This is a genomic window from Novosphingobium clariflavum (assembly GCF_026420865.1).
In the GTDB taxonomy this organism is placed as follows: Bacteria; Pseudomonadota; Alphaproteobacteria; order Sphingomonadales; family Sphingomonadaceae; genus Novosphingobium; species Novosphingobium clariflavum.
Window position 1 is genome coordinate 1 of record NZ_JAPCWC010000003.1, and the last position, 56527, is coordinate 56527.

Genomic DNA, 56527 nt, shown 5'->3' on the forward strand with positions numbered 1-56527 from the left:
TTTCGGCCAGGCTATCGACAGTAATCGTCACACGACCTCCCATGCAGATCGCCAGTCCTTTCCCGGGAGCGGGAAGGATCAGGCGGTGCGACCGGGAGGTCGTTTCGCGTTCTTCAGCGACGCGGGGAATGAACCTCCAGCGTCATACTTTGGACCTAGGCCGTTTGCGGCTCACGAAGGAGTACTTCCGTCTATTCCCGTAATGCGAGGGACTCGCAACGATTGCAGAGCGGATTTTACAGGGTGAGCGCTCAGATCGCGACGAACTTGCCTGCGTCGCGGTCCTTGCGCACTTTGAGCCCGTCGAACACCGACCCGCTCATGGTGATCCACACGCCGGGCTGTGCAGACTGACAGCAGGCGAAGGCCATGCCAAGGTTGAAGGTTGCGTCGCTTTCGGCAAAGCGCGCGGGGGCGAGGGCGCCGGTCAGCACCACCGTCTTGCCTTCCAGACCTTCCAGCGCCTTGGCGGTGTCGGTCATGGTGTCAGTGCCGTGCGTGATGACCACGTGGCTTTCGGGCGCCGCGGCGATGGTGGCGCGGATGAGGGCGCGATCCTCGTCGGTGAGTTCGAGGCTGTCCTTGCGGAGCAGTTCGACCACGCGAAACGGATGGGCCACGCGCGAGGTCTTGAGCAGCTTTTCGATGACGCTTTCGGCGATCTGGTATTCGCTCAGCGCGTCGAAGTACTGCTTGTCGAACGTGCCGCCGGTGGTGACGACGAGGATGGGGGCGAGAGTCATGTCCGCGCCTTTAAACCGGCGGGAAGGGCGCGGCAACCGTTGGCGATGGTACCCGACGTTCCCACACAAACCCCGTCATCCCCGCCTTCGCGGGGGCGACGAGGTTGGGTCAGGGGCCTGGTTCCCGCCGGATCAGGCTTTCGCCATCTCGTTCAGCGTCACGTAGTCCAGCTTCCCCGTACCCAGCACGGGCAGGGCGTCCAGCACGCGGATCTCGCGCGGAATCATCAGTTCGCCAACGCCGTTGGCGCGGCCCCATTCCTGCAGCGCCTTGTGATCGGCGCCCCTGGCCGTGGTATAGAGCACCAGTTGCTCGCCCTTCCTGGCGTCGGGGCGAGTGACCACGGCGCTTTCCGCATCGGGCCAGACCTTCGCGGCATAACCTTCCACGGCCGGTAGCGAGACCATTTCACCCGCGATCTTGGCAAAGCGCTTGGCGCGGCCGCGGATGGTGACGAAGCCGGTCTCGTCGATGGTGACGATATCGCCGGTGTCGTGCCAACCCTCGACGGGCGGCTGGAGCACGCCGGGTTCGCTGGCGAGCAGGTAGCCGGCCATGACGTTCGGTCCGCGCACGTAGAGACGACCGCCCTCGGTGATGCCGGGCACCTGTTCGAGCCGCGTTTCCATCGCCGGCAGCATCCGGCCGACGGTGCCCGCCTTGAAGTGCATCGGCGTATTCACGGCGATCACCGGCGCACACTCGGTGGCGCCATAGCCTTCGAGGATACGCAGGCCGAACTTGTCGGCATACGTGCGGCGGGTTTCCTCGCGCACCTTCTCCGCGCCCGCGAAGATGTAGCGCAGCGAGTAGAAGTCGTAGCTGTGCGCCATGCGGGCATAGCCGGAGAGGAAAGTGTCGGTGCCGAACAGGATCGTGGCATTGGCGTCGTAGGCGAGCGCGGGCACGATGCGGTAGTGCAGCGGACTGGGGTAGAACACGGTGCGAATGCCGTTCAGCAGCGGCAGCAGGGTGCCGCCGGTCAGGCCGAAGGAGTGGAACACCGGCAGCGCGTTCAGCACCACATCGGCAGGGTTGAAGTCGATCCGCGCCGCAAGCTGCGCACAGTTGGACAGCAGGTTGCGATGGCTGAGCACCACGCCCTTGGGCGCGCCTTCCGAGCCTGAGGTGAACAGGATCACCGCCGGTGCATCGGGTGAAACCTTGCGGCGGGCATGACGGCTGGCGGCAAGGCGGCCGGTCAGCATATGCCAGAGCTTGGCGGCGGTGCCGATCTCTGCGGCCAGGTCTTCGAGGTAGAGTACCTTGCGACCGTTTGCCTCCAGCGCGGCGATCACGGGTTCGAGCTTGCCCTGTTCGACGAAGGCGCGTGCGGTGACGACGGTTTCGATCTTCGCGGTGGCACAGGCGGACACGAGGCTGGCCTGACCCACTGTGAAGTTCAGCATGGCGGGTACACGCCCCTCGGCCTGAAGCGCGAAGAAGGCAAGGGCGACGCCGCTGACGTTTGGCAGCAGCAGACCCACGGCTTCGCCCGGACGCGTGCGATAGGCAAGCCGTTCGCCCAGCAGCTCGGCGCCCAGAATCAGGCGGTTATAGGCCAGCGGCGTGCGCTTGATGTCTTCCACCACCTTGGTCTTGCCGCCGTGGATTGCGCGGGCTTCGCAGAGCGCGGCGAACAGCGTGCTGTCCGTGTGGCTGGTGTCGAAGATCATCCGGCTCATCTCGTCATAGAGACGGCGACCGGCGATGGCGCGGCGCTGGCGTGCGGTCATCTCGCCCTCAATCGAGAACCGGCGCGCGGGCAGCACTTCGATCGAGACTTTGGGGAACCAGCGCTGGCGGACCTTGCCCTTGAGGTGGGAGAAGGGCGTGTACTGCGGCCCGTCGAGGCGGACGGGGACGATCGGTGCGTCGGCCTTGTCGGCGACCATGCCGGGGCCGTCGAACACCTTCATCAGCGCGCCGGTCACGGTGATGCGGCCTTCGGGGAAGATCACCAGCGTTCGGCCTTCCTTCACCGCGCGGACCATCGCCTTGGCCGCCATCGGGTTGGTGGGATCGACCGGAAATGCGCGGAACAGCTTGAGGAAGGGCTGGATCCACCAGCTCTTGGCAATCGCGGTGTGAACCGCGAACGTCGGCTTGCCGGGCAGGAACGCGCCCAGCAGCACACCGTCGAGGTAGGAGAGGTGGTTGACGACGACGACGGCGGGTTCGCCAGGCTTCGGCATGTTCTCGATGCCGGTCACTTCCACGCGGTAGAGCATCCGAAGGACCGTGCGGATCACCGCCTTGAACAGCGTTTCGGGCAGCAGCCAGATCGAGATCACCGCAACCACCAGCGTCGCGAAGCCCAGCACGCCGATCACGCCGGGCACGCTGACGCCGCTGCCCAGCAGCACCGCCACAATGCCCACCGCAGCCACGGTCATGCCCGCGTTAAGGATATTGTTGGCGGCGATCACCTGCGAGCGTTCCTCGGGCGCCGAGTGGATCTGGAGGATCGCGTAGAGCGGCACGATGAACATCCCGCCGGAGAAGGCGATGATCACGAGGTCGACGAAGATCTTCCAGGACTGGGGGTTTGAAACGAACTGGCGCACGTCGGCGTCGATCACCGTGGGGGTGAAGGCGCGGGTGGAAAGCCAGAGGTCGATCAGGCCGATCGCGAGCATCAGGGCGCTGACCGGCACGTAGCGAGCGGAAACTTCGCCCTTCAGCATGCGGTTCACCGTCATCGAACCCAGCGCGATGACCACCGAGAAGACGACGAGGAACAGCGTCGCCACTTCCTTTTGCGCCTGCAGCGTGTCGGAGACGAGCGGGACGAACTCGGTCAGCAGGATCGCACCCGCCGTAAAGAACCAACTGATGCCCAGCACGGCGAGCCAGACCCCGCGCCCGCGATGGGCGGCGACCAACACGGCCCAAGTACCGCGCGCGATGTTCCAGTCGATCGGGTGCCCATCGCGGCTGGGCGGGGCGGCGGGGACTGCCTGCGCGGCCAGCCAGCCCAGCACGGCAAGGCCCATGGCGACCAGGCCGGCTTCCCATGGCAGGACCTGTCCGGCCAGCAACTGGCCGCCCAGAATGGCAAGGAAGGTACCCGCCTCGATCAGGCCGGTGCCGCCCATGACTTCGCGCTCGCCAAGATGCTGCGGCAGGATCGAATATTTCACCGGGCCGAACACGGTGGAATGCAGGCCCATCAGGAACAGGCTGGCGAGCAGGACCGTGATCGATTCCCACGCGAAGCCGATCAGCGCGAGACCCATGATCCCCACTTCCGCCAGCTTGATCCAGCGGACGAGCTTGGCCTTGTCGATCCGGTCGGCAATCTGGCCGGCAAGGGCCGAGAACAGGAAATAGGGCAGCGTGAACAGCCCCGTCGCCACCACCGACAGCATCCCCGCCTTGTCCGGCGCATCGCGCAGCAGGCCATAGTTGGCCAGCAGCAGCATCGCGTACTTCAGCAGGTTGTCGTTGAAGGCGCCCAGGAACTGGACGCAGAACATCGGCGCGAAACGCCGCTTGGTAAGCAATGAAAAGTCTGGTGCCGCCACGCCCGTATTCCCCCTTTTGATGGGACTGCTTGGACTTCAAAGACTTTGCGGGCGGTTAACGGTGTGAGCCACCCGCCGGTCCTCAGCAACGAATCATGTCACATCATCGTCGTGAGGGTAGAGGTGGCATTTAATTGATCGCCGTTCAATTTAAAAATTAGACATCGTTCAATTTTATCGACTATCTGGTCCTGCAATCGAATGAGGGCATGAATGGGACGGCGATCGGATCACAGCCGCGAGGAATTGCGCGAACTCTTCGTGGCGCAGGGGCATGCCCTGCTGTCTGAGGTGGGTTTTGTGCGGTTTTCCGCGCGCGAGGTGGCCAAGCAGGTCGGCTATTCGGTGGGCACGATCTACAACGTGTTCGGCTCGCTGGACGCGCTGATGGTAGAGGTCAACGGCCGCACGCTCGATATGTGGATCGCCTTTCTGGAGGCGCGGCTGTCGGCTTGCGAGGACGGTGCTGCGCGTCTTGACGCAGCGATCGGTGCCTATTTCGATTTCGCACTGGGCCATCGCCACGCCTGGACCGCGCTTTACGACTTCCGCCTGCCCGACGGCAGCGAATCGCCCGCGTTCTACCGCGAGAAAGTGGCCACCATCACCGGCGTGATCGTGCGCGAGATCGCCGCGGTCCTGCCCGTGAGCGTTCGTGAAAGGGCCGTGCCGCTGGCGCGCTCGCTGCTGGCAAGCGTCCACGGGCACTGCTTCTTCGCACTCAATGGCACTTTCGCAATGCTGGGCGAAGACGATCCGCTCGCTGCCGCCAAGGCGCGCGTGGCGGACAGCGTCGCCTGCGCGATCTCAGGCCGGTAGCGCTTCGCTCGGCAGGGCGCGGGGCCAGTCGATCAGGCCGATCATCATGTCGACGAAAGCCTCACGGTCGCGCAGGGTGGGGCGTTCCGGGCGCATGAGCACGTCCGAGCGATAGCCGATCATGGCCGACACGGTCATCAGCGTCAGCCGCTCCGCCTCTTCGTGCGAGAAGCGGGTTTCGAAGAAGCTGGTCACGCAGGCGCGGAACTTGAAGGGGCCGCGTTCGTAGAACATCTCGTTGATTTCGGGGAAACGTTCGCCTTCGCTGACGACGAGACGGAACAGTTGCACCGAATTCTCGCGCAGCAGGCAATCGAGGAAGCGCAGGCATGCGCGCCGCAGCGCCGGAAAGGAGAATACCTGCCCGGTCAGCACTTCGTCCACGTCCTGGGAAAAAGTCTCGACCTTGTTGTCGACCACCGCCGCGAACAGGTCCTCCTTCGAGGAGAAGTGCGCCCACAGCGTCGCCTTCGATCCGCCCAGTTCGTCGGCAATGGCCGACATGCTGGTAGCGCCATAACCCCGGCCGAAAAACGAGCGCGTCGCAACCTCGACGATCTCGGCACGCTTCTTCGCCTTGTTGAGCTCTCTCTTACCCGTACATGCTGTCATAGTACTGCATAGTACACTTTTGGATTGACAGGGGCAAGGCCGAGGTCGATAAAAACTGTACTGATGAGTACGATCACACTTCCCCGAGTCGCGGCAGCATCGATGCTGGCCGTCGGCCTTTCGCTGTCCGCCTGCGCGGTGCCCGACCTTGGGCCGAAGCCGCAGATGCGGGCTCCTTCAACGCTGGAAAGCAGCCAGTCACTTTCGGCGGCTGAGGCCGCCCAGTGGCCGCAGCAGCAGTGGTGGACCGCTTATGGCGATCCGCAGCTCGATGCGCTGGTGGCCGAAGCCCTTGCAGGCTCGCCGGATGTCGCCTCTGCGCAGGCCCGCATCCTGCAGGCGCGCGGCGCAGCCCAGGTGGCGGGCGCCGCGACCCTGCCGAGCCTGAATGGACAGGGCTCCGGCGGCATGACCAAGCAGAGCTACAACAATGGCTTCCCCAAGGCCTACGTTCCCAAGGGCTGGAACAGCACCGGCGATCTGGCGCTCTCGGGCGATTTCGATCTCGACCTCTGGGGCAAGAACCGCAAGCAGCTGGCCGCCGCCACGTCGGAGCGCATGGCTGCCGAGGCCGATGCCCGTCAGGCCGAGCTGATGATCTCGTCCAACGTGGTGTCCTCGTACTTCGACCTTGCCCGCCTGATCGCGCGGGGCGAGGCGCTGAAGGATGCGCTCAAGGCGCGCGAGACATTGGTGGATCTGACCGGCCAGCGCGTGCGTCAGGGCCTCGATCAGGAAGCGCCGCTGCGCCAGTCCGAGGCCCTCGCGGCCTCGGCCCGGGTCGCGCTGTCGCAAAACGATGAGCAGATCCTGCTGCGCCGCCATGCCTTGGCCGCGCTGCTGGGCGCCGGCCCCGATCGCGGCCTGTCGATCAATCCCACCGCCATCACCGCGATCCCGGTTGCGGCGCTGCCCGCCGATGCCGGGATCGGCCTTGTCGGCCGTCGCCCCGATATCGTCGCGGCTCGTCTGCGTGCGGAAGCGGCGGACAAGCGTATCGGCGTTGCCAAGGCGGCGTTCATGCCGGACATCTCGCTCTCGGGCCTGATCGGGCTCCAGTCGCTTGGCCTGTCGAACCTGATCAAGACCGGCTCGACTTATGGCAATGCCACGGGGGCGATCAGCCTGCCGATCTTCGAAGGCGGCCGCCTCAAGGGTGATTATACCCAGGCGCGCGGCAGCTACGATGAGGCGGTGGCAAGCTACAACTCCACCGTGATCGGCGCGCTTCAGGACGTCGCCGACGCGCTGGCAAGCCGCAATGCCGCGCAGGATCAGGAAAGCGCCGCTGCCGATGCGGCGGCCAAGTCTGCCCGCGCGCAGGACCTTGCGTTCCAGCGCTATCATGGCGGCATCGGCAATTACCTCGATGCGCTGACGGCACAGACCACCGCGCTCGACGCGCGCCAGCAGGCGGTCGACGCCCATTTCCGGACGCTTTCCGAAGACGTCGCGCTCAAGCGCGCGCTCGGCGGCGGTTACGAAGACAATTCCAGCAAGAAGGCCCCTGAAAATGACTGACGAAGCGCAGGGTTCGCCCGCAGGAAACGCTGGAGATGCCAGCGTGCTGGGAAAGAACCGCCGCAAGCCGTTGCTGCTGGGCCTTGGCGCCGCCGTGATCGGCGTTGCGGTGCTTTACGGCGCCTACGATGTCTTCATCGGCAGCCGTTCGGTCTCTACCGACAATGCCTATGTCGGCGGTGACAATGCGCAGGTGACGCCGCTCACTTCGGGCCGCGTGGTCGAAGTGCTGGTCACCGACACGCAGCCGGTGAAGAAGGGCCAACTGCTGTTCCGCATCGAGGATGCCGACCAGCGCATCGCGCTTGAACAGGCCGAGGCCGAACTGGCTTCGGCGCAGCGCACTTATGGCCAGTCGCTCGCCAACAACCGGGCGCTGGGGGCTTCGGCCGACGCCAGCGACGCGCAGATCGCCTCGGCAAAGGCCAAGCTGGCTTCCGCGCAGGCAACGCTGACCAAGGCGCAGGCCGATTACGGCCGCCGTGCCGCTCTGGTCGGTTCGGGTGCGGTTTCCGCTGAAGACCTGACCACCGCGCGCGAAGCTCTGGCTTCGGCCAAGGCTGCGGAAGGCGAAGCCCGCGCGATGCTTGCCCAGATGGAAGCTGCTGCCGTCAGCGCCCGCCGTCAGGAAGACGCCTCGGTCGCCATTACCCAGGGCACCACGCTCAGCACCGCGCCGCAGATCCGCCAGGCCCAGGCCAAGGTCGATCAGGCCAAGCTCGATCTTGAACGCACCATCGTGCGCGCGCCGATCGACGGCGTGATCGCCAAGCGCGCCATTCAGGTGGGCCAGAAGGTCCAGGCCGGCAATGTGGCGATGACCGTGGTTCCGGTCGGCCAGCTCTATGTCGATGCGAATTTCAAGGAAACGCAGCTCGGCAACGTGCGCCCCGGCCAGAAGGCCACGCTGACCTCGGACTTCTACGGTTCCAAGGTCAAGTATCACGGCAAGGTCATCGGCTTTGCCGGTGGCACCGGCGCCGCTTTCGCGCTGATCCCGGCCCAGAACGCGACCGGCAACTGGATCAAGGTGGTGCAGCGCCTGCCGGTGCGCATCGAACTCGATCCCAAGGAACTGCAGGAGCATCCGCTGCGCATCGGCCTGTCGATGGACGCGGAAGTCGAACTGACGGACGCTGACTGATGGCAGGCGCTCCCCCTGCTGCTGCCGGGGCGTCCGAGGGGCCGACTTTCGCCGGGGCGAAGCTGCTGATCGCGGGCTTCCTGCTGGCGATGGCCAACTTTGTCGTCGTGCTCGACATGACGATCGCCAACGTCTCGATCCCGCACATCTCGGGCGGGCTCGGGGTATCGGTGTCGAACGGCACCTGGGCGATCACGTCCTACGCCGTGGCGGAGGCGATCTGCGTGCCGCTTACGGGCTGGCTCGCAGGGCGCTTCGGTTCCTTGCGCGTGTTCCTGCTCTCGCTGATCGGCTTCGGCGTGTTCTCCGCGCTCTGCGGTATCGCGCATACGTTCCCGCTGCTGGTGCTGTTCCGTCTGGGGCAGGGCTTCTGCGGCGGCCCGCTGATGCCGCTGACGCAGACGCTGCTGTTGCGGATCTTCCCCAAGCACATGCACCCTCGCGCCATGGCGATGTGGGCGATGACGGTCGTGACGGCGCCTATCGCGGGCCCGATCGTCGGCGGCTACATCTCCGACAACTGGTCGTGGGAGTGGATCTTCTTCATCAACGTGCCGATCGTGGCGCTGGTCTTCTTCGGCCTGTTCACGATCCTGCGCGGGATCGAGACGCCCACCCGCAAGCTGCCGATCGATGTCGTCGGCCTCGGCCTGCTGATCGCATGGGTGGCGGCGTTCCAGATGATGCTCGACCTCGGGCGCGAGCATGACTGGTTCGGTTCGCCCTTCATCGTCGCGTTGGCGGTGATCGCGGTGATCTTCTTCATCGCCTTCGTGATCTGGGAACTGACCGAGGATCACCCGGTGGTGGACCTGAAGGTATTCCGTCATCGCGGTTTCTCGGCGGCGACGTTCTCGCTCACCATCGCCTTCGGCACCTACTTCGCCTCGGTCGTGGTGATCCCGCAGTGGTTGCAGGCCTCGATGGGCTACACCGCGACGCAGGCGGGTGAGGCCATGGCCTTCTCCGGCGTGCTGGCGGTCTTCGCATCGCCCTTCGTGCCCAAGCTGATGCAGCGCTTCGATCCGCGCCTGCTGGTGTTTCTGGGTATTTCGTGGATCGGCATGGTCGCCATCTTCCGCACCAGCTGGTCCACCGACGTGGCGTTCTGGACGATTGCCTGGCCGCAGCTTGTGCAGGGTGTCGGCGTGTCGCTGTTCATGGTGCCGCTCACCACGATCAGCCTCGCTTCGGTCGATCCGGACGAGACGGCGGGCGCGGCGGGTATCGCCAACTTCGGCCGCACCCTTGCCAGCGCCATCGCCACGGCTCTGGTGACGACCACCTGGGAAGACATGTCGCGCACCAACAGTGCCGACATGGCAGCCTCGATGAACGGCGCGCAGCAGACGATGGAGCAGCTTCAGGCGGCCGGGTTCTCGCTGGCGCAGGCGCGGCAGACTCTGGCCAACCTTGTCGAAGGGCAGGGCACGGCGCTGGGCACGGTCCACGTCTTCGCCCTGTGCGCGATGCTGCTGTTCATCGCAGCCTGCACGATCTGGATTGCACCGCGTCCGCCTCGCGGTGCGAAGCCGGCCTCGGGCGGACATTAACCCGTCCGCCCACCGACCGGCGAGCCGCCGACGCCTCCCCTATCCCTCGGCGTCGGCGGCTTTTTTGTAGGGTGCGCTTGTCGCATTTGCGACGAGCCTGCGGCGACCTCCCAGATTCCATCCCGTATGGGAGGCCGGGAGGGGGAGCGGGCCGGCGCGTAGGAAAGGTGGATGCCTTAACCCTCCGCCGTACCGCACTGGGTCAGCATATCGGCCGCAAGTTCTTCCAGCTTCAATTCGGCATCGACCGCGCCCGCCTCGACCGCAGCCGCGGGCGCCTGTGGTACCGTTGCCGTTCCGCGGTCCTGGGCGAGGGTACGGCAGCCCGCCGCCTGCAGGAGTTTTAGACCTTTTGCGCCATCCTCGCCCATTCCGGTCAACACCGCGCCGATGGCGGAAAGTCCGCCGCGCGCGATAGTGCCGAACAGCAGCGTTGCGGAAGGGCGGAAGCCTTCGACCGGTTCGCGCTCGACCGTCCGCAGCTTCGGCGGGCTACCCGGCTCCACGATGACGTGTTTCCCGGGATCGAACGCAATATGGACCGTTCCCGCCACCAGTTCCGCTCCATCGGCGACAGCCTTGATAGCGCATGCGCAATCCTTGTTGGCACGGGCGATGAACATTTCGGCGAGGGCTGGTTCGGTCTGAAGAATGATGACTGTGGGTGGGCAATTCTTTGGATAGTGGCCGAGCACTTCGGTCAAGGCGTCGACGCCGCCCATGGATGTACTGAAAGCGGCGATCTTGCCATTGGGCGTATAGCCCTCGGTGCTTTCGGCCTTGGGGCCGCGATGGCGGGGGCGGTCGCGCACGTTCGAATTGGCTGCGGCGACGACCACCTTGCCCAGTTTGCCGACCGTCTTGGCGAATTGTTCGGGTGTGGCTTTGAGCGGCTTTGGAAAGCACTCTACCGCCCCCAGTTCGAAGGCCTTGAGTGAGGTTTCCGTGCCGCTTTGAGTAAGGGCGGAGAGCATGACCACCGGCATCGGGTTGGTGCTCATGATCTCTTCGAGGAATTCGATTCCGCTCATCCCCGGCATCTCGACGTCAAGCGTCACGACATTGGGCTGTAGTTGGGCGATCTGGCTGCGGGCCTCGGCGGCGCTTGCGGCGGTTCCGACGACGACGACGTTCTTGGACTGCTCCAGGACGTCGCAGAACAACGCGCGCATCGCTGCTGAATCGTCGACCACGAGTACGCGGGCGTCATGCATCGGGTTTCGCCTTCTTCCTAAGATTTCTCACCATGCCGATACCGCCGATTAGCCGACCAATTTCCTTAACGGAGATAAGGACTTCGACTGAGAATGCGCACAACGCACCGTTGGTATGGCTGGGCATAGAACGGCGTCGAGCCCGTTATCTTCCTGCTTGGAAGAAGACGATGTGGGGCAATGCGACGAGGAAATGTCGATGACAGCGATCTGCGAGGCAAGTGGGGCTGGGATAGTTCTTCCCGCCCGTTGCGACCGGGCCGCAGCCGAAGTGCTGTTGCCGGAGTTCGTGGCAGCCGTGGGTCTTCAGCCCATCAGCATCGATGGCAGCGGGGTCGAGCATGTCGGTCAGGCCGTGCTGCAACTGCTCGTCTCGGCGCGGCGAAGCGGCGGCGGGGCGGTGATCACTGCGTCCCCGGCTCTGCTCGATGCCGTGCAACTGACGGGCCTGGAGTCCGAACTCTTTGAGGAGGCCGCGCTGTGAGTCCCGAAGAAATCCAGCAGATATTCTTCGCTGAATGCGAGGAGTCGCTGGCTGCCGCCGAAGCGGGGCTCGCGGCGTGCAAGGCGGGTACACACGATTCGGATACCGTGAACGCGGTGTTTCGCGGGGTTCATTCGATCAAGGGCGGTGCCGGCGCTTTCGGTTTTGGCGCACTTCAGGCCTATACCCATACATTTGAGACGCTGCTGTCCGACGTGCGTGAGGGCCTGGTGCCGATCGACCCGAAGCTGGTCGATCTCCTGCTGCGTGCGCTCGACACGCTGGCGGATCACGTCGAGGCTGCGCGGGAGGGCGGGGATGCACCCGCCGATGCGGCGCTGATCGTCGAGATGGAAGGTGCGATGGCGGCGAACGGTGCGGGCGCTGCGCATGTGGCAGCCGCCGAGCCCGATCCCGAGCCTGAACCCGCATCCACGAGTTCTTCCGGCACCGACGATGATTTCGGCATCGACCTCGATTCGCTGCTCGACGATCTGACCGGTGGATTCGATGTTTCCGCCAGCGCGACCGTCGCAGGCGGAGCGGTCGAGCCGGCCAGCTGGCATGTACAGGTACGCCCGCGCGCCGGAGCCATGCGCAACGGAAGCGAGCCGCTGCTCATGCTGCGCGAAGTCGCCTCGCTCGGCGGGCGTGTGGCTGCCTGCGACGTTTCGCAGGTTCCCCCGCTCGACAGTCTCGATATCGCCGAAGGATATCTCGCTTGGACCTTTGCGATGCCCGCCGAGGTGAGTGAAGATGCGGTGCGCGACATCTTCGATTTCATCGGTGATGACTGCGCGGTGACGTTCGGCGATGATGGGGCCGAAGGCGCTGTTGCTTCGACCGAACTGGATCCGACCACCGATCCTGCGGAAGTCGGGACCGCCGCGGCCGAGGCTGCGGATGGCACGCCTGCGGAGGCAGGGGGGGCATCGGTAGCTGATTCGGTTGCCAGCCAGCCAGCCCCTGTTTCGCCGCCCGTGCAAACGCAGGTTGCGTCAGCAGTCCCGCCGCCGGCGGTCGAACCAGCGGCAACTGCTGCAGCGCCCCCTGCCACTGCTCCTGCTGGGGGAGCTGCTCCGGTATCCGGGGCAGGTCAATCGATCCGCATCGACCTGTTCAAGCTTGATCGGCTGATCGATCTCGTCGGCGAACTGGTGATTGCCCAGGCCATGCTGGTCCAGCGCCTTGAAGGGGTGACGATCAATGCCAGCGAGGAACTCTCGCTGCTCGAGAGCCTGACGCGCGACATCCAGGAAAGCGCAATGTCGATCCGAGCCCAGCCGATTGGCAGCGTATTCAGCCGTGTGCCTCGCATCTTACGGGACCTCGCGGCTTCGACGGGCAAGCATGTAAAGCTGGACGTCTTCGGCGAAACCACGGAACTCGACAAGACGGTGATCGAGCGACTCGGTGAGCCGCTGACCCACCTCATCCGCAACGCGGTTGATCACGGCATCGAGACTGCCGAAGCGCGCATCGCCGCGGGCAAGTCACCGGAGGGTACGCTGACCCTTTCGGCCGAACACCGTGCCGGCCGCATCCTCATTTCGATTGCCGACGATGGCGCCGGGATCAACCGCGAGCGGGTTCTGGCCAAGGCGATCGAGAAGGGCATCGTCAGTGCCGATGCACAGCTTTCCGCCGAAGAGATCGACAACCTGATTTTCGCGCCAGGGTTCTCCACTGCGCAGGTCGTCTCGAATATCTCCGGGCGCGGGGTCGGCATGGATGTCGTGCGTCAGAACGTGAAGGATCTGGGCGGGCGTATCACGATTGAAAGCAATCCGGGCAAGGGGACGGCTTTCATCCTGACGCTCCCGCTTACGCTGGCAATTTCCGATGGCATGATAGTCAATGTCTGCGACCAGACGCTGGTGGTCCCGCTTGCTCATGTGGTGGAAAGCTTGCGGCCGTCGCCGGATGATGTGCAGGGTTTGGGATCGAGCCAGGCGATGCTCAACGTGCGTGGCCGCTTCATCCCGGTCATTTCCCTGCGGGAGGCACTTGGTGCCCAGATGGGTTCGGAGGATAGGCTTGCCGGGCATCCAGAGCAGGGGGTGCTCATCGTTGTCGATACCGAAAGCGCGGGCCAGGCAGCCTTGCTGGTCGATGATATCCAGGACCAGCGCCAGTTCGTCATCAAAAGTCTCGCCACTAATTTTCGGCCCGTGGAAGGCGTGGCAGGTGCGACCATCCTCGGCGATGGCCGGGTGGCGCTGATTGTCGATGTCGATGGTCTGGTCGCCTGCGCTCTGCCCGCCCAGGATCGCGCCGGTCATGAGAGGCAGGTCGCATGAACGCTATGGCAACGGCGACCGAACAGGTCCCCGGGGTCAGCCCGGACATCTATGGGGACGCCGATTTCGCGGCGATCGCCAAGATCGTCTATGACGCGGTGGGCATCGTGCTCTCGCAGCGCAAGTCGATGCTGGTCTATTCGCGTCTTGCTCCCCTGGTGCGCGAGACGGGCGCGATCAGCTTTGCGCGCTATGTCGAAATGATGCGCGCAGACAGCACCGAGATGGGGCGTGCGGTGGCCGCGCTGACCACCAATCACACCTTCTTCTATCGTGAAGCGCACCACTTCGAGCATCTTGCCGAGCATGTCCGGCCCCATGCGATCGAATGCTTGCGCGCCGGGCAGCCGGTGCGCCTATGGTCGGCGGGATGTTCGAGCGGTGAGGAAGTGTGGTCGATCGTGATGACCATGCTGGGCAGCGACCGGAGTGCCGGCCTTGACATGGCCCGGCGTGATTTCGTGTTGCTGGCGAGCGACATCGCTCCTCACGCGCTGGCAAAGGCCGAGGCGGCGACATATGCGGCGGGGGATCTCGACCCGGTGCCGACCGCGCTACGGTCGGCATGGAGTGCGTCGAGCGGCGGGCAGGTCCGCATCGCCGATGCCGCGCGTGCATTGGTGCGATTCCGGACACTCAACCTGCAAGGCGAGTGGCCGATGAAGGGGCGCTTTGATGCGATCTTCTGCCGCAACGTGATGATCTACTTCGACAACGAAACCAAGGAGCGGCTTGTTGCCCGCTATGCCCAGGCCCTGCAGCCGGGAGGCTTTCTCTACATCGGCCATTCCGAGCGCGTGACGGGTCCGGCAACGCAGGTGCTTAGGCTGGTCGGTCCAACCATCTACCAGAGGAGCGCGGCGTGAGCATCAGGGTTCTCATCGTCGACGATTCGCCGACCATGCGGGCGATCCTGATGTCGAGGCTGCGCGAGCAGGGTGACATCGAGGTTGTTGGCACCGCTTCCGATGCAGCCGAGGGGAGGGCTCTTATCAAGCAGCTCGATCCCGACGTGGTGACGCTCGACATCGAGATGCCAGGCATGAACGGGCTCGACTTTCTCGAAAAGATCATGGCCTTGCGTCCGACCCCGGTGATCGTGGTGTCGGGCGCCACCCAGGACGGTAACGAGGTGACGGCCCGTGCACTCGCGCTCGGGGCAGTCAATTGTTATGCGAAGTACGATCCCGGCGGCAAGCTGGCGTTGCAGGACGGCGGGGAACTGGCGGATCTGATCCGCGATGCGGCGCAAGTGCGTTTCGATGCTCGAATCGAATCGAGGCCGGAGCAGCGGCCGCGGGATGTCCGAGTTGGCGCGGCTTCCGTGGTGGCCGCTGAAAGTCGGCTCTCGATCCGGCGCGAAACCCGGTTGATCGCGATCGGCTCCTCGACGGGCGGTGTGGAGGCATTGCAGGTCGTGCTGGGAGGCTTCCCGATCGATTGTCCGCCGACCGTGATCGTCCAGCACGTCAACCCGCGCTTTGCTCCGGCTATTGCCCGGACGCTCGATCTGGCCTGCCCGGCGCACGTCCAGGCTGCCGACATGGATACGCCCTTGTTGGCTGGAAATGTCTATCTTGCCGCCGCCGCCAGTTGCCATTTGACTGTGAAGCTCGATCGGGACGGAAGCACGCTGCTGGGGAAGATGCGGCGCGGCGAACCGATCAGCGGTCATGTCCCGAGCGTCGATGCCCTGTTCGCCTCGGTGGCACAGGTCGTGGGGGCTGAGGCGGTCGGCATACTTCTTACCGGCATGGGACAGGACGGTGCGCGGGGGTTGCTGGCCATGCGTCAGGCCGGCGCGCATACGATTGCGCAGGATGAACGCACTTGCACGGTGTTCGGGATGCCGCGCGTGGCGATTTCGCTCGGCGCGGCAAATGTAGTGGCCCCGGTTGACCGGATTGCCGGCCACGCCCTCAACAAGGCGGCATGACAAGATGGCATCTGCAAATTCACCCGCGAGTACCCACCTTACGGTGCTGCAGGGGCAGTTCAGGGTCAGTGCGGGCCCCAAGGTGGAACTCAGTACGGTCTTGGGTTCGTGCGTGGCGACGTGCCTCTATGATCCGGTGATCGAACTGGGCGGCATGAACCATTTTCTGCTTTCCGAGCCGCCCGCTACGCACGCGCGGGGGGAGGTCGATGTCCACTATGGGGTTTACCTCATGGAGATGCTGATCAACGAGATGCTCGCCTATGGTGCCCGCAAGGAGCGGCTACGAGCCCATCTGTACGGAGGCGCGAACATCCGCGCGGGCATGCAACGGATCGGCACCGCCAATGCTGAATTCGCGCGGGGTTTCCTGGTCCGAGAGCGCATCGAGCTGATGCGTGAGGATCTCGGCGGTACGTGCGCGCGCCGTGTCGATTTTCGACCGGCATCCGGCCTCGTGCGTTGCCGAACCGTTGCCGAGGCTCCGGAAGTGGCTGTCCAGCCGGTGGTCCGGCGGGAACCGCGCGGCGAAGTCGAACTGTTTTAAGGGTCGATCTGTTTCAAGGAAAAATGAGGATCCGATGTCCAAGACCACCCGAGTCCTGACCGTTGACGATAGCGCATCCATGCGGGCGCTGCTCAATCATGCGTTGTCGAACAACGGCTTCGACGTGTCGCAGGCCGACGATGGCGTTTCTGCGCTGGAATGGCTGGCACTGAACGAAGTCGATGTCGTCATAACAGACATCAACATGCCGCGTCTCGATGGCTTTGGCCTGATCGAGCAGGTCCGCGGTGGTACCCGACATCGCGATCGCCCCATCCTGGTACTCACAACCGAGAGTTCGGACGAGAAGAAGGCCCGCGCGCGAGCAGCAGGCGCAACCGGTTGGATCGTCAAGCCATTTGACACTGACAAGCTCGTCGCGGCGGTCCGCCGCGTCGCCCACTGAAGGAGGCCTCGGTCATGCACCGCGAACTCATCACCTTCGAAGTCGCCGGCCAGATCTTCGCGCTCGACATCATGGCGATCCGCGAGATCCGCGCCTGGACCCCGGTAACGCCGATGCCGCGTGTCCCGCATTACGTGGCAGGCGTGGTCAACTTGCGCGGTACGGTATTGCCGGTGATCGATCTTGCTGCCCGGCTGGGCTGGACGCCGACCGAGGCCACGCCGCGCCACGCCATCATTGTCTGTCAGGTCAATGGGCAGTCGCAGGGTTTGATCGTGGATTCGGTGTCGGACATCGTCGCGCTTCATTCCGAGACCTTGCAGGCGCCGCCCAGTGCCGGACAGGACGGGGTGATCCCATTCCTCGAGGGGCTGGTGGCGATAGACGAGCACATGGTCATGGTGCTTGACCTCCAGACATTGGGGACATCCGGGGATGCGTTGGCGGCGGCCTGAGCCATGATCCACGAATCGCGCTTTCTGGCCCCGAGGCTGCTTGAACCCCGCTTCCTGGCTATGGCCGAAGTCTTGACCGAGCTTGCCGGCGAGATCGAGGCCCTGGGCGAAGTATTGTGTCGGGACGAGGGTTTCGCGGCAGGGCACATTCGCGAGCTTCAGGCGATCGATCTGATTTCCCAGAAGCAGCGTGCGTTGTCGGCCATTCTCAGTGCAGGCTTCAGTGCGACAGAGATGCGCCGCATCAACCTGGAAGCGATCAACCTGCGCTTTCGTCATTTCCTCGACGACAGCGAAACACTCTGCGAGGTCCCGCTTGATTCTCCGCCGGCCAACGGAACCGGCGATGGTGGACCGCTCGACTTGTGGGATTGATCGGGCGGGGATAACCCGTCAGGCATGTCCGGCTCGTCACATTCCGACCGTCGCTATGCTCCGGCTGCGATGCGTAATCGCGATCCCATTCTGGCCGTGCTGCGCGAGGTGCTACCCACGTCGGGCACTGTACTCGAGATCGCTGCAGGCACTGGCGAACATGCGGTCTACTTTTCTAGATTTTTGCCGGGACTCTTCTGGAAACCGAGCGATCCTGACACCAATGCCCGCGCTTCTATCGCCGCATGGCGCGAGGCGGAGGGGCTGCCCAACTTGATGGTCCCGATTGCTCTTGATGCAGCGGCTGCGCCATGGCCGCTGGAGAGCGCGGATGCGTTGGTCTGCATCAACATGATCCACATCAGCCCATGGTCGGCAACGCTTGGATTGATGGCAGGTGCGGGGCGCCTCTTGTCTCAGGGCGCTCCGCTGGTACTCTACGGTCCCTATCGCCGGGAAGGTCATGCAATCGAACCGGGAAATGCCGCGTTTGATGAGGACCTGAAGCGCCGCAATCCGGAATGGGGGCTGCGCTATCTGGAAGATGTCGCCAAAGTGGCAGTTGGGCATGGCCTTGTCCTTGACCGGGTGGTCGAGATGCCCGCCAATAACCTGACGGTGGTTTTCAGGAGGTGCTGAAGCTGCTGCGCGTCTTACGGGGTATCAGGACGAGCTGTCCTGCCCCGCGCAGCAGGAAAAAGACCGTGAAGGCACTCCACAGTCCGGCATTGCCAAGCGGGTGGAGCAACCAGAGCAGCAAGACATAGCCCGCCAGCGCCAGGGCCATCGTGCCCAGCATAGCCCGTGTCCAGCCGGTTCCGACAAATACGCCGTCGAGGACGAAGGACGTAAAGCCGGCCAGCGGCAAGACGGCGAGCCAGGGTACGTAAGTTGCACTTAGAGCCGCGACTGCAGGGTCGGTGGTGAAGCGCGTGGCAAGAACTTCACCTCCCACCGCGTAAGCAAGAGTCATGGCCAATGCGGCAGCGCCGGCCCACAGCATGGCTGATCGGACGGCTTTGTCGAAGCGTGTGCGCTCGCGGGCTCCGAGGGCTTCGCCGCAGAGAACTTGTGCTGCGCTTTCGAAGCCATCAAGGATCAATGCGGCCAGCATGAAGAGTTGGAACAGGATGCCGTTGGCCGCCACGGTCACCGGCCCATCCTGAGCGCCGCTCCGTGCAAACAGCAGCATCGCGGCGGTCAGGAGCAGCGTCCGCAGGAACAGGTCACGATTGAGGGCGAACAGGGCTGCCAGTTCGCGGCGGCGCCATGTCGTTCGCGCCGCGAACGATGTGAGTGCGCCTCGCCCGTCCGAACGGCGCAGCACCAGAATGCCGAGCACTATAAACTTGAAGCATTCGGAAGTGAGCGTGGCAATAGCAACCCCGGCGACCCCCCAGTGGGCAAGCAGAACCAGCAGCATGTCGAGCGCGACATGCAGCAGGTTGGCGGTGACTTCGACGACGAGCACGTGACGCACCAGGCGTTGGCCGATCAGCCATCCAACCAACGCGCAATTGCCCAGCCATAAGGGAGCGGCCCAGTAGCGGATGGCGATGTAGTGCCGCGCGCTTTCGCGAAGGGCCTCTTTGGCGCCTAGCAGGTCAAGGCCAAAAGGGATCGCGAGGGGCATCGCGAGCAGCAGGACCGTTCCGATGCCGAGTGCGACTGCAAGAGCTCGGGCAAGGGTTTCTGCCTGTGCACGGGTGCTACCTCGGCCAGCACCTTGCGCGGTTAGCGCAACGGTGCTGGTGCGCAGGAAGTTGAACACATTGAGCAGTGCCATCATGAACTTGGCGCCGAGTTCCACAGCACCTTGCGCGGGAGCGTCGCCAAGGCGTCCGATCGCCCACATGTCTGCTAGCCCGAACAGCGCGGTTGCCACGTTGGTGAGCATCGCGGGCAAGGCTATCGACCATAAGAGGCGGGCCTGCGATACCGAATTGAAGGAAGGACTACGCAAGCGGGGAACCCGGTGGCTGGTGATTGGCTTTCGTTCGTCCGCCTAACTGACCATGTTGCGTATCGCAATCATCCCGAACACGGCGGCTACGCCAGCCGCGAAGCCAGGGGCGACGTCGTGGGGACCAGAGAGCGGCGCGGTGCAGCCACCGATGGCATATAGGCCTGAAATGGGTGTTCCATCGATCCTTGTCACGCGTGCGAAAGGATCAACGGTAACGCCGCCGCATGTCCCCAGACTTTCCGCCCTGAGCGGCACGGCATAGAACGGTCCTCGTGAAATCGGTCCCATGCAGGGGTTGGGGCCGTGAGCGGGGTCGCCGTGATAGCGGTCGTAGGATGATGCGCCTTTCCTGAAATCGTCGTCGATGCCGCGGCCCGCCATGACGTTCCAGTGGTTGATCGTGGTCTCCAGTCCGGTGGGATCGATCCCGCATTCGCGGGCGAGCACATCGAGCGTTGCTGCGCGGACCAGGCTGCCGTCCTGCAGGCGTTGCCGGGGAATGCGCCCCGGTGCGATCGGTCCGAAGCGATAGCGAGAGCGGTGGCGAGTATCGAAGATCGCCCATGCCGCGGGAGCGGTGCCCGAGGCTTTTTCTTGAGCGAGGCTCGCGCTGCCAACTTCCATCGGAGGGGCGGCTTCGTCGACGAAACGACGTCCGTCACGTCCGACAACGATCAGATGAGGCTTGCCCAGAGCAGTCAGCACGGTGGTCGCGGGGCGCGCCTGTTCGGATGCAAGCCTGAGGAAGCGCCAGTCCTCGTTCATCCAGCCCGTGCCCGCGCCGAGGCCGAGCATCCCTGTAACGGCATCGCCATCGGCAATCGGTAACGGCGAGGGCTGGGGAATGCGTCCGGTGGCGATCACTACACCATGACGTACATGGACGCGGCGATGCCAGCTGTCGCAATCGATCATCGCGCCGCAGACACGGCTGTTGCTATATTCCAGTGAGAGCAGCGCGGTGCGCGTACTGATTCTGGCGCCAAGTTGCAGTGCAGCAAGCAAAAGCCGTGCCTGCAAGGCGGCTCCGGCGGACAGCAGGTTCTGCGCCCGAACTCGGGCTGCCAGACTGCGCCAGCGCAGTCTGGCAGCCCCGATGCGTCCGTCCCATGTGGATTCGGTGCGACCGAGCCGCGCCCATTCCGATGCGCGGGCAGGGATCGGGTAACTTTGCGGTCGAATGCGGCGTTTCCAGGTTCCGAGCTTCTCGGCGTCGATCACCTCGGTTTCAACGGCTCGCCCGGTAGCATGGCCGCCGGGGAGCGTATCGTAGTGGTCGGGGTAGCCTTCGCACAGGTGCAGCGGAATGTTGCGGGATTCATAGAGTGCTACGAGCGGTGCGACCCCGTCGACAAAGGCCGCGCGCCGTTCGGGGCAGGACGAGGGATCGCCATCATCCACGAAATTGGCAAGATAATCGAGTGCGGCCCGGCGTGAATCGGGCACTTTTTCACGCAACATAAGCGGGTTGTTTGGCAGCCAGAGCATGCCGTTCGAGGCGGAGGAAGGCCCGCCGATCAGCAAGTCCTGTTCGACCACGAGAGCTTCCAGGCCAGCCATGCGGGCCGCAATGGCCGAGGTTAGACCACCGATCCCGCTACCCACGATTAGAACGTCGCACTCGATGTCGGGCATGTGCTTCGGTCCAGTCGGGCCGCCACGGCACGAGGCCGCGGGGCGAATCACGGATGGTCAAACGTGGCCATTTGGCCGCGAATCACCGGCGGGGTTCGCTAATGCACAAGAATTATACGTTTTATGCTGCGGCTGCGTAAGGTTACTTAGGTCTTAGACGCAAAAAACACTTGCGCCTCCAGTCGGAAAATTCGGGTAAACCACGAACTTAACGGACTGGAGGCGCAAATCGAACTTTACATTGCGTCTATCGGAGCAGATGTTGCACTTGCGAAGATTCGGCGCGCCGGAAAGGATTTACATCCCCCCGGCGCGCTCTCTCCCAACACCGGCAAGGCCCAGAAGGCCCTTCGCTGACCACCTTGCAACATCTTTTGCCATTCGAAAAGCGCGAATTTGTTCTGGAGGCGCAACTTCTTGTGATGTTTGTCTGTGGTGTGTCCCTTAAGCATCGTTGCGTGGCTCGGGCCTCGATAATCGCGTAATTATCTTCACTCCCGTGGAAAGTGACCATGAGAGGTCGCGTCAAGGGACTGTTGGATACTCGTGAAAACCAATTTCACGGGGCCGGCCGAATCTCCTGTCAGCCGACCAACGACCTTTTTCCACAGGCCTAGTCAGTTTCCGTTGGTCGGAGATGGATCGATTTCTATCCCTCCGAGCACTTTACGGGGCAGGGACTGGACCCGATGCGACCCAATCCCCGAGCGCCGTGTCGAATTACCAGACCAACGGAACTTCTTCCGGCCCGATTACGCCGCCTGGTCGGTACTCTATCCGGGTGCCGGGCTTGAGGGCGAAGTCGGGAATGCGCCTCAGCCATTCCTGAAGCGCGATCTTCACTTCCAGGCGGGCCAGGTGTCCGCCCATGCAACTGTGCACGCCAACCGTGAAGGCGAGGGTTGTCTTGCGCGGGCGATCGAAGTCTACCGTCAGAGGATCGGGGAAGACATCGGGGTCGAAGTTGCAAGCGGGCAGGATGAAGGTCACGCGGTCGCCCTTCTTGAGCTGCACGCCGCGCATTTCATAGTCCTGATCGAGTACGCGGCCCGAGAACGTGACGGACCATCGCCGCAACAGTTCTTCTACCACCTTGTCGATGTCCTGCGGCCGATCGATGATTTCCTGGCGCTTTTCCGGGTTCTGCGCGAGCCATGCCCAGACGTTGTTGAGCGTTGCGAACACGGTGTCTAGCCCGCCGATGAACAGGAAGCAGACGAAGCCGAAGATCTCCTTTTCGGATAGCGGCACGCCGCCCGGTTCCGCATGGGCAATCAGGCTTACCACGCCTTGATCGGGGTGCGCCTTCTTCTCGGCGATGGCTTCCTTGAGATAGGCAGTGATGCTCTGCATTGCCCGGCCCATGATCGCGCGGTCGTTCGAGTGGAGCAGATCCATCGCCCAGGACACGAACGTGTCGCGCATGTCCTGAGGCAGGCCCATGATGTCTAGGAATACCGAAACCGGCAGCGGGCGGCCGAAATCTTCGGTGAACTCGCATGTCCCTCCGGCGGCGACCTTGGCCTCGATCTCGTCGATCAGGTCGTTGGCGCGCTGGCGGATTTGCTTCTCCAGCTTGAGCACACCCTGGGGACTGAACACCGGGTCGACGATGTTGCGATACTTGCGGTGGTGCGGCGGATCGATCTCGATCGGGATGAAGTAGAAATAGTCGTTCGGATCACGCGGGAACGGCGTGGCCCCCTCGTTCGAGAAGATCTCCGGATGGCGCAGGCCGAACAGGGCATCCTCGTGGCGGGTGAAATGCCACATGTTGCCCATCGGGCTGACGTCGTAATAGATTGGCGGCTGCTTATCATGCAGCGCGGCCATGAAATCGTGCGGAGCGGCGAGAAATTCCGGCCCGAAGGTAAGGCCTACCTGGCGAACCAGGTCGGCTGGGACATGATCGGGCACCTGATCCATGCCGACATGGCGCGGAAAGCTGGGCGGAACGGGATTGGCGGCGTCGATAGGCATCGGTTCTCTCCCGCTTAGAACTGGTGTTCGGGAAGGTGGACGACAAGCCCGTCGAGCGCCTCGGTGACGATCATCTGGCAGGACAGGCGGCTGGAGGGTTTTACTTCGCTGGCTGCGGATTCGAGCAGTTCCTCCTCGGCCTGCGAGGATGGGCCGCCAACCGCTGCGGTCCAGTCCGCGTCGACATAGCAGTGGCAGGTGGCGCAAGACAGGCCGCCGCCGCATTCGCCGGTGATCCCTTCGACCCCGTTGTAAAGTGCGCCGCGCATGACGTTTTCGCCGGCATCGACCTCTACGGTCGTCGCGTGGCCGGTGTGGTCGACATAAGTGACCTTGGGCATCGAACTCTCCTGATTTCCTGTCTTCGCGCCTTTATGAGAACGCTGTTCTCAGCATTTTTAGCGTGAGGGAGGTGATTGAGTCAATCGAGACGAGACGGGACGAGCCAAGGCATCGCAGGACGGGCTGGACCAGTGATGGGAGACGCGATACGCGAGTGATCGATGGCTACGACGAAATCCCATCTCGCCTTGTCCGCAGCATCTGATGAAGGTGATGAAGATCGCTCCCAGAAGCTCATCGCGGCGGCACGCGAATTGCTTGACGAAGCAGGACTGGAAGGCCTGACGATCCGCGCGGTGCTGGCACGCACGGGGCTTGCGCGCAGAGCCTTCTATGAGCGGTTCCAAAGCAAGGACGATCTTGTCCTCGCGGTATTCGATTCCACGTTGCGTTCGGCCGCGCGGGCATTCGAAGCGATGACGAAGCCGGAAGTGGGGTCGGCGCAGGCTCTTGAGGGAATCGTCCGTGGCATTGTCGTTGGCCAAGCGCAGTTTCAGGAGAAGTCGCAGGACCGGTCGTCAGTTGCGGCGCAAGGCATGCCGGTTGGCGGAGCTCACTTGCGCAGTGCAGCGCTCAGCCGTGAGCATTTGCGGTTGGCCCAGCAGCGTCCCGCTGAATTGAAGGCCGCGCTTCAGCCCTTGCTAGACTTAATGGCGGGGCATATCGGTGAGGGGATGGTTGCAGGGGTCTTCCGGAAGGCCGATCCGCAGTTGCAGGCGCGGCTTATCTACAACCTCGTTTCGACGACGGTGCACACGCTCTTGCTCGAAGAGGAAGGCCGGGCGCCCGATCGAGCCGAGCGCGAGGCACTGGCACAAGCGATCTGGTCGTTCTGTTTGCGGGCGATTGCGGTGTAAGACGGCTTCAGGCCGGCTCGACCATCCGCAGCAGGCGCTCGATGTCCGCGGGACGGGCCAGGTCCGTGCCTGCACGCAGGACCGCCGCCGAGCCGGCAGCAAGGCCGATCCGAAAGGCAGTGAGGTCATCGTCGCCCTGACACAGGGCGTGGACCATCGCGGCAACAAAGCTGTCACCGGCGCCGACGGCACTAGCTGCGTCGATCTTGAGCGCGGGAAGATAGGTGGTGCCCCCGGCTTTGGCGAGCAGTGCGCCTTCATGGCCCATGGTGACGGCAACGAGCCGGGCCTTGCCGGTGGCCACGATATCCATCGCCGCGCTTCCGATTTCCTCCAGGTTGTCGAGCGTGCGACCTGTATATTGCGCCAGTTCACCGATGCTGGGTTTGACCAGCAACAAGTCACCTTGCGCGATGCCTGTTGCCAGCGCCTCGCCCGAGGTGTCGAGCACCATCTCGATGCCCCGCGGCGCGAGCAGGCGGGTGACGCGGGCGTAGAAGTCTGTCGGTACGCCGGGGGGGAGGGAACCGCTCATGACCATGACGTCGCAATCCGCTTCGGCGAGCAGGTCCAGGCAGCGGCCCCACTCGGCCTCGCTGACGTGGGGGCCGGCGGGAGTGAAGCGGAATTCCTTGCCGGTGTCGTGTTCGAGAATGTCGGCGGCGATACGCGTCGGGCCCTCGATCGGGATGCGTGTGCGGACCAGTTGATGCAGGTCGATCAGGCCGTCGAGCGCGGGGCCGGTGGCACCACCGGACAGGTAATAGCACCGCGCGTTGCCGCCGAGCCGTACGAAGACCCGCGCGACATTGATGCCGCCGCCCCCAGGTGCGTAGTGTTCGTTGTCGGTGCGCATCTTGTGCGTGTGGCGGACTTTACCGACGTCGTAGGAGACGTCGATCGTCGGGTTCATGGTTAGCGTGGCGATGCTTTTCATCGGGCGGCTCCAAGAGGGGGAGGGCGTGCCGTTTGGCTAAGTGACGGAAAATATGCCCGTTATTGACGGCAGCCGTCAAGCAGTGCGGCCGGAGGCTTGTCGGGTCAAGCGGCGTTGCAGGCGCGGGGAAGCAGGCTCTGGAAATCAACCATCGCTGCCGGGCCCGGCTTGCCGAACAGGAAGCCCTGGCCTTGGGTGCAGCCTTCGCTGCGCAAGTATTCGCGCTCCATCTCGCGCTCGATACCTTCGGCCACCACGGTTACGCCCAGACTGCGGCCAAGCCCGATGACCGCGCGGATCACCGCGCGCGAATTGGCCTCGCGCTGGAGGTTCAGGATGAACGACTTGTCGATCTTGATCTTGGTGAAGGGGTAGTTGAGCAGATAACTGAGCGACGAATAGCCGGTACCGAAATCGTCGAGCGAGATGCCGATGCCGAAGGCCCGCAAGTTGCGGATGATCGCAGCCGGGCGGGGGCCGCGCTCCATCAGCACGGCCTCGGTGATTTCCAGTTCGAGCCGCTCGGCGACAAGGCCGGAGGAGGAGAGCGCATTGATCACTGTGCTGAGCAAATTGCCGTTGCGGAACTGCAGGGGCGAGACATTGACCGAAAGCCGCACATGTTGGGGCCAGGACATCGCCTCGCGGCAGGCGGAATTGAGTACGAAGCGGCCGACCTGATCGATCAGCCCCAGTTCTTCCGCAAGCGGGATGAAAACTTCGGGCGATACATGCCCGCGTTCGGCGTGGTGCCAGCGCAGCAGGGCCTCGCAGCATTCGATCTGCCCGGTCTCGAGATTCACGAGCGGCTGGTAGTGGACTTCCAGGTCGCCGTCCTGCACGGCTTTGCGCAAGTCCTTCTCGAGCCGGCTCTTGGCCTGGGCTGCCTCGTCCATGCGCAGTTCGAAACTGCGGCAGGTGCCGCGTCGTTCGGCCTTGGCCGCATAGAGCGCAAGGTCAGCGTAGCGCATCAGGGTTTGCGGATCGGAACTGTCGTAAGGCGCTACCGAGAAGCCGATGGTCGCGCCGATGTGCAGCATGTTGCCGTGGATGAAGAACGGTTCGCTGAGGGCGGTGATAATGGACTTGGCGACGAGTTCGGCCTGGGTCTGGCTGGCGCGGCGGAAGATGATCGCGAATTCATCACCGCCGATGCGGCAGAGCAGGGCGCCTGGCGGGATCAGTTCGCGCATGCGGCGGGCCGCGTCGGTCAGCAGCATGTCGCCGAAGTGATGGCCGTAGGTGTCGTTCACCGCCTTGAAGTGATCGAGGTCTACCAGCGCAAGGGTGACCGTGTTGGCCGATGACGCTTCCTCGAGCACGGCGCTCAGGTATTCGCGGCAGTGCGGACGGTTCGCGAGTCCGGTCAGTTCATCGTGACGCGCCATGTGCGCCATGTGCGCCATGCGCTGTTCGATGCGCCGGCGTTCGGTGACGTCGACGATCGAGACGATGGTGACCGGTTCGTCTTCCATGTGCGAAAGGCGCGTGGATACCATGGCTTCGACGTTCGTGCCGTCCCGGCGTCGCAGTGGCCAGCATGAATCCCCTTCGGGGCAATCGCTGGCCAAGAGGGCCATGGCGCTGTCGCGGTCAGCGCGGGAGAAAAGGCATTCGGCGTCCAGGCCAGCCATTTCGTCGGCGCTGTAGCGGAACAGGCGGCAGGCCGCCTCGTTGGCGGAACGGATAAGCCCGGTCGCGGCGTCGTAGACCAGCATGGCCAGCGGGTTCTGCTCGAACAGCAGGCGGAAGGCTTCCTCGCGCCGGCGGATGTCGGTGATGTCGACGCGGATGCCGATCGTGCCGCCGCTTTCGGTCTTGCGCTCTTCGATCAGGATGCAACGGCCATTGGAAAGGCGCTGTTCGTGGCGGCAGTCGGACTGGCGCAACATCTCGATGCGGCGGGCCAGCCATTCCTCTTCCTGCCCGATCGCTTCGGGATAGTCGCCGCGCGACACGCCGATCCGCAGGGTGTCGCCCAGCTTTGCGCCGGGTTGCAGCAGATCGGCCGAGCGGCAGTAGATTTCCGCATAGCGGCGATTCCAGAGAATGTAGCGGTCTTCCTCATCGAGGATGACGATACCCTGGGGCATGGCTTCGATTGCGTCGCGCAGCAGTCGTTCGGCGCGAGAGGCGGCGGACAGAGCCGCTGCGAGTGATTCGTGCGTGAGCGCTACCGACGGATCATCCGCCGGTTTCCTTGCTTCCCGTTCGAAATCGTCCCCAAGAATCAAGATGGTGCCCCCAAAGCTGGCAGCCGGGGCATACTAGGCAAGGCGTTAATTTTCTTGTCAATGTTACATGCGACAGGCCGAGGCCCTCGTGCCGCGAGCACTCAGTTGCCGGTTGCGCTTGCCGTTCGTGCTGGTTCCGAGGCGTCTTCGCGTTCGCGCGGCGGTGCGGCTGGTCGTCCGAACAGGTAGCCCTGGGCCTCGTCGCAGCCTTCATCGCGCAGCACGGCCAGTTGCTTTTCGGTCTCGACCCCTTCGGCCAGAACCGGGATCTGCAGGCTGCGGCCGAGCGCCAGTACGGCGCGGATGATGGCGCGGGCCTGATTGCTGTGTTCGGCGCGCGACATGAAGGATTTGTCGATCTTGATCTTGTCGAAGGGGAAGGAGTGCAGGGTGTCGAGCGAGGAATAGCCGGTGCCGAAGTCGTCAATGGCGACGCTCACGCCCATGCTCTTGATCTGGCGCAGGCAGTGCAGGGCGCGCAGCTTGTCGGAGATGATCGCGGTTTCGGTGATCTCCAGTTCCAGCCTGCTGGGGGAAAGACCCGTTTCGACCAGGATCTCGCGCAGCGTCTCGACCAGCCCGGGCTGGAGGAATTGCACCGGGGAAAGATTGACCGCGATCTTGATTGTACTCTGCCATTTGCGGGCTTCACGGCAGGCTTCACGCAGCACCCATTCACCGATGCGGATGATCTCGCCGTTCTCCTCGGCGATCGGGATGAAATCATCCGGGGGCACCAGGCCGCGGGTGGGGTGATGCCAACGCAGCAGCGCTTCGTAGGCGCTCAATTGGCCGGTGTGGAGCGAGCGTTGCGGTTGGTACAGTAGCGAGAGTTCGCCGCGGTCCACCGCATGGCGCAAGTCCGCGGCCAGTTGCCGACGCTGGCGGGCGGTTTCGTCCATGCCGTGCTGGAAGAAACAGAGGTTTTCGCCGAGCGTTGCCTTGGCCCGGTACATGGCAAGATCCGCGTTGTTCAGAAGGGTCTCGCGATCGGTCCCGTCGTTCGGGCAGATCGCGATGCCGATGCTGCCGTCCACCACAAAATGGTGCTCGCTGTCACCTATCGGCGCGATGATGGCATTGCGCAGACGCGCGAGGAAGTCGTTCAGTTCGCTGCGGTTGGCGAACATCTTGCAGGCGGCGAATTCGTCACCACCGAGGCGAGCCACCGCTTCTCCTTCGCCCAGCATTTCGCCAAGCCGCTGGGCGATCGACTGGAGCACGAGATCGCCCGCCGCGTGGCCCTGTGAATCGTTGATTTCCTTGAAGCGGTCCAGATCCACGCCAATGACGGCGAGCTGCTTTTTCAGAGGTGCCGCCGCCGCCAGAAGTTCATCCACCAGCATGGCAAAGCGCGTGCGGTTCGGCAGGCCGGTCAGCGGATCGTGCAAGGCCATGTGCGCGATCTTGGCCTCCGATTTACGCTGTTCGGTGATGTCGTCGCAGGTCGTGACCCAGCCGCCTTCGGGCAAGGCGCGGTTGGCCACCGAGATCACATGGTTCTCTCCGAAGTCCGCGATGATGGGGGCGCTTCCGGTATCGGCCAGGGTTTCGTGGAGGATGTCCTTCATGTTCCGGAGGACCTGTGAACCGGCTTGCTCGCCTCCCAGGTTCATGAAGCCGCTGGCGATCAACGCGGCTAAATCGGTGACGTTGCGGCAATCGTCTTCTTCGAGTGACCAGATTTCCCGGAAACGACGGTTGCACAGGACGACGCGCTGGTCGGCGTCGAACAGGCACAGTCCCTGGAGCATGTTTTCGAGCGCAGTGTCGAGATGACGCGAGGTTTCCGCGATTAGTGCCTGCGCTTCGCGGAACGGGGTGATGTTGTGCATCACGAAGGAGAAGCCCAGTTCTTCGCCCGATGGGGCAAGCAGCTTTTCCACCGTGCCATGGGCCCAGAAGCGCGAGCCGTCCTGTCTCAGGCATTCCCCCGTTCCTGAATGAAGGCCGTTTTCGCGGGCCTGGGCAAGCAGGAAATTGGGCAGGCCTGCAGTCCGATCCTCTTCGGTGAACAGACGTGCGATCGGCAGGCCGATCATTTCCTGCGCATTGTAGCCGGTCAGTCGCTTGGCCCCGAGATTCCATTGCGAGATGCGACCGTCGTGGTCGAGCATGCAGATCGCGTAGTCGGAAATCGTCTTCACCAACTGCGAGAACCGACGTTCGCTTTCATCCAAGGCGTTACGGGCGATACGATTGACGATTTGGGCGGTCATGCCGAGCGCGAAGACGCCCAGGGACACCATGCTGATCCATGCGGTCAGAACGGTGGGGCTGATGGCGATGCCAGAGGAGCGCGGACGCGCCGGGATCAGGGTGATGGCGGCCACCGCCGTGAAATGAAGCAGCAGCACGCCAGCGACGAGGCAGAGGGCGGCGCCAACTGGAGCCCAGGTTCCTTTCCCGTGAACGGCAAGTCGCAGGCCGGGAAGCCACAGCAATGTGGGCAGGAGGATGGATAGTGCCACCATGTCGGGGCGCCAGACGATTCTGGCGGGGATTTCGAGCGCGGCGGTGCCGATGTAATGCATGGCCGCGATGCCGCCGCCCAGCACCAAGGCTGCGGCAAGCCCGTGCGACTGCCGGTGGCTGGCCAGAGTCAGCCGCATGGCCAGTGGCGCGGTTGCGAGTGCCATGACCAGGGACAGCAGGGTCAGGTCGAGCCGGAACGCGAGTGCTTGCGTTCCGGTATAGGCGAGCAGGGCCACGAAATGGGTCGCCCAGGTGCCAAAGCCGAAAGCGACGCCGGCCAATGTCGCCCAGTTGTGCCGCGTTGCGCCGCTCTCGCAGCGGGCCTGGCGCATGAGTATGACGCCGGTCGCTGCAGCCATCGTGCAGACCAGCGCGGCCAGCAGCAGCGCGCCGGGACGGTGCTGATCGCGCAGGCACAGAAAGACGTCGCCGATCCGGGCAAAAGGAAGGGGTTCCATCCTCAAAGTCCTGCGCGATGGCTACTTGCAGGACGGCTAAGCCGGCTATGAGGGCTTCTCCGGGGCGCCATGAAAAAGCCCGCCGCACACAGGGTGCGGCGGGCGGACTTTCCTCCCCAGGAAAGGTCTTGAGTGGCCCCGTTCAGCCTCGGGGGCGAGCGGGGTTTCGGCAATCGAGCGTCACTCCCGCTTGCCGGCAGTCTTCTTGATCAGGCTTCTTGTGATCAGCGCCGTGTGGCGCTGCCGAGCCTGTGGTAGAGGTTCGAGTATTGCGAGGAGATCGGGTCATCCTCGTGGGCGCGCATGTAGAAAAGCACGGCTTCCTGCAGCAGCTTGAAATCCTGGTTCGAAAGCACCGCGCGGGCGCGGGCCGGTTCGGTGGTCATGGTGGTCATTGTACCTTCCTTTCCTTGCTTCACTGGGGCTTTTCCCCGCCGCCTCGGGACTGTCCCTGGGCGTTCTTCGAAGTTCGTCCCGCCGCCCTGTCCGGCGGCAAATCGGCTTCCTTCGCTGCCTCAGGCAGCAAACTGGTTCATCGTGTTGTGGGCGCCGCCCGCCTTGAGTGCGGCTTCCTTGGCGAAGTATTCCTTGTGGTCGTCGCCGATGTCGGAGCCGGCCATGTTCTGGTGCTTCACGCAGGCGATACCCTGGCGGATCTCCTGGCGCTGGACGCCCTTGACGTAGCCGAGCATGCCCGCTTCGCCGAAGTATTCCCGCGCCAGATTGTCGGTCGAGAGCGCGGCGGTGTGGTACGTCGGCAGGGTGATGAGGTGGTGGAAGATGCCTGCCTCGCGCGCCGCGTCCTTCTGGAAGGTGCGGATGCGCTCGTCGGCCTCTGCCGCCAGTTCGGTACCGTCATAATCCATGCTCATCAGCCTTGCCCGGTCGTACTGGCTCATGTCGCGGCCTTCGCCTGCCCACGTGTCGAAGACCTGCTGACGGAAGTTGAGCGTCCAGTTGAAGCTGGGCGAGTTGTTGTAGACCAGCTTGGCGTTCGGGATCACCTCGCGGATGCGGCTGACCATCCCGCCGATCTGGCCGATGTGCGGCTTCTCGGTCTCGATCCAGAGCAGGTCCGCGCCGTTGCGAAGGGCGTGGATGCAATCGAGCACGCAGCGGTCCTCGCCGGTTCCCGAACGGAACTGGAAGAGGTTGCTGGGCAGGCGCTTGGGCTTCATCAGCTTGCCGTCGCGGCTGATGAGGACGTCGCCATGACCGACGTTGCCGGCATCGACCTCGTCGCAGTCGAGGAAGGCGTTGTACTGGTCGCCGATGTCGCCCGCCTCGCGGGTATAGGCGATCTGCTTGGTGAGTCCGGCGCCCAGCGAGTCGGTGCGCGCCACGATCAGGCCTTCGTCGACGCCCAGTTCCATGAAGGCATAGCGGACCGCGCGGATCTTCGCGATGAAGTCCTCGTGCGGAACGGTGACCTTGCCGTCCTGGTGGCCGCACTGCTTCTCGTCCGAGACCTGGTTCTCGATCTGGATGCAGCAGGCACCTGCCTCGATGAACTTCTTGGCGAGGAGGTACGTCGCCTCCGCGTTGCCGAAGCCCGCATCGATGTCCGCGACGATCGGCACGACATGGGTCTCGTGGTTATCGATGGCATGTTCGAGGCGCTTGGCCTCGACTTCGTCACCGGCCTCGCGCGCCTTGTCGAGATCGCGGAACATCATGCCCAGCTCGCGCGCATCGGCCTGGCGCAGGAAGGTGTAGAGCTCCTCGATCAGCGCGGGCACCGAGGTCTTCTCGTGCATCGACTGGTCGGGAAGCGGCCCGAACTCGCTGCGCAGCGCCGCGACCATCCAGCCCGAGAGGTAGAGGTAGCGGCCTTTGGTCGTGCCGAAGTGCTTCTTGATGGAAATCATCTTCTGCTGGCCGATGAAACCGTGCCAGCAGCCCAGCGACTGCGTGTAGTTGGCCGGGTCGAGATCGTAGGCGGCCATGTCCTGGCGCATGATGCGCGCGGTGTAGCGGGCGATGTCGAGGCCGGTCCTGAAGCGGTTCTGGTGGCGCATGCGGGCGACCGATTCGGCCTCGATCCCGTTCCAGTTCGGCTCGGTTCCGATGGTCTTTCCGGCTTCGATGATCTTGCTCTGATAGGTCACTTTGCCAATTCCCCGTTGGAAGAATGTTGCTGGGCTATGACCTGCAGGTAAGCGATAATTTTCCACCCCGGAATGCGCCCCGAAGTCCGGTTGTAAAACTTTACAGATATTCCTTGTAAAGATGTACGGTCATGACAAAGTGCGCGGGCGATGGCGGAAACACGACCTCTTTATCTTGGCCCGCGCTTGCGGCGCCTGCGCCGCGAACTGGGGCTCACACAGCAGGCGATGGCGGACGATCTGGAGATTTCGCCCAGCTACGTCGCCTTGCTGGAACGCAACCAGCGGCCAGTCACGGCGGATATGCTGCTGCGGCTGGCGCGGACCTATCGGCTGGACATCGCCGACATCGCCGGGGACGATGGTGAAGACTATGCCCGGCGCCTTGCAGATATCCTGCGTGATCCCTTGTTCGCGGACATCGACTTGCCTTCGCTGGAAGTGGCCGATCTGGCGATGAGCTTTCCGGGCATCTCCGAGGCGCTGCTGCGGCTTCACGGGGCCTATACCCGCGAAAGCCAGGCCCTGGCCGAACAGCGCGCGTCTGGCCCGGTCGCAGAGGAAAACGAGCCGGTGCGCGAGGCACAGCGCTTCCTCGGGGCTTCGCGCAACTATTTCCACGGCATCGACGTGCGGGCGGAAGAACTGGCCGGTGAGATCGAGCAGGCCGGCGGCGCCACGGCGTGGCTTGCCGCCAAGGGTGTGCGCGTGCGTTTCCTGCCGCCTGACGTCATGGTCGATTCGCTGCGGCGGTTCGACCGGCATAACCAGCAACTCCTGATCGACGATACGCTTGTCGCTTCGAGCAGGGCATTCCAGATCGCCACACACATTGCGCATACGGCGATGCGCAGCGATATCGTGGCGGTCGTGCGCGGGGCGGCCTTCGCACAAACCATCACGGCGACCTTGGTGCGCCGGGCACTGGCCGGCTATGCGGCAGCGGCAATCCTCATGCCTTATGCAAGGTTTGCCCGCGCAGCGGAAGCACGGCGCTACGATGTCGAGGCTCTCTGCGGACTGTTCGGCACCAGCTTCGAGCAGGTCGCTCACCGCCTCACCACCCTGCACCGTCCAGGGGAGGAGCGGGTGCCGTTCTTTTTCCTGCGCGTGGACGAGGCCGGCAACGTCTCGAAGCGGCTGGACGGTGCGGGTTTTCCTTTCGCCGCGCATGGCGGTGGGTGCCCCTTGTGGTCGGTGCATCAGGTGTTCCGCTGGCCGGGCGAGGTGCATACGCAGTGGCTGGAACTGCCGGACGGTCAGCGCTTCTTCTCGGTCGCGCGCACCGTCGTTTCGGGGGAGGGGCGGCATGCGCGGATGAAGGTCACGCGCGCCGTGGCACTGGCCTGTGCGGCGGAAGAGGCGGGCAAGCTTGTCTATTCGGCGGGCGGTGACGCAAGCGTCACGCCGATCGGCGTTACTTGCCGCCTGTGCCAGCGCGCCGACTGTGCCGCCCGTTCGGTGCCGCCGATCGGGCGCGACGTGCTGGCTGACGACTATCGCCGCGCCGCGCAGCCCTACACGTTTGCTGAAAGCTGAGATTCTCAGCTTCGAATTTCCCAGCGCTCATGCGCAAAGTTCGTCCGGGCGATGGCACGCTGGGCATGCTTGCGAGGATGCTGCGCTCGCCGCAGCATCGGGGCGTCAGGATCGTGCTTGGGCGAGAGGGTGAAGGCATTGGGCAGTGACGGCGCGCCGGGCTCGGCCCGGACATTACCTGAACTGGTCCGCTCCGCCGCTGCCGTATATGGCGATGCGCTGGCGATCACGCTGGAGACGGAAACGGGTAGCGAAAGCGCCACGTTCGCGGAACTGGATCGCTGGTCTGCAGAACTCGCCCGGGGTTTGCTGGCACGAGGCGCGGGGAAGGGCGCGCGTGTCGGGTTCATCTTCGGCAATGGTCCCGGTTTTGCCGTGGTGATGGCCGCCATCGCTCGCATCGGCGCGGTCGCGGTGCCGATCAGCACGATGCTGCGTGCCAGCGAGCTGGTGCGCGTACTACGCCAGAGCGATGTGCAGGGACTGATTGTCCAACGTGCTATTCTCGGCAACGATCTCGTGGCGCGGCTTGTGGATGCGCTGCCGGAACTGGATGGCCAATCTTGGGGCGCATTGCGTGTGCCGCGTGTGCCGTACTTGCGCTGGATCGTCTCTAGCGGCGCAGACTTGCCCCTTGCCGTGGCGCCGATCGCCTGGCTCACCGAAGTCGATGCGGGCGAGGAAGTCCTGCGCGAGGTCGAGGCCGAGGTGCACCCGACGGACCAGATGATCGAGATCTACACATCCGGTTCGACGGCATTGCCCAAGGGCGTGCGTCATGTTCACGGTGCGGTGATGGCGCGCAGCCACTGGCTTGCAGGGATGCTTGGCGTGCAAGCGGGGGAGCAGCGCCCGGCGCCATTGCCGATGTTCTGGGTGGGCGGGTTGATGCTGGCGCTGCTGCCTGGCTGGGTGCGGGGCGCGACCACGGTTTGCAGCGAGCGGACACTCAGCAACAGCCGCTTCGCGATGGGATCGGTACTGGCGGAGGAAGACCTCGAAAGGATTCGGGGCGCGCAGCCCTGGTGGGGGCTCGGCATGAGCGAGACCCTGGGGCCTTACGCCTGGGGGGACGTTTTCCGTGCGCCGGGCCGTCCGGTCTGCGCGCCGATGGACCACTTTGCTCCGGGGTACGAGATCCGCATCGTGGATGAGCGCGGCCGCCCGGTGGCCAGCGGCGAAGTCGGGGAAATGCAGGTGCGCGGCCCTGCCGTTGCCCCGGCTCTCCACAAGATCGACCCGGCCGAGCATTTCACGCCGGATGGCTATTTGCGCACCGGCGACCTCTGCCTTGTCGAAGAGTGCGCCAAGGGCGGCGCCGATGGGCGCCGCATCCATTTTGTCGGCCGGGGCGGGGACATGATCAAGGTGTCCGGATCGAACGTCTCGCCCGCCGAGGTGGAGATGGAACTGCAGGCGTTGGATGGCGTCCATAGCGCCTATGTCGTTGGCCTGCCGGATCGCGAGCGGGGGGCGCTGCTGGTGGCGGCACTTGTTCCGCGCGACGGCGCGATGCTTGACCTGCCTGCCATCGAGACGCGGATGAAGGCCAGTCTCTCGGCTTACAAAGTGCCGCGCGCGTGGGTCGAGCTTACCCGCGACGAAGTGCCGCTCCTGCATTCGAACAAGGTCGCCCGCCGCGAAATCGCGCGGATCGTCGCGGAGCGTCTGGCGGAGGGACAGTCCCTGTCCATCAGCGACACGCACAGCCGAAACTGAATTTCGAACACCAGACTCTGTCATCACCCGCGGTGTCGCCCGCCCGTTGCGGCTTGAGGAAACCCCGGCGCTGCCCGGCAATTTCTTCATCGTGATGGAGTGCAAGACCGGCCGTGTGCCGGCGACGGCTCCAGCGTGGAGGCCTGGGCGTAACACCGCGAAGACGGCGTCTATGGTTGTTGCTTCCGGGCGATCACTCGCCGTGTCGATCCGCCGAGCATCGAGGTCTTTCTCGGCCGCGTGAACGTAAAAAGGACCGCCCGCAAGGCGGACGGTCCTTCCTGCGGAACACTGGGCGTATCAGCTTCCGAAGCGGTACTTCAGGCTGAGCCCATACATGCGCGGCGCGCCTACTGCAGCGGTCTGGAAGCCGGTGCCGGTGGCGAGGCCGGAGATGTACGAATAGTACTTTTCCTTGGTCACGTTGGTGGCAAAGAACGCGGCGTCGATGGGCAATCCGGCGATATTCTCCCAACTGACGTTGAGATTCAGCAGGTCCGTCGGCTGCAGGTAGGAAAGGCTCCGGATATAGGCCGCCGTGTCAGGATCGGTGATCGCTCCAGCCCGGCAACTGGGCAGGTTGGCTCCTGCCGTACCGTTGCAGCCGTAGTAAAAACGGTTGCCGGTGTTCGCGAGCATCCTGTCGGTATGCGTGAACGTGGCCCCGAAGGTGATCTTACCGATACTGTCGGAGAGCGGCAGCGTATAGTTGCCCGAGACCGTCACCTTGTTCTTCGGCGTTAGCGCCAGTGGATCGCCGACCAGGTAGGTGCCTGAAAGCACGTAGGGCGAGCCGGGTTCGAGTGCGAAAGTCTTCACCGAAGTCAGCCTGGTGTTGAGGTAGGTGTAGCCCACTTGGAGCATCAGTCCCTCGAACGGGCTGATCGAGCCTTCCACCTCGATGCCCCAGATCCGCGACTTGCCGGCGTTGACCGGGGCTGCCGTGGGCGAGACCGTCGCGGCGACGCAGTTGCCGTCGCCATCGGTGGACTGGCAAGGGTTGGCGTTGAAGCCCAGTTGCAACTGCTGGTTGCTGAACTTGTTGTAGAAGCTGGCAATGTTGAAGTTGCCCGGCATCGATCCGTGCCAGCTTGTCTTGGCGCCGAGTTCGAAGGCATCGACCTTTTCCGGATCGAAGATCGCGAAAGCCGAAGTCACGTTCGGGGCGATGCCGCCGGCACGGTAGCCACGCGCGTATTTGGCGTAGACGAGGATATCGTCCGTCGGCGTATAATCGAAATCGATCAGCCAGGTGGGGGCGGAGGACTTCTGCTTCAGGTCGCGGCGGCAGCCGTTGACGGCGTTTGGGTTCTGCACGGCAGCGTCGGGATAAGTGCAGAACGTGAAGAGCGGGCCGGCCGGGATCGGCTGGAAGGTCGGATAGCTTAGCGGATAGCCGGTGATCGTGGTCGTCTGGACGCTGGTGTTGTTCTCGCGGTCCCAGGTGTAGCGGAAGCCTCCCGTGACCTTGAACTGGTCGGATATCTTGTAGGTCGCCTGCGCATAGAGGCCGACGTCATGGAACGAGGTGCGCCCTGCTGTGGTGTTGATGGCACCGGCATGTTCGGTCGGGTCAAAGGCGCCGCCGAAGAAGACCGGCGTGACCGCCGCCAGATAGCCCAGGATGTCGTAGCACTGGCTGGCCGCCACCGCTTCGGGGCCGGCGCAGGACAGGATCACCGGCGATTTCGATCCGACCACGTCGAGCGGGCGGACCGATTCCAGATAGCCGCCGATCTGCCAGTTCAGCGTGTCGTCGCTGGTACGGCCCTGCACCTGGAATTCCTCGGTGAAAGTGGATTCGTCAGCCGTGCGGTGGCCGGGCAGCGACTGGCTGCTGGCGAAGCCGAAGCGGTAGCTGGGCAGGCCGATCGCGGCGATGGCCGGGCTCATGAAGGCGGTGCCGAAGATCGGGTTGTTGAAGGTGTTCTTCAGCTCGCCGTAGCTGACGATATTCTTGAACGTCAGCGTATCGCTGGCGCGCCAGGTCGTGGTGTTGATTATCTGCCAGACATTGAGCAGCGAGCGCGCATTGGGCAAGTCCTGCGCGAAGTCGTAGAAGCCCGATCCCTGGTAATTGGCACTGTCAGGATCGAGTTGTTCAGCGGCGAAACGGCCGAGGCTGTAGACCGGATCGGCGGCGATCATCTTCTGGGCATCGCCGTGCGTGTCCGAGCGCGAGTACGTGGCGATCGTGTAGTTCTCAAGATCGGGCGTCAGTTCGGCAACCACGCTCAGGCGGGCCGAGAGATAGTCGACGTCGTTGAAGTCCTTGGGACCGACGCCGCTGGTGTTGTGGAGGTAGCCGTCGCGCTTCATGCGATCGACGCCGAGGCGGACCTTGAAGGTATCGGCCAGCGGTACGTTGAGCACGGCCTGCACGCGGCGCATGTCGTAGTTGCCGATCGATCCCTGCACATAACCCTCGAACAGGTCGGTGGGCTTCTGCGGCACCAGCAGCACGGCGCCGCCGGTGGTGTTGCGGCCGAACAGCGTGCCTTGCGGGCCTTTCAGCACCTGCACGTTCTGAAGGTCGAAATAGGCGCCGGGGCCTGCGCCGTCACCCGAAGGCAGGCCGTTGGAGGCGCCGCGCGGGGCCACCACATCGGCGAAGTAGACGCCGACCGAAGGCGCCGTTCCCAGATCCTGCACGAAACCGCGGATCGCGAAGGACGAGTTCTGCGAGCCGAAATTGGTATTGGCCGAAAGCGAGGGCGTGCTGGTGGCAAGATCCGCCGCGCTCACCACGTTGCGGTTGGTCAGCTGTTCCTGATTGAACACGGTGATGGAGATCGGCACGTCCTGAAGGCGTTCCTCGGTGCGCCGGGCGGTGACGATGATGTCGCCGGGATTGACCACCGGGCTTTCGCGCCTGCCGTTCTGCGGCTTTTCCGGGGCCAGCGGGGTGGCATCCTGGGCCATTGCGGGCGCCGCGTAAACGGCTGCGCACCCGACGCCGAGCATGAGCGAAGTCTTTAAAATCCTTGTAAACATGTCTGTCCTCTCCTCCGGAAACATTGTTCTCACGTCGGATCCGAGAAGGTGCGCGGGCCGGTTCATGCCGGGATCGCGGGCAAGGACGGTCCGACTGTCGACAAATTCCAGGAACGGTGGCCGCATGGTGCCCGTTTACCGGGCCGGGCTGCGGTTCATGCGCTCCCCTGTTACCGATCTCCCAAATAGAGCCGCGTGCCGATGACCGGCATCTTCTGGCTCACTCCCTTATCCGCGCAATCTTGCGTCTCTTTCTGTGATGCTTGTTGTGTTTTATGATTCTTGCGCGTGGCTTGCAGGATATATCCGGCCTCGATGCGGCGCAATTATGCGAAGTAAAGCCCTTGATCTTCTTTTTGGTGACTGTGGCGGCAGGGGCGCATGTCCGGCGGTGTCACTTGCCGATTGTCTGTTCGACTGGGATCATTGTTCCTTTCCAGACAATACGATGTGCCGTGCGGTCATAGGCAATTCCCGGGGGGGTGCCTGGGTGGTCGGGTCGGCCTCATCGAGTTCGCGGCGCAGCGCTTTGCCATGTCGCGCCGGAACATCAGCCCGGCAGGCAAAGAGCAGGTTGCCGGTTCTGACCGATGCACTTGTCAGTGTCGCACCGATCATGGCATCGGGAACGAATGGTACAGGTAACGGATTGACCAGGGCATGGTGGTCGGAAGAGCTGAACCTGGCCTTCCTCGCCGGTCCAGGTGGGGTGTCGTCGCGCTGGTCGCCGTGCTGCATCTCTTGGCGATCGCGGCGCTGGTGCGGGCTTTCACGCCGCAGATCGCCGCGACCATCGTCGGTTCGATCACGACTGCCTTCGACGTTCCGCTCGATCCGCCGAAGCCAGTCCCGCCCAAGCCTGAAGCGCCCAAACCTGAACTGCGGCGCAAGCCTGCCATGAAGCGCGAGGAAGGCGCCGCCGGTGCGCAGGGGAGCAAGGCTGCCCCGCGCGACGTCGCCGTGCCCAAGGCGCCGTTCGCGGTGAAACCCACCGAGGCACCGCCGGTCGCCGGCACCGGATTGGAAAATGCCGCCGGAGCGGCCGACAAGGGCATGGGCACTGGAGCGTCCGGCCAAGGCATGGGGCTGGGGGCAGGAGCGAGCGGAGCGGGAACCGGTGGAGGCGGCGGTGCGAGCAAGCCGGTCAAGATTGCCGGGGACATCAATTCCGCCCGCGATTATCCGCGCGCCAGCCGTGACGTGCGGCTCGGGCACGAGGTGATTGTTATCGTCCGGGTCGGCATCGATGGCAGGGTGAAGTCCTGCCGGGTTGCGAAGTCGAGCCCCGATGCGGAGGCGGATCGCATCACGTGCCGTCTCGCGGGCGAACGGTTCCGTTTCCGCCCGGCGCGGGATGGGGCGGGCAACCCCGTCGAGGGCGACTATGGCTGGCGTCAGCGATGGTTCCTCACAGGACAGGAATGACCTCGCCGTTGCATTGCCTTGAAGGGCGGTTATGGCGTTTCGCATGCAATCCCATTCCAGCGATCGTTCGCCTTCCATGCTTCAGATAGTCCCGGTCATTCTCTGCGGCGGCAGTGGCACGCGGCTCTGGCCGCGCAGCCGTGCGGCCATGCCCAAGCCGTTCCTGCCGCTGGTTGGCGACACCACGCTGTTCGAGGCAAGCCTTGCGCGATGCCCCGCCGAACTCGGATTCGTCGCGCCGGTCGTGGTTACGGGCGCGAAGCATCTCGAACATGTGGAAGCGCAGCTTTCCGGCGCCCCCGGCGCCACGGTGATCGTCGAGCCGGCCGCGCGCAACACGGCGGCCGCCATTGCGCTGGCGGCCTGCCGCCTGCCCGAAGACGCCGTGATGCTAGTCTGCCCGAGCGACCACCACATCGGCCGCCCCGACGTCTTTGCCCAGGCGGCCGCTGCTGCTGCCGCCCTGGCGTCCGAGGGCTGGCTGGTTTCCTTCGGGATCGAGGCGACCGCGCCCGAAACCGGCTTCGGCTATCTCAAGCGGGGAGAGGCGATCGAAGGCACGACCGGATTCCGCACCGCGCAGTTCGTCGAGAAGCCGGACCTTGAACGGGCAAAGAGCTTCCTCGCGGACGGCGGCTATGCGTGGAATGGTGGCATCTTTGCCTTCCGGGTTGGCGATTTCATGGCCGAACTGGCTGCTCACCGTCCGCAGATCGCCGCTAAGGTGCGCGAGGCCGTGGAAAAGGGGGTAGAGGACGGGCACCGCTTCCACCCCGATGCGGCGACCTTTGCCGAAGTGCCGAGCGATTCGGTGGACTATGCGGTGATGGAAAACACCAGCCGTGCGGCGATGGTCCCGGCCGACATGGACTGGTCCGACATCGGCAACTGGCAGGCGCTGCACGATGCGCTCGAACGCGACGAGAGCGGCAATTCGGTGCGCGGCAGCGGCGAGGCGGAACTGGTCGATTGCCGCAATGTGCTGGTCGACAGCGACGGGCCGCGCGTCTCGGTGATCGGGCTCGACAACGTCATTGTCGTGGTGGACGGCAACGAGGTGCTGGTCACCACGGCCGAAGGCGTGCAGAAGGTCGGAAAGCTGAACGGGGCCCTTAACCAATAAGGGCATCAATAGAGGATCTTGCAATGACTGCCGCACTCGCGATCCGCGAAGTCGAGAAGCCCTGGGGCAAGGATGTCCTGCCCGCGCCTTTCGTCGCTCCGGAAGGTGAGCGCATCGGCGAGGTGTGGTTCGAGCCGCCTGCCGCGCTGCCCGACCTGCTGGTGAAGTACATTTTTACCAGCGAGAAGCTGTCCGTGCAGGTCCACCCCAGCGATGCGCAGACGCTGGCCAAGGGCATCGGCAAGCAGGGCAAGGAAGAGTGCTGGCTGATCGTCGCTGCCGAGCCGGGTGCCACGCTCGGCATCGGTTTCGATGCGCCGATCGCGCAGGAGGCCATGCGCGCCGCCTCGCTGGATGGCAGCATCGAAGGGCTGATGACCTGGCACGAAGTGCAGCCGGGCGACTTCTTCTACATCCCGGCCAACACCGTCCATGCCATCGGCGCGGGCGTGAGCCTGATCGAAGTGCAGCAGAACAGCGACATCACCTATCGTCTCTATGACTATGGCCGCCCGCGCGAGCTGCATCTGGACGAGGGCATGGCGGTCTCGAAGGGCGAGGTCTACGATCTGGCGCGCTGGCACAAGCGGATCGCCTCGAACGAGACGCAGGTGCTGGTCGATGGCCCGCTGTTCCTGCTCGATCAGGTGGCGGGTGCGCCCACGGCGGAAATCGCCGCGCGCTATCCCGGCGCGCTGCTGGTGATCCCGCGCGAGGAAGCGGTGAAGGTCGGCGAGGATTTGATCGCGCCGGGTGGCTGCGCCCTTGCCCCATCGCTGGCCGAGGTCACTTTCGCCGAAAACGGTGTCTGCCTGCTGGCACGGGCCTGCGAAGGCTGATCCGTGTTCACCATCAGCGATTCGACGATCGTCCAGACCATCCAATTGGCCTTGACGCCGGTCTTCGTACTGGTCGCCATCGGCAATATCCTGAACATTCTCTCGACCCGTCTGGGCCGCGTGGTGGACCGCGCGCGCACGCTCCAGGAGCGTCATAACGAGACGGAAGGCCCAGCCCACGATATAGTGGTCCTGGAAATCCGGCTGGTCGACAAGCGCATCCAGATCATCACCAACGCCATCCGCCTCATGGTGCTTTCGGCGCTGTGCATCGGTACGACGGTGGCGGTGCTGTTCCTGCAGGGGCTGGCCGGGTTCGACATGCACGGCATCGCCGCGCTGATCTTCCTGGCCTCGATCGTGTTGCTGCTGGCGGCGCTGGTGCTGTTCCTGCGTGAGACGCAAGTGGCCAAGCAGGCCCTCAGCATACCGCGCGATTATCTGGAACTGCACCGGACCATCTGATCCAGCGGGTATCGCCGGGGCGTTTGGCGATCTGGCCGCATGCCCTAGGCTCTCTCCCAAGGGAGAGAACAGATGCATGCACCTGGTAGAGCGCTGCCGGATCGTACCGGTCAGCGGGCGGAGTGGCGGCGGGGCTGGAAGCTTGTGCTGGCCTCGGCAGTCGGCTTCTCGTTCTTCTCGGTCTTGCTGGCGGGCACCGGACTGTTCTTCGGGCCACTGGGCAAGGAATTTGGCTGGAGCCGCTCGCTGCTTTCCGCGGGGCCGGGTATCGCGACGCTCGTCACTGCGCTGCTTTCGCCGTTCTACGGCGCCTTGATCGACCGTATGGGATCGCGCCGCCTGGCGCTGCCGGGGATCGTATTGGTTATGGGCGCGATGAGTTCATTCGCCTTGGCGAATGGTTCGCCGCTGCAGTGGATCGCGCTCTGGGTGATCTTTGGAGTGTTGCTCACCACGATCAAGTCCACCGTCTGGACTACCGCCGTCGCCGGGATGTTTGACGAAGGCAGGGGGCTTGCTCTTGGTGTGACCGTGGCCGGAACGGCGGCGGCGCAGGCCATTGTGCCGCCGCTCGGCAACTTCCTGATCGAGCATGCGGGATGGCGGGGTGCTTTTGTCTGGTTCGGCCTGGGCTGGGGCGGACTGACGCTGCTGCTCTGCGCATTGTTCTTTTATGACGTTCGCGACCGGGCCCGCAGCGCGGCGCAAGCGGCTGGTGAAGCGGCGCCCGCGCAAGGTGCTTTGCACCTTCCAGGTCTGACCCCGCGCGCGGCGCTGCGCAGCCGGGCGATCTGGCAACTGGCGGCGTCGACGTTCCTCGTCATGGCGCTGACCGTCGGCCTTGGCATCCACCTCTTCCCGATCCTCACCGAAGCGGGCGTCACCCGCGCCAACGCGGCATGGCTGACAGCCTTGACCGGCGTTGCGGGCATCGTCGGCAAGCTGGTCACCGGCGCTTTGATGGATCGCTACAAGCCGAACTGGATTGGCGGCGTGACTGTGGGCGTTACGGCGGTGACGTTCATCGTGCTGATCTGGTGGATCGATTCTACGGCGGCGGTGATCTTCGGCCTGCTGGTGAACGGCTATGCGGCCGGAACCAAGATGCAGATCTGCGCCTTCCTCACGGCCGGTTACGCCGGAATGCGGCATTTCGGCGCCATCTATGGGGTGATGGCGGCGATAGTTGCCTTCGCCTCGGGGTTGGGGCCGTGGCTGGCCGGCGTGGTCTACGACAAGTTCGGCGGATATGGGCCGTTCCTGTGGGCGGGGGTTGCCGGTTGTATCGTCAGCGGAGTGTTGCTGGTGAGGCTGCCTGCCTATCCGAAATGGGCGGAAAGCGGAGGGGCGTCGCTCTACCCCGCATAAGTGCGTCCTCCCGCTCCAATGTGTGGGGCTCCTCTGCCTGTATTTTGTTCGCCAAACGAAAACGAGCCGGAAAGCGCAGTGCTGTCCGGCTCGTTTGCAATGTCGGAACCTGACAGAATCAGGCGGCGAGCTTGAACGGCTCGATTTCGCCCGAAAGGTACAGCTTCTTCGCCTTGGCGCGGCTGAGCTTGCCCGAACTGGTGCGCGGCAGGCTCTTGGGCGGCACCAGTTCGACCACGCAGTTCATGCCGGTGATCGAGCGCACCTTGTCACGGATCAGATCGCGCAGTTCGATACGCTTGGCCGGATCGGAGACACGGCAGTGGACCAGAACGGCGGGGGCTTCCTCGCCATTGTCGGTTTCCACGGAGAAGGCGGCGATGTCGCCGTGGTTGAAGCCCGGCAGCTGTTCCACGGCCCATTCGATGTCCTGGGGCCAGTGATTCTTGCCGTTGATGATGATCATGTCCTTCGCGCGGCCGACGATGAACAGGTAGCCATCGGCCATGTAGCCCATGTCGCCGGTGTCGAGCCAGCCATCGACCATGCAGGCTTCGGTCGCTTCGGGGTCGCGGAAGTAGGAGTGCATGACGCTGGTGCCGCGGCACCAGACCTTGCCGATCTTGTGGTCGGAAAGGCTGTCGCCGTTTTCACCGCGGATCACCACTTCCATGTCGAGGACGGGCTTGCCGCAGTTGACGATGGCGCGGTAGCGGGCCGGGCGGTTGAGGTCGCGCGGGGAACCGGAGAGGCGTTCTTCCTCGACCAGTTCGACGCGGATGCCTTCGCCGGGCGGCATGATGGTGACGGCCAGCGTCGCTTCGGCCAGGCCATAGCTGGGCAGGAAGGCGGTCGCCTTGAAGCCGGCCTGCGCGAAGGCGTTGACGAAGCTCTGCATCACGTCAGGGCGGATCATGTCGGCGCCGTTGCCGGCAAGACGCCAGCGCGACAGGTCGAAGCGATCGTCGACATGGCTCTGGCTGGAGATGCGGCGAGCGCAGATGTCGTAGCCGAAGGTCGGCGAATACGAGATCGAGGTGCCCTCGTTGCGGGTGATCATGTCCAGCCACGCCAGCGGACGACGGGCGAAGTCCTCGGTCTTCAGATAGTCGCCCGAGACCTGATTGGCGATCAGCGAGAGGAAGCAGCCGACCAGGCCCATGTCGTGGTACCAGGGCAGCCAGGAGATGCAGCGGTCGGTCTCGCAAACCTGCATGCCGTGGCTGTGCGCGGCCAGGTTCGACATCAGCGAACGGTGGGTGACGGCGACGCCGTGGGGGAAACGGGTCGAGCCGCTGGAATACTGCAGATAGCAGATGTCGTCCGGGCTGGCCTTGGGCAGGGCGACTTCGGGCGCATCCTTGGCCGCGAAATCGGCCCAGGTCGCGTGGTCGCAGCCCTGACGCTCGGCAGCCTGCGCGGTCATCTCGGCGATTTCGTCCGGGCCGACCAGCAGCACCGGGTCCGAACTGGAAAGCTGGACTGCGAGTTGTTCGATGTAGTTGTCCTTGCCGCCGAAGCTGGTGGGCAGGGGCAGCGGCACCGGCCAGGCGCCAGCATAAACGACGCCGCAGAACAGTGCTGCGAAATCGGTGCCGGTTTCGGCGATGAGGGCGATGCGGTCATTCGGCTTCACGCCGCGCGCGATCAGCGCATGGGCGACCTTGATCGAGTCGCCGCGCAGTTCCGAGAACGGATAGACGCGTTTCAGAACGCCGCGCGGATCGTGGAAATTGAAGCCGCGCTGGCCCGTCGCTGCATAGTCGAGGGCATCGCAGAAAGTGTCAAAGTCGGCAAAACGGCGGGCAAGTGCATCCCCGTTGGGGGTTGCGACAAGTGCTTCACTCGCTTGCGGCACCATGCTGATGGTGTCGGTCATTTCGTTATAACCCGTTGTTGTTATACCGTTTAATTCTCGTCGGAACCCGACTGCGATAGCCGGCTCAAGCTGAACCGGAGATAGCTGTCCCACCTGCATGGTTCCGTGCGCACTCCCCATTCTGAGCCGACTGTGGCACGAATAGGGCAAGATGTCCGTCAAGCGTCACAATCCGCAACCGCTCAACCAGACCCGCTTGGAGGAATTGGCGCTCGCCTATGTCGCGCGTTTCGCGACGACGCAAGGGAAGCTGCGCGATTATTTGCAGCGCAAGCTGCGCGAGCGAGGGTGGGATGATGGGGGGCGCGACGGCGATGTGCCGGATCTGGACGCACTCATCGCCAGGTATTGCGAGCTTGGCTACGTCAACGACGCGAGTTGGGCGCGGATGAAGGCGGGCAGCCTGCTGCGGCGCGGTTATGGCGCGAGACGGGTGGGCGAGGCGCTGGGCCACGCCGGGCTCGACGAGGACCTGCGCGCCGATGTGCGGCCGGACGAAGCGGCGGAACGGCAGGCGGCGCTGGTGCTGGCGCGGCGGCGGCGGCTCGGGCCGTTCAGTGTTCGCGAGACGGACAGGGCGCTGCGGGAAAAGCATATCGCTGCGATGCTGCGGGCCGGGCACCGGCTCGATGTGGCGCGTGCGATCATCGATGCGGCAAGCGCGGAAGACGCCGAGGCCTGGGTGGAGGAAGCGGGAGATGACTGAGCGAGGCGGTTGAACCGTCGCCGCGTGCAGAGGCGGGCTTGTGCCGACAGGGCGGTACTTTCCAACGCCCGCTGGGCCTCAACTGCCGGACTGGGCGAGCCGGTCGATCATCGCCTGTACCGAACGGGTCTGCGGGCCGTAACGCGTCGCGAACGGCCCGGTATAGCCCCACCAGTCCCAGCAGCCCAACGGGTTGCCGGCAAGCGCGTTCTTCTCGACCTGCGGATAGAGCACGACGATCCGGTTGCTGTCTGCCCAGCCGTTGTAGCCCAGTTTCCCGTAAACCGAGTCGCGGACATAGGCGCTGGCTTGGCTGCAGCCATGGAAGACCACGTGGATGCGGCACTTCGCCCCCGCGGTGCGGCAGGGTTCGGGCACGTAGAGATAGCCGGTGCTCGCCATTTCGCTGAGCGGCGAGAGATAGGGGGCCTGGGCGAAGCTCTGCGGGGCGCTGGACAGGCTATTTACGGGTGGGGAAAGCGGGGCGCCCAGGGCCTTGGAGAGAATCGCGCCAGGCTGGTCGTAGCGGGGCAGGCCGCCGGTCGTGCCGTCGGCGCCGCAGTGATTGACGAAGGGCGCGCCGAGATAGCCGCAGTCTGACCCGGCGGTGAGCGAAAGGAAGGCGTGCTGCGCGGAGAATGCCCCCAGCACCTGGAGGTTGGCCTCGGGCACCCCGACGCCCTTGTAGAAGTCACGCAGGGCATCGAGCGCGCCTTGGCCGACCACGGTGTCGGCCGCGCCGCGGAACAGGTAGACCCGCTGACCCTTGATGTGGGCGAGCGGATCGATGAGGCCGGCCATCTCGTTCATTTCGGCCACCAGCCTTGCCCCTTGGCCCGACGGGGTGCCGGTCATGCAGGCGGGGGTGACCATTGCGCCGCCGAGTCCGCATCCGTAGGGGCCGCCGGCGACGATACCGACGCCGGTGACGGTGGCGGAATGGATCACCGCGAATTGGGCGGCCATGAAGCCGCCGGATGACAGTCCGGATACTGTCACGTGATTCGCGTCCACGCCGAGCGCGGGCAGCTTTGCGAGTCTTGGTGCACTTTGGGCTGCCGCCTTGGCTCCGGAAAGCGGAGAGGCGATTGAAAAAGCCAGCGGGATCAAGGCGGCAAATGCAAGTCGCATAAAAGCCAGTTTACGCATACGAAACCCTCCCCAGGGCCGAAGCCAAACCAAGCGCCTTCGGGCGTCTCTCCCGCATTGCAGCGTGATCGAGGCAATCCGCCTTGTCCACTGTGCAATCGTTATCCGTGCGGACGGAGCCTTCGCGAAAGCCTCCGAAACGGAGGGGAGCACTGTGGAAACGCCGGGGGCCTGTCGCTTTCGGTCTGGAACACGCTTGGCATCGGCCGCGAACGGCGCTAACGCGCAGCCCATGGGAATCCTGTCCAAGATCTTCACCTGGTGGGACGGCGCCACCATCGGCACCTCGCTCTGGAGCTCGCGCAATGGCGAGCACGTCGGCACCGACGCGCAGGGCAACAAGTACTATCGCTCGAAGTCCGCCAAAGTGCGGACGACCGAGGGATGGGATCGCCGCTGGGTGATCTACGCAGGCGCCAACGACGCCAGCAACGTCCCCGCCGAATGGCACGGCTGGCTGCATCACAGCTATGACGGCGTCCCGGAAAGCCATCTTCCCGCGCCCCGGATCTGGGAAGCGGACTTCACCCCGAATGCCACGGGCACCGCTTCGGCTCATCGCCCGCAGGGCGCGCTCGAGCGTGGCGGGGTGCGGGCGCCTGCAACGGGCGATTATGAAGCCTGGTCGCCGGATGGCGACAATCTGAAATTGTCGCCGGAAGCCTGAGTTTCGGGCCTGTGAAGCGGGTCTTCGCTCACGCATCGATTCTCGCCTTGCCGCTGGCGCTCACCGCCTGCGGCAAGGGTGAGCCCGCGCCCGAGGCGCAGGATACCTCGATTCCCGATGCGATTGCGGGAATGCAGGCCGGGCCCGCGCAGGCGGCCAAGGGCCAGCAGATCGGCACCCCCAACAAGGACCGTGTGGTCACGCTGGGCGTTCTCAACAAGCGCAACAACCTCTCGCAGGACCTGGTCATGAAGCCGGGCGAGGCGAAGCGCATCGGGAACCTCGTCGTCAAGGTCGCCACTTGCGAGAAGTCGCTCCCCTGGGAGCGACCGCAGGAAGAAGGCGCTTTCGTTCAGGTCTTTGTCGAGGAGCGTGCCACCGCCAACGAGAAGCTGGCCTGGCACAAGGTCTTCTCCGGCTGGCTGTTCAAGAATTCGCCTGCGCTCAACGTCGTTCAGCACCCGGTCTACGACGTCTGGGTCAAGAACTGTGCGATGAACTTCCCCGGCGAGGAAGCGATTCCCGAATCGACCGCGCGTTCCAGCAGTGCGGCAAAGGCTTCGGGCAGCGCCAGCACGGCGGCGGCCGAAGCGGCTCCCGCTGAGCCCGTTTCGGTGCCGAGCGCTGCGCCCGCGGCCGTTTCCACGCCCTCGCAGCCTGCCGCGGACGAGTGATCGGAAGACTGTTGGCTCGAAGACTGGGCCTGCCGCAGGAGTGACAGGTAGCGCTTCTGTGGCATCTCCACTGCGCCCATTGAGGCGAGGTGCGGCGTCATGAACTGGCAATCGAGCAGTTCCCCGCCGCCGAGGCGCATCGCCGCGATCAGCCAGGCCAGCGCCACTTTCGAAGCATCGGCGACGCGTGAGAACATGCTCTCGCCGCAGAACACCCGGTCGAACCCCACCCCGTAAAGTCCGCCGACCAGTCTACGTTCGCCGCTGTCGTCCATTTGCCAGACCTCGATCGAGTGGGCCTGCCCCAGGTGATGCAGGTTCTCGTAGCTGGCCTGGATGCGGTGGCTGATCCAACTGCCCGATTCGTCATCACTTTCCGGGCGGACCCGGCGGGGGGCGGCGCAGGCGTCCATGACTTCCGAAAACGCGGTGTTGCAAGTAACCGTGAAGCGGCCCCGGCGCAGCGTGCGTGCCAGGGAGTGCGAAAGATGGAAGCCCTCCAGCGGGAGAATCGCGCGCAGGCGTGGTTCGATCCAGAAGATCTCGGGATCGTCGCGCGCGTCCGACATCGGGAAGATTCCGCTGCGATAGGCGAGCATCAGGAGTTCGGGTTCGATCATCCGAGAGGGGCTAGGGGCGTGCACGTGAATGGCCTGATCGCATGGGAAGCTGGGAATGGGCGGCGAAAGAGTGATGCGAATGCGGAGTGCATGGCCTAGCAGCTTGCAGGCGGGATTGCAGGCGTCATCACGTGCCTGTGGATTAAGTTGACGTCTATTTGCCGTAATCCTCTTGTCATCCGATCGAACCCGCTCTAGAGGCCACCTCGCCCGCAGGAGTGTAGCTCAGTTGGTAGAGCATCGGTCTCCAAAACCGAGGGCCGTGGGTTCGAGTCCCTCCACTCCTGCCAGCATTTCCTTCGTACCGTTGGAACGCCAGGCCCCGGAAATTTCCGGGGCCTGTGGCGTTTCTGGCAAGGGGCAAGGCGATTCGCGCTTGCGGCATCGGCTTCGCATTTGCGATGAGGTGCAAGCCACGATAGGGTCAGGCGCTTGCCAATCCCGCAATTGCGGTTAGGCGCGCTCCGGAGGGGCGTCGTCTGGTGATTCGGGCATTCGCGAAGCTTTCGGCCAAGGGTCAACCGCTTCGTCGCCGCAGGGTCCCAGGCTGTTTCAGGTCGGGAAAGAATAGCTCGTACATGCACGGCACTGCGCAACTGCAAACTCAGGACATGATCCGGGCTCGCTGGCCCGCTCTCGATCGCGGGCTGCTGTTCGCGCTGGCGCTGGCGGTGCTCGCGGCTTTGCCGGTGCTCCTGGCCTGGGCGCCGCAGATGACCGACTACCCCTCGCATCTGGCGGGCTACAAGGTCGCGCTCGATCACGGGCAGGATCCCTATCTCACGCGTTATTTCCGCTTCAACTGGGAGTGGACGGGCAATCTCGGTGTCGAACTGCTGATGGTGCCGATGGCGCCGGTCTTCGGTCTGGAGCAGGCCGGGCGGATCATCGTTGCGTTGATTCCCTTCCTCTCGGTGCTTTCGGTCTATGCGCTGTGCCGCGCGCTGAAGCGGCCGATGGGCGTGGGGCCGCTGCTGTCGCTCTCGATGATCTGGTCGCCTTCGCTGCTGATGGGCTTTGTCAACTGGTCGCTGTCGGTGGCGATGGCGCTGTTTGTCTTTGCCGCCTGGGTAGGGCTGGAGGGCAAACGCTGGCGCTGGATCGCGATGATCCCAGCCAGTTTCGTGGTCTGGCTCTGCCACGTTTCCGGATGGGGCGTGATGGGCGTGCTGATTTTCGGCTACGAATGGGCGCATCGCCGGTCATGGCTTGACTGGCGGCCGTTCCTGAAGCCCTGGCCGCTTATCTTCCCGCTGTTCCCGATGCTGATCGGGGTGGGCGCCAATTCCAAGGTTTCCTACGGGCGCTACGTGCTCGATTACAAGTGGGGCATCCTTTACAAGTCGATGCGCAGCTTCGACTACACCTTCGACATCGCCAGCCTCTGGCTGGTGCTCGGCGTGCTGGCGGGCGCGATGCTGGTGCGGCGAATCGACGGGCGGCTCGGCTGGGCGGCGCTGATCCTGCTGGTGCTCACGCTGATCGTACCGCGGCAGATCTTCGGCGGCGACTATGCCGACTATCGCCTCAGCACGATGGCGCTGATGATCGCCTGCCTTGCGATCGACTGGGCGCTGCCGCGTTGGGCGACGATGGTCGCCGCAGGGCTTTTCGCGGTGCGCACGCTGGTGACGACGGTGGTCTGGTACCAGGATGCACAAGTGGCGCGCGAACTGATCGTCGCGCTCGACCAGGTGCCCGAGGGCGCGCGCGTGGCCACCGCCGTGGCGATTCCGCGCAGCCAGTGGCGCTTCGGCCCGTTCGAGCATTTCGGCTCTTATGCCGTGGTGCGCCGCAGCGCGATGGAAAACTCCAACTTCGCGCTGCCCGACGTGCACATGCTGTCGATGCGTGACCTTTCGTATCGTTTCGCCGATCCCACCCAGCGCATTCTCTATTCGCCGCAGCAGCATATCGACCTGCGTACGTTCCCGCCCGCGCGCCACGCCGATTACCTGTGGTACATCGGTACGGTAAAGCCGATCGCGCTGCCGGACGGTGCACGCATTCTCTATTCCAGCTCGAACTCGTTCCTTGCGCGCCTTGCCGATCCGGCAGACCTTGCAAATTAGAGCGACGAGGGCTAAGTCGCGCTTTCCTTCCGACATACGGATCTTTTCTGCCCCTCCCGGCCTAGGCCGGGGCGGCGATGAGCCCTAGCCGGAAGACAAGAGACTTTTTCCCGCCCGGAGCGCCTTTCGGGCACCAGGCAGAGACGCGAGTAAGACTGACATGGCCAAGACCACTCCGGGCGAATTCTTCCGCCAGGTGCGCAGCGAAGCCTCCAAGATTTACTGGCCCTCGCGCCAGGAAACGGTGACGACCGCGATCTTCGTCGGCCTGATGACGCTGCTTCTCGCAGTGTTCTTCCTCGGCATCGACGCACTGTTCGGCTGGATCGTCAGCTCGCTCCTGTCGCTGATCGGCTAAAACCAGACAACGAAGAGAGAACCATGGCCCGCTGGTATATCATCCACGCCTACTCCGGCTTCGAGAACAAGGTGAAGGAATCGATCCTCGCCGAAGCCGAGCGTATCGGCCTCTCGCAGCTTGTCGAGGACGTGCAGGTTCCGCATGAGACCATCACCGAGGTCAAGCGCGGCAAGAAGGTCCAGGTCGAGCGCAAGACCATGCCCGGTTACGTGCTGGCCAAGCTGACCCTGAACGACGACGTCTACCACCTCGTCAAGAACACCCCGAAGGTCACCGGCTTCCTGGGCAACAACGGCAAGCCGCAGGCGATCAGCGAGAGCGAGGCCGCACGTTACTTCGGTGCTGCCGAAGCCGCCGCTGCCGCGCCGCGCAAGCACGTCAGCATCGATTACGAGATCGGCGATTCGGTCAAGGTGCTCGACGGTCCTTTCGCGAGCTTCAATGGCCTCGTCGAGGAACTCGATTTCGACAAGAACCGCGTCAAGGTCGCGGTCTCGATCTTCGGCCGCGCCACGCCGGTCGAACTCGATTTCGAGCACGTCGAACTCAGCAAGTAACCGCCCGGCCGCTTCGGTCGGAGGCTGCGAAAAAGGGCGTCTTCCCGTGCGGAAGGCGCCCTTTTTCTTGTTAGGTGCCGGCCGCGTAGATGGTCAGGCTGACCTTGGCCCGCTCGACAAAACCCAGCTTGTGGTAGAGCGAGAGTGCCGCTGCATTGTCGGCGTAGGAATGCAGGATCGGCGTGCGTCCTTCGCCGAGAATGGCGGCGACGACGCGGCGCGAAAGCAGTCCTGCAAGTCCGCGTCCCCGCGCGTCGGGATGCGCGCAGACGGCACTGATCTCGATGTAATTGCCGGTGCGGGTGCGCTGGCCGGCCATCGCAAGGAGGCGCCCATCCTCCTTTAGGCCCCAGAAATCGCCGAGTTCGCCGGTTCGCGTGCCAAACGGACCCGGCTGCGTCAGCGTTGCCAGGTCGAGCATCTCGGGATGGTCCTGCGGGCCCAGCGGGATGACGCGCGGGTCTTGTGCAGCATGGGCAATGGCGTCCAGCGCGGGGGCGTCGCCCGAAAAGATCAATTGCACGCCCAGCGCAGACTTCACGCATTCGATCCCCGGGATCGCGACCGGCTCACCCGGTTGCATCAGCGCCAGCGGGCCGTGAGCGCGGGTGAGGGCCGCGAAATCGGCGAGGCTCTCGGGAGAAAGGTCGCGAACCGCGGCGAGCGGGCCGATCCCGGGATGGAAGCGGCGGGCACCGCCGGAGCCGATGTCGGCGCCGAGCGCGAAGCAGGCCTGCTCGCCGGTCAGCGCGGTCCAGAGAAGGCGGTCGAGTTCTGCATTGTCCATGGTCCGGCTCTATGACGGGCCCCCGTTGCGGCGTGAAGATGTAATTATCCGCCTCTTAACCCTGTTCATGCTAACGCCTTTGGCCATGGGGATATTCGCAAGCATGAAGCGCGGCCTCCAGGGGGAGGCAACCGGGCCCGGCGGGCGGCTGACGCGGCTTGACGGCCTGCGCGGGCTGGCGGCTTGCGGCGTGGCGCTGCTCTATCATCCGCAGTCGCTGTTCGCGCCGCAGACCAATGCGACACTGCCCGGTGTGCTGCACTGGTTCCAGCACAGTGGGTGGACGCTCGTAGACCTGTTTTTCCTGATTTCCGGCTACATCTTCGCGCACGTCTACCTGGTCGAACGTACGCCGGGGCAGGGCTTCGCCTTGCGGCGCGAGACGCTGGGCGGCTTCGCGGTGGCACGGGTGGCGCGGCTTTATCCGCTGCACCTGGTCATGCTGCTGGTCTGCGCGGTGCTGTTCCTGGGGGCGCAGGGCAATACCCCGCTCGCGTTCATCGCGCACCTGCTCATGTTGCAGGGTTTTGTCGGCATGGTGGGGCTGAGCTTCGACGGGCCGAGCTGGTCGATCTCGGTGGAATGCGCCTGCTACATTCTCTTCGCGCTCGGCGCTGTGGGCGGGCGGCGTACGCTCCAGCGGGTAAGTGTGCTGGCGATCCTCGGCGCGCTCCTGCATTTCGCGCTGCAGGGCAGGGCGGGTGGCCCGTGGGTGGGCGACGGTCTGCCGCGCGGGCTCCTGGGCTTTTTCCTTGGCCAGATGCTGTGGCAGGCACGCGCAAGGCTGCGTCATGCGCCCAGCATGTTGCTGGTCTGCCTGATGGCGATCGGCCTTTCGCTTGATATGGGCCACGCCAGTTCAGTGCCGCCGATGAGCCTGCTGGCCTGGCCTTCGGCGCTGCTGCTGGCGCTGCGACTGAAGTTCATGGGCTCGGCACCGATGCGCTGGCTTGGCGATCGTTCTTATGCGATCTACCTTGTCCACTGGCCGGTACTGAAGCTGGGCGAGCAGCAGCTGGGGCATGTTTCCGGCGATTTCACGACCTGGCTGGTGGTCACCGCGGTCTATGCGCTGGTGGTGCTGGTCATCTCCGACTTGTCCTATCGCTGGCTCGAAACCCCTGCGCGCAAGGCCATTCGCGCGGCCTGGCAGCGGCGGCTGAAGGCAGGGCAGGGCGCGCGGATCGCCGTCTGATTGCGTTATCATGCCGGGACCGGCGACCGCCCGCGTTTGGGCCCTTTCCTTTTATCCCGATATCGTTTAGGGGCGCGCCCTTCGGAGCGGCCTCGTGCCCCCCGATTCCCTGCGGGAGGATGCCCCGGCGTCCGTAAGACCGCTAAACATGAGCATCTGCCCGGCAGGTGCGAAAGTGTGAAAGGAGTGGCCACATGGCCAAGAAGATCGAAGGTTACATCAAGCTGCAGGTCAAGGCCGGCAGCGCCACGCCGTCCCCGCCGATCGGCCCTGCGCTGGGTCAGCGCGGCGTGAACATCATGGAATTCTGCAAGGCGTTCAATGCCGCCACGCAGGAGCTCGAAAAGGGCATGCCGATCCCGACCATCATCACGGTCTACGCGGATCGCAGCTTCACGTTCGTCACCAAGACTCCCCCGGCGACCTTCCTCATCAAGAAGGCCGTGAACCTGAAGTCGGGCTCGAAGGAGCCGGGCAAGATCAGCGCCGGTACCGTCAAGCGTTCGCAGCTTGCCGAGATCGCCCAGGTCAAGATGGCCGACCTCAATGCCAACGACATTGAAGCCGCCACCAAGATCATCGAAGGTTCGGCCCGCGCGATGGGCCTCGAAGTGGTGGAGGGCTGATTTCATGGCCAAGGTGACCAAGAAGCAGAAGTCGCTGACCGAAAAGCTCGGCGACAACATGAAGCTCTACCCCGTCGCTGACGCGCTGCAGACCCTGCGCGACCTGAAGACCACCAAGTTCGACGAAACCGTCGAAGTCGCGATGAACCTGGGCGTCGACCCGCGTCACGCCGACCAGATGGTTCGCGGCATGGTTTCGCTTCCGGCCGGCACCGGCAAGACCGTTCGCGTTGCCGTGTTCGCCAAGGGCGACAAGGCTGCCGAAGCTCTCGCCGCCGGCGCCGACAAGGTTGGTGCGGAAGACCTCATGGAAGACATGCAGGCCGGCAACCTCAACTACGACCGCGTCATCGCCACCCCGGACATGATGGGCGTCGTTGGCCGTCTCGGTAAGCTGCTGGGCCCCAAGGGCCTGATGCCGAACCCGAAGCTCGGCACCGTGACCCCGAACGTCACGCAGGCCGTGAAGGACGCCAAGGGCGGCCAGATCGAGTTCCGCGTCGAGAAGCAGGGCATCATCCACGCCGGTATCGGCAAGATGTCGTTCTCGGACGCCGACCTGCTGACCAACTTCAGCGCGTTCGTCGATGCGATCGTCAAGGCCAAGCCCTCGGGCTCGAAGGGCAAGTACGTTCGCAAGATCTCGCTGTCGTCGTCGATGGGCCCGGGCCTCAAGATCGACACCACCGAGATCGCTGGCGTCTGATCTTTCAGACTGCGCGAAACGGATAGAAGGGCCGGGGGGGAACCTCCGGCCCTTTTTCTTTGCAATGTGGGCGGCGCAGGCGCAGGGCGTCACGCAGCGGCGTGGACATTCGCGCATAGAGCCCGGATAGGCGCCGCTTCGGTCGCGGGCGGGCATCGGCCTGCAGCAGCGATGCGGACATCAAGGAAGGATAGACGTGACAACAAGCGACGGCGCGCAGCCGAAGCGCATTGACCGGATTCAACAGAACCTGTTGGCCAGTTCCGAGAGGAAAGTCCTCAACTGGCTCTGTGCACGGATGCCGGCATGGGTCACTCCCGATATTCTGACCACTATCGGAATGATCGGCGCCCTGATGGTGTTCGGCGGTTATGTCGCGAGCAATCTGGGTGACGGTTGGCTGTGGGTCTCCATCGCCGGTTATGTC

At 64.2% G+C, this 56527-nt stretch carries 50 protein-coding genes, 1 tRNA gene and 1 pseudogene (1 of these 52 cut by a window edge); 33 read left to right on the top strand and 19 right to left on the bottom strand.

What is annotated here, in order from left to right; all coding sequences use genetic code 11:
* Window positions 1-251 precede the first annotated feature (251 nt).
* Window positions 252-743, bottom strand: coding sequence for an asparaginase domain-containing protein (locus tag OKA11_RS04375; RefSeq protein WP_267219012.1), 492 nt, complete (start codon window positions 741-743; stop codon window positions 252-254).
* Window positions 744-875: 132 nt separating this feature from the next.
* Entirely contained in the window at window positions 876-4271 is a 3396-nt protein-coding gene (locus OKA11_RS04380; protein ID WP_267219013.1) for an acyl-[ACP]--phospholipid O-acyltransferase, read from the bottom strand.
* 213 nt (window positions 4272-4484) lie between these two features.
* Between OKA11_RS04380 and OKA11_RS04385 the strand changes: the two genes are divergently transcribed.
* Window positions 4485-5090: a TetR/AcrR family transcriptional regulator gene (locus OKA11_RS04385; protein WP_267219014.1), complete on the top strand. Its 606-nt coding sequence runs from the start codon at window positions 4485-4487 to the stop codon at window positions 5088-5090.
* Here OKA11_RS04385 and OKA11_RS04390 read toward each other — a convergent pair.
* Entirely contained in the window at window positions 5079-5702 is a 624-nt protein-coding gene (locus tag OKA11_RS04390; protein ID WP_267219015.1) for a TetR/AcrR family transcriptional regulator, read from the bottom strand. The genes OKA11_RS04385 and OKA11_RS04390 overlap by 12 nt on opposite strands.
* A 63-nt stretch (window positions 5703-5765) precedes the next feature.
* Here OKA11_RS04390 and OKA11_RS04395 point away from each other — a divergent pair, with 63 nt between their 5' ends.
* Genes OKA11_RS04395 through OKA11_RS04405 form a run of 3 tightly spaced genes read left to right on the top strand, consistent with a single transcriptional unit; the run spans window position 5766 to window position 9920 of the window.
* Entirely contained in the window at window positions 5766-7223 is a 1458-nt protein-coding gene (locus OKA11_RS04395) for an efflux transporter outer membrane subunit (protein ID WP_267219016.1), read from the top strand.
* Entirely contained in the window at window positions 7216-8367 is a 1152-nt protein-coding gene (locus tag OKA11_RS04400; protein WP_267219017.1) for an HlyD family efflux transporter periplasmic adaptor subunit, read from the top strand. Before OKA11_RS04395 ends, OKA11_RS04400 begins: the two co-directional genes overlap by 8 nt.
* Entirely contained in the window at window positions 8367-9920 is a 1554-nt protein-coding gene (locus OKA11_RS04405; RefSeq protein WP_267219018.1) for a DHA2 family efflux MFS transporter permease subunit, read from the top strand. Before OKA11_RS04400 ends, OKA11_RS04405 begins: the two co-directional genes overlap by 1 nt.
* A gap of 176 nt (window positions 9921-10096) precedes the next feature.
* Here OKA11_RS04405 and OKA11_RS04410 read toward each other — a convergent pair whose 3' ends face one another.
* A complete protein-coding gene (locus OKA11_RS04410) occupies window positions 10097-11134 on the bottom strand; it encodes a chemotaxis protein CheB (RefSeq protein WP_267219019.1) in 1038 nt (345 codons plus the stop codon).
* 199 nt (window positions 11135-11333) lie between these two features.
* Between OKA11_RS04410 and OKA11_RS04415 the strand changes: the two genes are divergently transcribed.
* The 9 genes from OKA11_RS04415 (at window position 11334) to OKA11_RS04455 (ending at window position 18276) form a co-directional block, all read left to right on the top strand.
* On the top strand, window positions 11334-11618 hold the full coding sequence (locus tag OKA11_RS04415) for an STAS domain-containing protein (RefSeq protein WP_267219020.1): 285 nt from the start codon (window positions 11334-11336) through the stop codon (window positions 11616-11618).
* Entirely contained in the window at window positions 11615-13918 is a 2304-nt protein-coding gene (locus OKA11_RS04420; protein ID WP_267219021.1) for a chemotaxis protein CheA, read from the top strand. Before OKA11_RS04415 ends, OKA11_RS04420 begins: the two co-directional genes overlap by 4 nt.
* Window positions 13915-14784 carry a CheR family methyltransferase gene (locus OKA11_RS04425; protein WP_267219022.1) on the top strand — a complete coding sequence of 290 codons (870 nt, stop codon included), beginning with the start codon at window positions 13915-13917 and terminating at the stop codon, window positions 14782-14784. The genes OKA11_RS04420 and OKA11_RS04425 overlap by 4 nt, the downstream gene beginning before the upstream one ends.
* Window positions 14781-15854: a chemotaxis-specific protein-glutamate methyltransferase CheB gene (gene cheB / locus OKA11_RS04430; RefSeq protein WP_267219023.1), complete on the top strand. Its 1074-nt coding sequence runs from the start codon at window positions 14781-14783 to the stop codon at window positions 15852-15854. Before OKA11_RS04425 ends, cheB begins: the two co-directional genes overlap by 4 nt.
* Window positions 15855-15858: 4 nt before the next feature.
* Complete coding sequence (locus OKA11_RS04435; protein WP_142635005.1) at window positions 15859-16401, top strand: chemotaxis protein CheD; 543 nt, start codon at window positions 15859-15861, stop codon at window positions 16399-16401.
* Window positions 16402-16435: 34 nt separating this feature from the next.
* Window positions 16436-16807 (top strand): response regulator, encoded by a 372-nt coding sequence (locus OKA11_RS04440; RefSeq protein ID WP_142635003.1) that lies wholly within the window; start codon window positions 16436-16438, stop codon window positions 16805-16807.
* Between the two features lie 14 nt (window positions 16808-16821).
* Window positions 16822-17262, top strand: a complete 441-nt coding sequence (locus OKA11_RS04445; protein ID WP_142635001.1) for a chemotaxis protein CheW — start codon at window positions 16822-16824, stop codon at window positions 17260-17262.
* Window positions 17263-17265: 3 nt separating this feature from the next.
* Window positions 17266-17637, top strand: coding sequence for a hypothetical protein (locus OKA11_RS04450; RefSeq protein WP_267219025.1), 372 nt, complete (start codon window positions 17266-17268; stop codon window positions 17635-17637).
* A 69-nt stretch (window positions 17638-17706) separates the two neighbouring features.
* On the top strand, window positions 17707-18276 hold the full coding sequence (locus tag OKA11_RS04455) for a DUF938 domain-containing protein (protein WP_267219026.1): 570 nt from the start codon (window positions 17707-17709) through the stop codon (window positions 18274-18276).
* Here OKA11_RS04455 and OKA11_RS04460 read toward each other — a convergent pair.
* From OKA11_RS04460 to OKA11_RS04475, 4 genes are all read right to left on the bottom strand, one after another.
* The gene (locus tag OKA11_RS04460; RefSeq protein ID WP_267219028.1) at window positions 18263-19600 is read right to left on the bottom strand and encodes an MATE family efflux transporter; all 1338 of its coding nucleotides are present in this window, start codon (window positions 19598-19600) and stop codon (window positions 18263-18265) included. The two genes, OKA11_RS04455 and OKA11_RS04460, sit on opposite strands and share 14 nt — an antisense overlap.
* Window positions 19601-19642: 42 nt before the next feature.
* Window positions 19643-21238: an FAD-dependent oxidoreductase gene (locus tag OKA11_RS04465; protein ID WP_267219030.1), complete on the bottom strand. Its 1596-nt coding sequence runs from the start codon at window positions 21236-21238 to the stop codon at window positions 19643-19645.
* 720 nt (window positions 21239-21958) lie between these two features.
* Window positions 21959-23218: a cytochrome P450 gene (locus OKA11_RS04470; RefSeq protein ID WP_267219032.1), complete on the bottom strand. Its 1260-nt coding sequence runs from the start codon at window positions 23216-23218 to the stop codon at window positions 21959-21961.
* 14 nt (window positions 23219-23232) lie between these two features.
* On the bottom strand, window positions 23233-23559 hold the full coding sequence (locus OKA11_RS04475) for a 2Fe-2S iron-sulfur cluster-binding protein (RefSeq protein ID WP_267219034.1): 327 nt from the start codon (window positions 23557-23559) through the stop codon (window positions 23233-23235).
* Between the two features lie 162 nt (window positions 23560-23721).
* On the opposite strand from OKA11_RS04475, the gene OKA11_RS04480 reads away from it, so the two are divergent.
* Entirely contained in the window at window positions 23722-24417 is a 696-nt protein-coding gene (locus tag OKA11_RS04480) for a TetR/AcrR family transcriptional regulator (protein WP_267219035.1), read from the top strand.
* A gap of 7 nt (window positions 24418-24424) precedes the next feature.
* On the opposite strand, the gene OKA11_RS04485 is transcribed toward OKA11_RS04480, so the two are convergent.
* The 3 genes from OKA11_RS04485 to OKA11_RS04495 form a co-directional block, all read right to left on the bottom strand.
* Window positions 24425-25354 (bottom strand): 1-phosphofructokinase family hexose kinase, encoded by a 930-nt coding sequence (locus OKA11_RS04485; RefSeq protein ID WP_267219037.1) that lies wholly within the window; start codon window positions 25352-25354, stop codon window positions 24425-24427.
* A gap of 104 nt (window positions 25355-25458) precedes the next feature.
* The gene (locus tag OKA11_RS04490; protein ID WP_379489332.1) at window positions 25459-27447 is read right to left on the bottom strand and encodes a putative bifunctional diguanylate cyclase/phosphodiesterase; all 1989 of its coding nucleotides are present in this window, start codon (window positions 27445-27447) and stop codon (window positions 25459-25461) included.
* A 242-nt stretch (window positions 27448-27689) separates the two neighbouring features.
* Window positions 27690-30299 (bottom strand): bifunctional diguanylate cyclase/phosphodiesterase, encoded by a 2610-nt coding sequence (locus OKA11_RS04495; protein ID WP_267219038.1) that lies wholly within the window; start codon window positions 30297-30299, stop codon window positions 27690-27692.
* Between the two features lie 16 nt (window positions 30300-30315).
* Here OKA11_RS04495 and OKA11_RS04500 point away from each other — a divergent pair, with 16 nt between their 5' ends.
* The gene (locus OKA11_RS04500; protein WP_267219039.1) at window positions 30316-30468 is read left to right on the top strand and encodes a hypothetical protein; all 153 of its coding nucleotides are present in this window, start codon (window positions 30316-30318) and stop codon (window positions 30466-30468) included.
* A gap of 277 nt (window positions 30469-30745) precedes the next feature.
* Here OKA11_RS04500 and OKA11_RS04505 read toward each other — a convergent pair whose 3' ends face one another.
* Complete coding sequence (locus OKA11_RS04505) at window positions 30746-30916, bottom strand: hypothetical protein (protein ID WP_185928596.1); 171 nt, start codon at window positions 30914-30916, stop codon at window positions 30746-30748.
* A gap of 120 nt (window positions 30917-31036) precedes the next feature.
* Window positions 31037-32629, bottom strand: a complete 1593-nt coding sequence (locus OKA11_RS04510; RefSeq protein ID WP_267219040.1) for an isocitrate lyase — start codon at window positions 32627-32629, stop codon at window positions 31037-31039.
* Window positions 32630-32779: 150 nt separating this feature from the next.
* Here OKA11_RS04510 and OKA11_RS04515 point away from each other — a divergent pair, with 150 nt between their 5' ends.
* Together OKA11_RS04515 and OKA11_RS04520 are read left to right on the top strand one after the other, a co-directional pair.
* Window positions 32780-34168 (top strand): helix-turn-helix domain-containing protein, encoded by a 1389-nt coding sequence (locus tag OKA11_RS04515; protein WP_267219041.1) that lies wholly within the window; start codon window positions 32780-32782, stop codon window positions 34166-34168.
* A 117-nt stretch (window positions 34169-34285) separates the two neighbouring features.
* On the top strand, window positions 34286-35887 hold the full coding sequence (locus tag OKA11_RS04520; RefSeq protein ID WP_267219042.1) for a class I adenylate-forming enzyme family protein: 1602 nt from the start codon (window positions 34286-34288) through the stop codon (window positions 35885-35887).
* A 300-nt stretch (window positions 35888-36187) separates the two neighbouring features.
* Here OKA11_RS04520 and OKA11_RS04525 read toward each other — a convergent pair whose 3' ends face one another.
* Both OKA11_RS04525 and OKA11_RS04530 read right to left on the bottom strand, forming a co-directional pair.
* Window positions 36188-38809: a TonB-dependent receptor gene (locus OKA11_RS04525; RefSeq protein WP_267219043.1), complete on the bottom strand. Its 2622-nt coding sequence runs from the start codon at window positions 38807-38809 to the stop codon at window positions 36188-36190.
* Between the two features lie 495 nt (window positions 38810-39304).
* Window positions 39305-39619 (bottom strand): hypothetical protein, encoded by a 315-nt coding sequence (locus OKA11_RS04530; RefSeq protein WP_267219044.1) that lies wholly within the window; start codon window positions 39617-39619, stop codon window positions 39305-39307.
* On the opposite strand from OKA11_RS04530, the gene OKA11_RS04535 reads away from it, so the two are divergent.
* The 5 genes from OKA11_RS04535 to OKA11_RS04555 all read left to right on the top strand — a co-directional run bounded on the left by OKA11_RS04535 (window position 39611) and on the right by OKA11_RS04555 (window position 44101).
* Window positions 39611-40306, top strand: coding sequence for a TonB family protein (locus OKA11_RS04535; RefSeq protein ID WP_267219045.1), 696 nt, complete (start codon window positions 39611-39613; stop codon window positions 40304-40306). The two genes, OKA11_RS04530 and OKA11_RS04535, sit on opposite strands and share 9 nt — an antisense overlap.
* A 76-nt stretch (window positions 40307-40382) precedes the next feature.
* On the top strand, window positions 40383-41429 hold the full coding sequence (locus OKA11_RS04540; protein WP_267219046.1) for a mannose-1-phosphate guanylyltransferase: 1047 nt from the start codon (window positions 40383-40385) through the stop codon (window positions 41427-41429).
* A gap of 23 nt (window positions 41430-41452) precedes the next feature.
* Entirely contained in the window at window positions 41453-42268 is an 816-nt protein-coding gene (locus tag OKA11_RS04545; RefSeq protein WP_267219047.1) for a class I mannose-6-phosphate isomerase, read from the top strand.
* A 3-nt stretch (window positions 42269-42271) separates the two neighbouring features.
* The gene (locus OKA11_RS04550; RefSeq protein ID WP_267219048.1) at window positions 42272-42733 is read left to right on the top strand and encodes a DUF2721 domain-containing protein; all 462 of its coding nucleotides are present in this window, start codon (window positions 42272-42274) and stop codon (window positions 42731-42733) included.
* A gap of 72 nt (window positions 42734-42805) precedes the next feature.
* Window positions 42806-44101 (top strand): MFS transporter, encoded by a 1296-nt coding sequence (locus tag OKA11_RS04555; protein ID WP_267219049.1) that lies wholly within the window; start codon window positions 42806-42808, stop codon window positions 44099-44101.
* Window positions 44102-44219: 118 nt separating this feature from the next.
* Here OKA11_RS04555 and OKA11_RS04560 read toward each other — a convergent pair whose 3' ends face one another.
* Window positions 44220-45980 (bottom strand): fatty acyl-AMP ligase, encoded by a 1761-nt coding sequence (locus OKA11_RS04560; RefSeq protein WP_267219050.1) that lies wholly within the window; start codon window positions 45978-45980, stop codon window positions 44220-44222.
* A gap of 151 nt (window positions 45981-46131) precedes the next feature.
* Here OKA11_RS04560 and OKA11_RS04565 point away from each other — a divergent pair, with 151 nt between their 5' ends.
* The gene (locus OKA11_RS04565) at window positions 46132-46686 is read left to right on the top strand and encodes a regulatory protein RecX (protein WP_267219051.1); all 555 of its coding nucleotides are present in this window, start codon (window positions 46132-46134) and stop codon (window positions 46684-46686) included.
* A 78-nt stretch (window positions 46687-46764) separates the two neighbouring features.
* Here the strand turns inward: OKA11_RS04565 and OKA11_RS04570 are convergent, their stop codons facing one another.
* Window positions 46765-48114, bottom strand: coding sequence for an extracellular catalytic domain type 2 short-chain-length polyhydroxyalkanoate depolymerase (locus OKA11_RS04570; RefSeq protein WP_446686312.1), 1350 nt, complete (start codon window positions 48112-48114; stop codon window positions 46765-46767).
* Between OKA11_RS04570 and OKA11_RS04575 the strand changes: the two genes are divergently transcribed.
* Window positions 48068-48502 carry an NADH:ubiquinone oxidoreductase subunit NDUFA12 gene (locus OKA11_RS04575; RefSeq protein WP_267219053.1) on the top strand — a complete coding sequence of 145 codons (435 nt, stop codon included), beginning with the start codon at window positions 48068-48070 and terminating at the stop codon, window positions 48500-48502. The genes OKA11_RS04570 and OKA11_RS04575 overlap by 47 nt on opposite strands.
* A 248-nt stretch (window positions 48503-48750) precedes the next feature.
* Window positions 48751-48933 (top strand): annotated as a pseudogene (locus tag OKA11_RS04580) (DUF2155 domain-containing protein); the annotation flags it as partial.
* 35 nt (window positions 48934-48968) lie between these two features.
* Here OKA11_RS04580 and aat read toward each other — a convergent pair.
* Window positions 48969-49796 carry a leucyl/phenylalanyl-tRNA--protein transferase gene (gene aat / locus OKA11_RS04585; RefSeq protein ID WP_267219054.1) on the bottom strand — a complete coding sequence of 276 codons (828 nt, stop codon included), beginning with the start codon at window positions 49794-49796 and terminating at the stop codon, window positions 48969-48971.
* A 214-nt stretch (window positions 49797-50010) separates the two neighbouring features.
* Here aat and OKA11_RS04590 point away from each other — a divergent pair.
* The 4 genes from OKA11_RS04590 to nusG all read left to right on the top strand — a co-directional run bounded on the left by OKA11_RS04590 (window position 50011) and on the right by nusG (window position 52786).
* Window positions 50011-50086 (top strand) — tRNA-Trp (locus OKA11_RS04590).
* Between the two features lie 288 nt (window positions 50087-50374).
* Complete coding sequence (locus OKA11_RS04595) at window positions 50375-51868, top strand: hypothetical protein (RefSeq protein WP_267219055.1); 1494 nt, start codon at window positions 50375-50377, stop codon at window positions 51866-51868.
* Between the two features lie 160 nt (window positions 51869-52028).
* The gene (gene secE / locus OKA11_RS04600; protein WP_142634963.1) at window positions 52029-52226 is read left to right on the top strand and encodes a preprotein translocase subunit SecE; all 198 of its coding nucleotides are present in this window, start codon (window positions 52029-52031) and stop codon (window positions 52224-52226) included.
* A 23-nt stretch (window positions 52227-52249) separates the two neighbouring features.
* Entirely contained in the window at window positions 52250-52786 is a 537-nt protein-coding gene (gene nusG / locus OKA11_RS04605) for a transcription termination/antitermination protein NusG (RefSeq protein ID WP_142634961.1), read from the top strand.
* A 70-nt stretch (window positions 52787-52856) separates the two neighbouring features.
* Here nusG and OKA11_RS04610 read toward each other — a convergent pair whose 3' ends face one another.
* Window positions 52857-53573: a GNAT family N-acetyltransferase gene (locus OKA11_RS04610; RefSeq protein WP_267219056.1), complete on the bottom strand. Its 717-nt coding sequence runs from the start codon at window positions 53571-53573 to the stop codon at window positions 52857-52859.
* A 103-nt stretch (window positions 53574-53676) separates the two neighbouring features.
* Here OKA11_RS04610 and OKA11_RS04615 point away from each other — a divergent pair, with 103 nt between their 5' ends.
* The 4 genes from OKA11_RS04615 to OKA11_RS04630 form a co-directional block, all read left to right on the top strand.
* Entirely contained in the window at window positions 53677-54768 is a 1092-nt protein-coding gene (locus OKA11_RS04615) for an acyltransferase family protein (RefSeq protein WP_267219057.1), read from the top strand.
* Between the two features lie 194 nt (window positions 54769-54962).
* Window positions 54963-55394, top strand: coding sequence for a 50S ribosomal protein L11 (rplK, locus tag OKA11_RS04620; protein ID WP_132386687.1), 432 nt, complete (start codon window positions 54963-54965; stop codon window positions 55392-55394).
* A gap of 4 nt (window positions 55395-55398) precedes the next feature.
* Window positions 55399-56100 (top strand): 50S ribosomal protein L1, encoded by a 702-nt coding sequence (gene rplA, locus OKA11_RS04625; RefSeq protein WP_142634954.1) that lies wholly within the window; start codon window positions 55399-55401, stop codon window positions 56098-56100.
* Between the two features lie 196 nt (window positions 56101-56296).
* Window positions 56297-56527 carry the start of a CDP-alcohol phosphatidyltransferase family protein gene (locus OKA11_RS04630; RefSeq protein ID WP_267219058.1) on the top strand. Its footprint extends 477 nt past the window's final position, so the window shows 231 of its 708 coding nt (coding positions 1-231); the start codon lies at window positions 56297-56299; its stop codon lies off the right edge, out of view.

Bases quoted from the DNA above. Each gene is read 5' to 3' on its own strand.
- nusG (WP_142634961.1), top strand. From the start codon at position 52,250: ATGGCCCGCTGGTATATCATCCACGCCTACTCCGGCTTCGAGAACAAG.
- OKA11_RS04545 (WP_267219047.1), top strand. From the start codon at position 41,453: ATGACTGCCGCACTCGCGATCCGCGAAGTCGAGAAGCCCTGGGGCAAG.
- OKA11_RS04465 (WP_267219030.1), bottom strand. From the start codon at position 21,238: ATGCCCGACATCGAGTGCGACGTTCTAATCGTGGGTAGCGGGATCGGT.
- OKA11_RS04410 (WP_267219019.1), bottom strand. From the start codon at position 11,134: ATGCATGACGCCCGCGTACTCGTGGTCGACGATTCAGCAGCGATGCGC.
- OKA11_RS04415 (WP_267219020.1), top strand. From the start codon at position 11,334: ATGACAGCGATCTGCGAGGCAAGTGGGGCTGGGATAGTTCTTCCCGCC.
- rplK (WP_132386687.1), top strand. From the start codon at position 54,963: ATGGCCAAGAAGATCGAAGGTTACATCAAGCTGCAGGTCAAGGCCGGC.
- OKA11_RS04505 (WP_185928596.1), bottom strand. From the start codon at position 30,916: ATGACCACCATGACCACCGAACCGGCCCGCGCCCGCGCGGTGCTTTCG.
- OKA11_RS04405 (WP_267219018.1), top strand. From the start codon at position 8,367: ATGGCAGGCGCTCCCCCTGCTGCTGCCGGGGCGTCCGAGGGGCCGACT.
- OKA11_RS04400 (WP_267219017.1), top strand. From the start codon at position 7,216: ATGACTGACGAAGCGCAGGGTTCGCCCGCAGGAAACGCTGGAGATGCC.
- OKA11_RS04515 (WP_267219041.1), top strand. From the start codon at position 32,780: ATGGCGGAAACACGACCTCTTTATCTTGGCCCGCGCTTGCGGCGCCTG.
- OKA11_RS04480 (WP_267219035.1), top strand. From the start codon at position 23,722: ATGGCTACGACGAAATCCCATCTCGCCTTGTCCGCAGCATCTGATGAA.
- OKA11_RS04375 (WP_267219012.1), bottom strand. From the start codon at position 743: ATGACTCTCGCCCCCATCCTCGTCGTCACCACCGGCGGCACGTTCGAC.
- rplA (WP_142634954.1), top strand. From the start codon at position 55,399: ATGGCCAAGGTGACCAAGAAGCAGAAGTCGCTGACCGAAAAGCTCGGC.
- OKA11_RS04395 (WP_267219016.1), top strand. From the start codon at position 5,766: ATGAGTACGATCACACTTCCCCGAGTCGCGGCAGCATCGATGCTGGCC.
- aat (WP_267219054.1), bottom strand. From the start codon at position 49,796: ATGATCGAACCCGAACTCCTGATGCTCGCCTATCGCAGCGGAATCTTC.
- OKA11_RS04555 (WP_267219049.1), top strand. From the start codon at position 42,806: ATGCATGCACCTGGTAGAGCGCTGCCGGATCGTACCGGTCAGCGGGCG.
- OKA11_RS04470 (WP_267219032.1), bottom strand. From the start codon at position 23,218: ATGCCTATCGACGCCGCCAATCCCGTTCCGCCCAGCTTTCCGCGCCAT.
- OKA11_RS04485 (WP_267219037.1), bottom strand. From the start codon at position 25,354: ATGAAAAGCATCGCCACGCTAACCATGAACCCGACGATCGACGTCTCC.
- OKA11_RS04450 (WP_267219025.1), top strand. From the start codon at position 17,266: ATGATCCACGAATCGCGCTTTCTGGCCCCGAGGCTGCTTGAACCCCGC.
- OKA11_RS04475 (WP_267219034.1), bottom strand. From the start codon at position 23,559: ATGCCCAAGGTCACTTATGTCGACCACACCGGCCACGCGACGACCGTA.
- OKA11_RS04455 (WP_267219026.1), top strand. From the start codon at position 17,707: ATGCGTAATCGCGATCCCATTCTGGCCGTGCTGCGCGAGGTGCTACCC.
- OKA11_RS04525 (WP_267219043.1), bottom strand. From the start codon at position 38,809: ATGGCCCAGGATGCCACCCCGCTGGCCCCGGAAAAGCCGCAGAACGGC.
- OKA11_RS04440 (WP_142635003.1), top strand. From the start codon at position 16,436: ATGTCCAAGACCACCCGAGTCCTGACCGTTGACGATAGCGCATCCATG.
- OKA11_RS04570 (WP_446686312.1), bottom strand. From the start codon at position 48,114: ATGGTGGCGCCGTCCCACCAGGTGAAGATCTTGGACAGGATTCCCATG.
- OKA11_RS04565 (WP_267219051.1), top strand. From the start codon at position 46,132: ATGTCCGTCAAGCGTCACAATCCGCAACCGCTCAACCAGACCCGCTTG.
- OKA11_RS04560 (WP_267219050.1), bottom strand. From the start codon at position 45,980: ATGACCGACACCATCAGCATGGTGCCGCAAGCGAGTGAAGCACTTGTC.
- OKA11_RS04385 (WP_267219014.1), top strand. From the start codon at position 4,485: ATGGGACGGCGATCGGATCACAGCCGCGAGGAATTGCGCGAACTCTTC.
- OKA11_RS04595 (WP_267219055.1), top strand. From the start codon at position 50,375: ATGCACGGCACTGCGCAACTGCAAACTCAGGACATGATCCGGGCTCGC.
- OKA11_RS04435 (WP_142635005.1), top strand. From the start codon at position 15,859: ATGGCATCTGCAAATTCACCCGCGAGTACCCACCTTACGGTGCTGCAG.
- OKA11_RS04575 (WP_267219053.1), top strand. From the start codon at position 48,068: ATGGGAATCCTGTCCAAGATCTTCACCTGGTGGGACGGCGCCACCATC.
- OKA11_RS04540 (WP_267219046.1), top strand. From the start codon at position 40,383: ATGCTTCAGATAGTCCCGGTCATTCTCTGCGGCGGCAGTGGCACGCGG.
- OKA11_RS04615 (WP_267219057.1), top strand. From the start codon at position 53,677: ATGAAGCGCGGCCTCCAGGGGGAGGCAACCGGGCCCGGCGGGCGGCTG.
- secE (WP_142634963.1), top strand. From the start codon at position 52,029: ATGGCCAAGACCACTCCGGGCGAATTCTTCCGCCAGGTGCGCAGCGAA.
- OKA11_RS04445 (WP_142635001.1), top strand. From the start codon at position 16,822: ATGCACCGCGAACTCATCACCTTCGAAGTCGCCGGCCAGATCTTCGCG.
- OKA11_RS04390 (WP_267219015.1), bottom strand. From the start codon at position 5,702: ATGACAGCATGTACGGGTAAGAGAGAGCTCAACAAGGCGAAGAAGCGT.
- OKA11_RS04425 (WP_267219022.1), top strand. From the start codon at position 13,915: ATGAACGCTATGGCAACGGCGACCGAACAGGTCCCCGGGGTCAGCCCG.
- OKA11_RS04610 (WP_267219056.1), bottom strand. From the start codon at position 53,573: ATGGACAATGCAGAACTCGACCGCCTTCTCTGGACCGCGCTGACCGGC.
- OKA11_RS04490 (WP_379489332.1), bottom strand. From the start codon at position 27,447: ATGCCCCAGGGTATCGTCATCCTCGATGAGGAAGACCGCTACATTCTC.
- OKA11_RS04530 (WP_267219044.1), bottom strand. From the start codon at position 39,619: ATGCAGCACGGCGACCAGCGCGACGACACCCCACCTGGACCGGCGAGG.